42 protein-coding genes and 1 riboswitch are annotated in these 47,463 nt (G+C 64.3%); of the genes, 12 read left to right on the forward strand and 30 right to left on the reverse strand.

Annotation, left to right across the window (positions count from 1 at the left end):
• The first annotated feature begins 178 nt into the window (after positions 1-178).
• The gene (locus VNH11_14560) at positions 179-559 is read left to right on the forward strand and encodes a hypothetical protein (GenBank protein ID HVA47588.1); all 381 of its coding nucleotides are present in this window, start codon (positions 179-181) and stop codon (positions 557-559) included.
• On the opposite strand, the gene VNH11_14565 is transcribed toward VNH11_14560, so the two are convergent.
• The 7 genes from VNH11_14565 to VNH11_14595 form a co-directional block, all read right to left on the reverse strand.
• Entirely contained in the window at positions 498-1,307 is an 810-nt protein-coding gene (locus VNH11_14565; protein HVA47589.1) for a hypothetical protein, read from the reverse strand. The two genes, VNH11_14560 and VNH11_14565, sit on opposite strands and share 62 nt — an antisense overlap.
• A gap of 107 nt (positions 1,308-1,414) precedes the next feature.
• The gene (locus VNH11_14570) at positions 1,415-2,518 is read right to left on the reverse strand and encodes a Xaa-Pro peptidase family protein (protein HVA47590.1); all 1,104 of its coding nucleotides are present in this window, start codon (positions 2,516-2,518) and stop codon (positions 1,415-1,417) included.
• Between the two features lie 204 nt (positions 2,519-2,722).
• Entirely contained in the window at positions 2,723-2,854 is a 132-nt protein-coding gene (locus tag VNH11_14575) for a hypothetical protein (GenBank protein ID HVA47591.1), read from the reverse strand.
• A 524-nt stretch (positions 2,855-3,378) separates the two neighbouring features.
• Positions 3,379-4,302, reverse strand: a complete 924-nt coding sequence (locus tag VNH11_14580; GenBank protein HVA47592.1) for a flagellar hook-basal body complex protein — start codon at positions 4,300-4,302, stop codon at positions 3,379-3,381.
• 225 nt (positions 4,303-4,527) lie between these two features.
• On the reverse strand, positions 4,528-5,706 hold the full coding sequence (trmB, locus tag VNH11_14585) for a tRNA (guanosine(46)-N7)-methyltransferase TrmB (protein HVA47593.1): 1,179 nt from the start codon (positions 5,704-5,706) through the stop codon (positions 4,528-4,530).
• A gap of 520 nt (positions 5,707-6,226) precedes the next feature.
• Positions 6,227-6,496, reverse strand: a complete 270-nt coding sequence (locus tag VNH11_14590; protein ID HVA47594.1) for a hypothetical protein — start codon at positions 6,494-6,496, stop codon at positions 6,227-6,229.
• Between the two features lie 15 nt (positions 6,497-6,511).
• Positions 6,512-7,714, reverse strand: a complete 1,203-nt coding sequence (locus tag VNH11_14595; protein ID HVA47595.1) for an inositol-3-phosphate synthase — start codon at positions 7,712-7,714, stop codon at positions 6,512-6,514.
• 118 nt (positions 7,715-7,832) lie between these two features.
• On the opposite strand from VNH11_14595, the gene VNH11_14600 reads away from it, so the two are divergent.
• Entirely contained in the window at positions 7,833-9,032 is a 1,200-nt protein-coding gene (locus VNH11_14600) for a pyridoxal phosphate-dependent aminotransferase (protein HVA47596.1), read from the forward strand.
• A gap of 38 nt (positions 9,033-9,070) precedes the next feature.
• Here the strand turns inward: VNH11_14600 and VNH11_14605 are convergent, their stop codons facing one another.
• Entirely contained in the window at positions 9,071-9,220 is a 150-nt protein-coding gene (locus VNH11_14605) for a hypothetical protein (GenBank protein ID HVA47597.1), read from the reverse strand.
• Positions 9,221-9,273: 53 nt separating this feature from the next.
• Between VNH11_14605 and VNH11_14610 the strand changes: the two genes are divergently transcribed.
• Positions 9,274-10,119 carry a class I SAM-dependent methyltransferase gene (locus VNH11_14610; GenBank protein HVA47598.1) on the forward strand — a complete coding sequence of 282 codons (846 nt, stop codon included), beginning with the start codon at positions 9,274-9,276 and terminating at the stop codon, positions 10,117-10,119.
• Between the two features lie 102 nt (positions 10,120-10,221).
• On the opposite strand, the gene VNH11_14615 is transcribed toward VNH11_14610, so the two are convergent.
• The 7 genes from VNH11_14615 to VNH11_14645 all read right to left on the reverse strand — a co-directional run bounded on the left by VNH11_14615 (position 10,222) and on the right by VNH11_14645 (position 17,462).
• Positions 10,222-11,259, reverse strand: a complete 1,038-nt coding sequence (locus VNH11_14615) for a hypothetical protein (protein ID HVA47599.1) — start codon at positions 11,257-11,259, stop codon at positions 10,222-10,224.
• Positions 11,260-11,443: 184 nt separating this feature from the next.
• Positions 11,444-12,664, reverse strand: coding sequence for a response regulator (locus tag VNH11_14620; GenBank protein ID HVA47600.1), 1,221 nt, complete (start codon positions 12,662-12,664; stop codon positions 11,444-11,446).
• Between the two features lie 3 nt (positions 12,665-12,667).
• Positions 12,668-14,452, reverse strand: coding sequence for a pilus assembly protein N-terminal domain-containing protein (locus VNH11_14625; GenBank protein ID HVA47601.1), 1,785 nt, complete (start codon positions 14,450-14,452; stop codon positions 12,668-12,670).
• A 257-nt stretch (positions 14,453-14,709) separates the two neighbouring features.
• Positions 14,710-15,753 (reverse strand): Flp pilus assembly protein CpaB, encoded by a 1,044-nt coding sequence (gene cpaB, locus VNH11_14630; GenBank protein ID HVA47602.1) that lies wholly within the window; start codon positions 15,751-15,753, stop codon positions 14,710-14,712.
• A gap of 212 nt (positions 15,754-15,965) precedes the next feature.
• On the reverse strand, positions 15,966-16,538 hold the full coding sequence (locus VNH11_14635; protein HVA47603.1) for a prepilin peptidase: 573 nt from the start codon (positions 16,536-16,538) through the stop codon (positions 15,966-15,968).
• Between the two features lie 423 nt (positions 16,539-16,961).
• Positions 16,962-17,144: a Flp family type IVb pilin gene (locus VNH11_14640; GenBank protein ID HVA47604.1), complete on the reverse strand. Its 183-nt coding sequence runs from the start codon at positions 17,142-17,144 to the stop codon at positions 16,962-16,964.
• Between the two features lie 135 nt (positions 17,145-17,279).
• Positions 17,280-17,462, reverse strand: coding sequence for a Flp family type IVb pilin (locus VNH11_14645; protein ID HVA47605.1), 183 nt, complete (start codon positions 17,460-17,462; stop codon positions 17,280-17,282).
• A 238-nt stretch (positions 17,463-17,700) separates the two neighbouring features.
• Positions 17,701-17,789, reverse strand: a riboswitch (cyclic di-GMP riboswitch).
• Between the two features lie 364 nt (positions 17,790-18,153).
• Between VNH11_14645 and VNH11_14650 the strand changes: the two genes are divergently transcribed.
• Positions 18,154-18,870 (forward strand): class I SAM-dependent methyltransferase, encoded by a 717-nt coding sequence (locus VNH11_14650; GenBank protein HVA47606.1) that lies wholly within the window; start codon positions 18,154-18,156, stop codon positions 18,868-18,870.
• Between the two features lie 11 nt (positions 18,871-18,881).
• The gene (locus tag VNH11_14655; GenBank protein HVA47607.1) at positions 18,882-20,543 is read left to right on the forward strand and encodes a hypothetical protein; all 1,662 of its coding nucleotides are present in this window, start codon (positions 18,882-18,884) and stop codon (positions 20,541-20,543) included.
• Between the two features lie 178 nt (positions 20,544-20,721).
• On the opposite strand, the gene VNH11_14660 is transcribed toward VNH11_14655, so the two are convergent.
• The 3 genes from VNH11_14660 to VNH11_14670 all read right to left on the reverse strand — a co-directional run bounded on the left by VNH11_14660 (position 20,722) and on the right by VNH11_14670 (position 23,307).
• The gene (locus VNH11_14660; protein ID HVA47608.1) at positions 20,722-22,191 is read right to left on the reverse strand and encodes a nicotinate phosphoribosyltransferase; all 1,470 of its coding nucleotides are present in this window, start codon (positions 22,189-22,191) and stop codon (positions 20,722-20,724) included.
• A 92-nt stretch (positions 22,192-22,283) separates the two neighbouring features.
• The gene (locus VNH11_14665; GenBank protein ID HVA47609.1) at positions 22,284-22,526 is read right to left on the reverse strand and encodes a hypothetical protein; all 243 of its coding nucleotides are present in this window, start codon (positions 22,524-22,526) and stop codon (positions 22,284-22,286) included.
• 28 nt (positions 22,527-22,554) lie between these two features.
• Entirely contained in the window at positions 22,555-23,307 is a 753-nt protein-coding gene (locus tag VNH11_14670; GenBank protein ID HVA47610.1) for a hypothetical protein, read from the reverse strand.
• Between the two features lie 271 nt (positions 23,308-23,578).
• On the opposite strand from VNH11_14670, the gene VNH11_14675 reads away from it, so the two are divergent.
• A complete protein-coding gene (locus tag VNH11_14675) occupies positions 23,579-23,824 on the forward strand; it encodes a hypothetical protein (GenBank protein ID HVA47611.1) in 246 nt (81 codons plus the stop codon).
• A gap of 166 nt (positions 23,825-23,990) precedes the next feature.
• Here VNH11_14675 and VNH11_14680 read toward each other — a convergent pair whose 3' ends face one another.
• Positions 23,991-24,419 carry a hypothetical protein gene (locus tag VNH11_14680; protein HVA47612.1) on the reverse strand — a complete coding sequence of 143 codons (429 nt, stop codon included), beginning with the start codon at positions 24,417-24,419 and terminating at the stop codon, positions 23,991-23,993.
• A gap of 401 nt (positions 24,420-24,820) precedes the next feature.
• Complete coding sequence (locus tag VNH11_14685; protein ID HVA47613.1) at positions 24,821-25,243, reverse strand: hypothetical protein; 423 nt, start codon at positions 25,241-25,243, stop codon at positions 24,821-24,823.
• Here VNH11_14685 and VNH11_14690 point away from each other — a divergent pair.
• A complete protein-coding gene (locus VNH11_14690) occupies positions 25,227-25,904 on the forward strand; it encodes a peptidylprolyl isomerase (protein ID HVA47614.1) in 678 nt (225 codons plus the stop codon). The two genes, VNH11_14685 and VNH11_14690, sit on opposite strands and share 17 nt — an antisense overlap.
• A gap of 167 nt (positions 25,905-26,071) precedes the next feature.
• Here the strand turns inward: VNH11_14690 and VNH11_14695 are convergent, their stop codons facing one another.
• The 3 genes from VNH11_14695 to VNH11_14705 form a co-directional block, all read right to left on the reverse strand.
• A complete protein-coding gene (locus tag VNH11_14695) occupies positions 26,072-26,626 on the reverse strand; it encodes a hypothetical protein (protein HVA47615.1) in 555 nt (184 codons plus the stop codon).
• Positions 26,627-26,874: 248 nt separating this feature from the next.
• On the reverse strand, positions 26,875-27,933 hold the full coding sequence (locus VNH11_14700) for a serine protease (protein HVA47616.1): 1,059 nt from the start codon (positions 27,931-27,933) through the stop codon (positions 26,875-26,877).
• A 299-nt stretch (positions 27,934-28,232) separates the two neighbouring features.
• Positions 28,233-28,577 carry an LssY C-terminal domain-containing protein gene (locus tag VNH11_14705; GenBank protein ID HVA47617.1) on the reverse strand — a complete coding sequence of 115 codons (345 nt, stop codon included), beginning with the start codon at positions 28,575-28,577 and terminating at the stop codon, positions 28,233-28,235.
• On the opposite strand from VNH11_14705, the gene VNH11_14710 reads away from it, so the two are divergent.
• Positions 28,488-28,742 (forward strand): hypothetical protein, encoded by a 255-nt coding sequence (locus VNH11_14710; protein HVA47618.1) that lies wholly within the window; start codon positions 28,488-28,490, stop codon positions 28,740-28,742. The genes VNH11_14705 and VNH11_14710 overlap by 90 nt on opposite strands.
• 93 nt (positions 28,743-28,835) lie before the next feature.
• Here VNH11_14710 and VNH11_14715 read toward each other — a convergent pair whose 3' ends face one another.
• The 3 genes from VNH11_14715 to VNH11_14725 form a co-directional block, all read right to left on the reverse strand.
• Positions 28,836-32,387: an efflux RND transporter permease subunit gene (locus VNH11_14715; GenBank protein ID HVA47619.1), complete on the reverse strand. Its 3,552-nt coding sequence runs from the start codon at positions 32,385-32,387 to the stop codon at positions 28,836-28,838.
• On the reverse strand, positions 32,384-33,502 hold the full coding sequence (locus VNH11_14720; GenBank protein ID HVA47620.1) for an efflux RND transporter periplasmic adaptor subunit: 1,119 nt from the start codon (positions 33,500-33,502) through the stop codon (positions 32,384-32,386). The genes VNH11_14715 and VNH11_14720 overlap by 4 nt, the downstream gene beginning before the upstream one ends.
• A 411-nt stretch (positions 33,503-33,913) precedes the next feature.
• Complete coding sequence (locus tag VNH11_14725) at positions 33,914-35,353, reverse strand: DUF1501 domain-containing protein (protein ID HVA47621.1); 1,440 nt, start codon at positions 35,351-35,353, stop codon at positions 33,914-33,916.
• 231 nt (positions 35,354-35,584) lie between these two features.
• Between VNH11_14725 and VNH11_14730 the strand changes: the two genes are divergently transcribed.
• The gene (locus VNH11_14730) at positions 35,585-36,712 is read left to right on the forward strand and encodes a DUF1559 domain-containing protein (GenBank protein HVA47622.1); all 1,128 of its coding nucleotides are present in this window, start codon (positions 35,585-35,587) and stop codon (positions 36,710-36,712) included.
• Between the two features lie 13 nt (positions 36,713-36,725).
• Here VNH11_14730 and VNH11_14735 read toward each other — a convergent pair whose 3' ends face one another.
• Positions 36,726-37,031, reverse strand: a complete 306-nt coding sequence (locus tag VNH11_14735) for a hypothetical protein (GenBank protein HVA47623.1) — start codon at positions 37,029-37,031, stop codon at positions 36,726-36,728.
• Between the two features lie 303 nt (positions 37,032-37,334).
• On the opposite strand from VNH11_14735, the gene VNH11_14740 reads away from it, so the two are divergent.
• Together VNH11_14740 and VNH11_14745 are read left to right on the forward strand one after the other, a co-directional pair.
• A complete protein-coding gene (locus tag VNH11_14740; protein HVA47624.1) occupies positions 37,335-38,249 on the forward strand; it encodes an HDOD domain-containing protein in 915 nt (304 codons plus the stop codon).
• Positions 38,250-38,495: 246 nt separating this feature from the next.
• A complete protein-coding gene (locus VNH11_14745) occupies positions 38,496-39,011 on the forward strand; it encodes a tetratricopeptide repeat protein (GenBank protein ID HVA47625.1) in 516 nt (171 codons plus the stop codon).
• 14 nt (positions 39,012-39,025) lie between these two features.
• On the opposite strand, the gene VNH11_14750 is transcribed toward VNH11_14745, so the two are convergent.
• On the reverse strand, positions 39,026-40,726 hold the full coding sequence (locus VNH11_14750) for a glycerol-3-phosphate dehydrogenase/oxidase (protein HVA47626.1): 1,701 nt from the start codon (positions 40,724-40,726) through the stop codon (positions 39,026-39,028).
• A gap of 144 nt (positions 40,727-40,870) precedes the next feature.
• Here VNH11_14750 and VNH11_14755 point away from each other — a divergent pair, with 144 nt between their 5' ends.
• On the forward strand, positions 40,871-41,755 hold the full coding sequence (locus VNH11_14755; protein ID HVA47627.1) for a sugar phosphate isomerase/epimerase: 885 nt from the start codon (positions 40,871-40,873) through the stop codon (positions 41,753-41,755).
• Positions 41,756-41,870: 115 nt separating this feature from the next.
• Here the strand turns inward: VNH11_14755 and VNH11_14760 are convergent, their stop codons facing one another.
• Positions 41,871-46,478 (reverse strand): TIM barrel protein, encoded by a 4,608-nt coding sequence (locus tag VNH11_14760; GenBank protein HVA47628.1) that lies wholly within the window; start codon positions 46,476-46,478, stop codon positions 41,871-41,873.
• A 69-nt stretch (positions 46,479-46,547) separates the two neighbouring features.
• A partial coding sequence (locus VNH11_14765; protein HVA47629.1) for a hypothetical protein occupies positions 46,548-47,463 on the reverse strand: 916 nt, incomplete at its 5' end.

Consider the following 47,463-nt stretch of genomic DNA (forward strand, 5'->3'; position numbering starts at 1 on the left):
TTCCGTTTGCCCGTGGAAACGGAGCCGTGACTTCGAATGACTCGGAACCAAAACAACGCTGACGATCCGATCCGGCCGCGTAAAGAGCCTTCTACGCGTTCTGATGCCATGACGCGACCGTCACGGCCGCCACGCGGGTTGCTGTGGAACTGGGTCGCCTCCCGAGAGAAATCTGCACGTGAACGCTTGGAATCGCGGGCACAAACCCGACTGGTGGAACTGGGCGGCGACGGAGGTAGCGACGGTGCCCGAAGGTTGGTATTTCTTGGCGGTTTCTCTCCAGGCCGGCGGAATCGACACGGGCACGCTGACCGTGACCATCGACGACCAGCAGTACACGCTGGCCTCGCAAGTGGTCGATGCCGACTCGCCGCAGGTGGCCGATTGGCTTGGCGGAGCGCCCGGAGCGGTGCTCGATGAACTGGCCGTCTTCCAGCGAGCGCTGTCGGAGCAGGAAATCATGGCCGTTCGCGCCGTTGGGCTGGACGGCATCCCGTTCACTTCCGTTCGGGCAGCGGTCGTCCCGGAGCAAGACGATGCCGGGCGGCACGATAACTAGCGGTAACGGGCGCCAGTAGGCTGTTGACTTGTTCCGCGGTAAAAAACGGCTTGCCGTCGAGAGCGGCGACGATCTCGGCCGAGCTGAGGCGAAACGCGCCGTAGGACCCAACCTTCTCGGTGCATTCGAGCAGCAAGCCGACTTCCGGGTTGGTGCCGTTGGCGAACGCAAACACCGCCCCATCGAGCGCGCCCGTGTCCGCGTCGCTGTAGCGGTCGATCGGCTGGGGCAGCAAGCGGCATTCGACCGCGTTGCCTTCCAGTTTTTCATGCGCGGAAAACCGTTGCGCGATTTTCCGGAACTGGGCGAGCCGCGCACGGCCCGTCGTGGCAGGCAACGGCGCATTGGACAGAGGAACCAATTTCAACTCCGTGGTCTTGGGCGACCACCTTGGACCACGAGGCGATTTCATCTCGAAGCCGTCTTCCGCCAGCGACACAAACTCATAGCTCAGCGTTTCCCCATTGGGGCCCGATTCGTAAAGCTCCAGCGTGACAAGGGCGAGTGGGCGCCCCTTCTCGGCTAATCGCCAAATTGCCGCGTCGAGCAAGCCGCGCGTCGGATCGTTGTAACGCAGCAAGGGGCGAGTGCCGAATCGCAGGCGGCCGGGCGACTTGATTTCGGCCGACGCGAGCCGCAGCTCGCCGAGCGCCATCTGCATGACTTCCAGCCGGCCTTTCACAGGTGGCTGGCGTGACTCCTCTTCACTCGCGTCGCATAAGGCGGCGGCCTGCATGAGGAGCGTCATGCAGGCCACCGGCGACAGCCAGCGGATTTGGCACGAACACCGACGAAGGCAGGATTCAAGCGGCGACCGGATTTGTCGCCACCGCACATGTCGTTGTGCCTCGCTTGCTACAGTTCCAGCGGAAACGGGCTCAAACATTCCACGCCGGTGGCCGTGACGAGATAGTCGTTCTCCAGTCGGATGCCCGCCCGCAACTCCGGCGAATAGAGGCCCGGCTCGGCGGTGAACACGTCGCCTTCCGCAAAATGATCGTCCCACTTGGGGTTCAGGTGCGGGCCTTCGTGCGGAAACAGCCCGATGCCGTGGCCGAGGTGATGGTCGAAGCTGCCGGGCATGAACGCGTCGAGATACTCCTTGATTTGCTGGTAGAACGCGCGACAGCTCACGCCCGGCTTCACCGTTTGTTCCAACAGCGGAAACACTCCCGCCAGCCGCTCCCAGGCCGCGTGTTGCTCGTCGGTGGGTCTGCGATTCACGGCCACCGCGCGGCAATTGTCGGCGAAATAACCGCGGAAGGCCGGACCGAGATCGAGAATATAGAGTTCGCCGTCTTGAGCGCGGCGGTTGCGCGGCGGGCCGCCTTTTTCGCCGCAGGCGTAGTCGTTGCCGGTGCCGGTGAGCATCTCGCCGAATTCTTCCACCGCGACGGCCTGAAGCTGATCGAACACGTCGAGTTCGTTGACGCCCGGCCCGATGATCTGCCGTGCCCGCTCGTACATTTTTCCGGTGGCCGCGATCGCCTTCTTCAGCCGGGCCAGCTCGTCGGGTTCCTTGCGGCGGCGGAGGCGATAGAGGTCGGGTTCGATGTCGACCAGCTCCGCGGTGAATTCGTTGGCCAGCGAGGGCGCAAAGCAGGAGAACTCGACGCCGAGCCGCATCGGTCGCCGTCTGCTGACGAACTGTTTGGCGAGGGCGGCCGAACAGGCCGCTCGCTGGTCGTTGCGCAGGGTTCCAAGCCAGCGGGCGTCGTAGGTCACGAGTTCGTCGGCGGCCACGACGGGTTCGTCTTGCGGGGCGATCAGCGTACAGCGGCCGTCAGCCGCGAGCATGGCCGCCGCCTGTACCAGCCACGCAAAGCGAGGCCCCGTGAGCCACTGCACATGCTCGGCGGTTTGCACGATGACCAGATCGAGCTTCTTCTGCTGCATCTCGGCCAGCAGGCGCTTCTGCCGGCGGCGACAACATTCAATGTTGATTTCGAGATCGTTCATGATGGGATTGTCAGCGAGGATGAAACCATTGGATTTCGCAAACGGCGTAGGGTAGGGCAAGCGAGCTTGCGAGCGCTGGCCCACCGTCAGCGATTCTGGCCCTCATGGTAGCAGCAACCACGCGGGTAAGTGAGGGCCCACTATGGCGAGATCAACCTCCGAAAAAAACTGCGGTGGCTGGGGCAGAGACTGGCCCGTTATACTTCACGCGGCCGAGAATGAGACATTTTTCCGCGAGCAAAAGCGGTGGCTGGGGCAGAGCTTGGCCAGATAGCGGTTGGCGCCCATCAATGGCGTGGCGGCCAAGCGATGCCCCGGCTGGACGTACCGGGGCATCGTCTGGCCGCCGAGATGAACGAAGTGCCACCCTCCACCTGGCCAGACTCTGCCCCAGCCACCGCGTATCTCATTCTTGGCCGCGTGAAGTATAAAAAGTTGGCCGTGCGATGGTTTCGTTGTTATACCGATGTTGTTCCGCCACGATGGAGCTTGCCCGTCGTTGTTCTACACAAGCAGCCGCGTAGCGGCGACAGAGCGCGTGGTGCGATACCTCTGTCACCGCTACGCGGCTTGCCTAATCTACCGCATCGGTACCGTGGGCTCGCGCCCACGGCTAAACTATCTCGCCGCTACGCGGCTGACGCGCGAGACGTGTAGAACAACGGTGGCTTGCCCCGGTGGCGTGGGATTTCCCGACGGAACAAAATCTCAAAAGCGCCGCGGCCAGCCGATGCCCCGGTAGCGCCACCACCGGGGCATCGCTTGGCCGGCGGCGAGTCTTGTGGGGCGAACTCGGTCGCGGCCAAGCTCTGCCCCAGCCACCGAAATGTCTCACCGTCGCGCGCGTGCAGTATGAATGGCTACCGGTCCGGCCCGCCGAGAAGTCGCTCCAAGCAACTCAACATTCGCTCGGTCGCTTTCCAGGCCCTCAGCTCGTCATCGAAATCGACATTGGATTGCTCCAGGGCATTCGGTTGCAACGTGCCCAGGCTGTTCGTGCCCGGTTGGCCGAAGATCGCGGCGCCCGACGAAAGCGTCTCCTGGTAAAGGTTTTCGCCCATGGCCAGCAGACTTCCGGGATTCATGAATTTTGCCAGTTGCAATTGGCCCACCTGCGAGAATTGCGTCTGGCCGTATTGCTGGATGGAGACGTTGCCTTCGGAACTGATCACGATGCCCATCGTGCTGATGGGGATGGAGATCTGCGGCTGCACGACGCGGCCCGTGTTCGACGACCCGACGACCAGGATGCCGTTGGAGTTGACGGCGAAATTGCCGGCCCGCGTATACAAGAAGCCGTTGGTCGTGGGGTCGATCACCTGGAAGAAGCCCTCGCCGACGATGGCCACATCGAGCGAGTTGTTCGTGATCTCGATCGTCCCCTGATCGAACGCGATCTGTGTGCCCTGCACGCGCGTTCCCAGGCCGATCGCCAGGCCCGTGGGGGCATAGTTGTTGAATGCGTCCTGCGCGCCGGGCAACTTGACCTGCCGGTATTTGCCGTCCTCAAACGTGACGCGGCTGCGCTTGAAGGCGATCGTGTCGGCATTGGCCATGTTGTGGCCGATCACCGCCAGCTTCGTCTTCAACGCCCTGACAGCTTCTGTCAGAATCTTTGTCGCTTCATCATGGCGGACGTCGCGCGGCGGAGCATCGAGAGCGGCATCGTTGAGCAACGACGGGGCTTTCGTGGCTGCCGCCGGTTCCTGTTCCAGATAATTGGCCTGAACGATCATGGACGTCGCTGCCGGCGACTTGCCTTGTTCGTGGCTTCGACGCGGCATTGGTGCGCTGGTTTGCACTTGCCGCGCGTCTGACCCTTGCGGCAGGCTTGTGGGCGAATCGCTACAGCCGCAGACGAGACTGGAGAAAAGCATCAACGCCGAGGAAAAGCGCAAGGCACGCATGGGGCATCCTTTCCGCCGCGCCGTGGCGGCGATATGGCAACTCGCGGGGGCCGCGAAGAGCGGCCGAGATTAGCGAATCGACGTTATCGCGGCAAGACGGGTTCAGCGCGGACCGTTCTGCTCTTGCGCCACCAGTGCGGCGATGTCGAGCGTGCTCACGATCCCCAGCGGGTGGTCGCCCTCGACCACCACGATGCGATGCACGTGGTGCCGCACCATTTCGGCCGCGACCTCGGCGACGGGGGTATCGGGCGAACAGGTCATCACCTGTTCCCGCATGGCGTCTTTGACCTTCAACTCGCTGAGCCGCCGGTGAAACCCGCCGAACTCTTGCGGAGCGGGATGCTTGAAACCGTCGGCCTGGTTCTCCAGCCAGACCTCTTCCGAGACCTCGGCGTCGAGCGCCTCGACCAACTCTTCCACGCGCACCAGATCGCTACGGCTGACGATGCCGACCAGCTTGCCGCGATCAACGACGGGCGCACCCGACACGTGCGATCCGATGAGCAAATGCCGCAGATCCGCCAGCGATTGGCCTGGTGTGGCCGTGACCAGGTTGCTGCGCATGATGTCGCGCGCCACAAGACTGGAAATGGGCGGCATCGAAGTCTCCTTTGTTACGAAAGCGTAGCCCATCGGCCGCGTCCGGGCAAACTCCGCGCGGTAGACCGGCTCGCCCGACAGCCGCGTGCGGCGCTCGAAGTGCGTGCGGTAGTCGAGATCGTGCTGGGCCGGATGTTCGGCCACTTCCAGCGGGCCTTCCAGCCGCGTTACCCGCTTAATCAGATCGAGCGTGCTTCGAAAATACTCCTGCACGTCGGTCCAAAAGTGCAAACGGCCGTCGGGCGACAGCGTCCGTTCGACGTCGGCCAGGAAGCCGGCGTTCAGCACGCGACGTTTCTTGTGACGGGCCTTCCACCAAGGATCGGGAAAATAGACGTGGATGGCCGCCAGGCAGGCGTCGGGCAATCGTTCGCGGAACACGCGCAGTGCGTCGCCGTGCATGACGCAGGCATTGGTCAATCCCCGTTTCGCCAAGCGCGCCGCGGCATAGCGGGCGTACTTGTTCGAGACCTCCATGCCCAAGAAGTCGCGATCGGGGGCGTTCGCCGCCGCCGCGACCAGGAACAGGCCCTTGCCGGTGCCGACTTCCACTTCCAGCCGCGCTTGCCGGCCGAAAATCGCCTCCGGCTGCCACGGCGCCGGCAGATCGTCGAACGTGCGCAGCCAGCGGCCAAGTTCGAGCGAGGGGTCGATTTTGCGCAGCGCACGGCGGGCCATGAGGGTTATTATCGTCGGTCGGGCGAGCGGCGCGTAGGGTGGGCCGGCGCTCGCAAGCTCGCTGGTCCCACCCTACGGCTTACGTTCAGTCGCCTTGGCCGAAGTCCGCTCAGCCGGATCGCCTTCAACTCGGGCCCGCCGTTCGCAACCGGATCTTAAGCCGAGACGGTGTGTTCAGTTGCAGCACGCGAATCGTCGTCCGCCCAACCGCCGTTAATCCCACGATCCGAGGACCGTCCCAAGCAAAGTGATCCGCCCACCTTTGCACACGAGGATTAAACAGTGGCGTGATCGCATTTGATTGCGGATCAATTCCCGTCAGATCACTGCCCTTATGTAGGTTGCACTCGGCGCATGCTAAAGCGAGATTGTCGAAGCCATCGTCTCCCCCGTGCTTCTTCGGCAGGACATGCTCTATTTGCAGGGCAACTAACGGAGACTCAGTTTGGCTGCGTTGACAGTACTCACAGCGCTGCTCGGCTCGTTCTCGGACCGCGCTTCGCAACGCGCCGTCCATCCTTCATGCCCCACTCTGCGCCAGGTGAAAGCGGGCTTCGGCTTGCAGCACGGTCAGTAAATTGTTTGCCTCGATATAGCCCTCGTATTCGGCCCGCTCGGCCTCGGACAGTTCTCCTTCGTTGGCTTTGTCAGCCAGGAGGGCGACGCGGTCCGCCAATTGGGCCTCGGCCTGTAATTCAGCCAACCGCCGCGTTTGCTCGTGCGTCAGAAGCGAGAAGATGGGTGCAGTCCCGCGGTGAAACGCATCGTGGATGTCGTTGACGCTGCTCATAAACTTGATTTTAATCTACGCCACCGCCGCCGCCCAGACTTCCAGCATCTGAAACTGCGCGCCAAAATCCTGCTCGTCGATGCCCAGCGGGCTTTTGAAAAAGCTGCACAGAAACCGCAGTTGGCCCACGTCGCCGTTGCGGTAAGCCCGCTCGGTGAAACGGATCAGATCGAGCACCAGCGGGGCCGCCAACAGCGAATCGCAGCCTTGCCAGATGAATTGCAACGTCATCGGCGTGCCCAAAAAGCCCGTGAAGTGAATGTGGTCCCAGGCCGTCTTCCAGTCGCCCATGCTGTCGATCCGCTCGATCGTCACCAGCGTCTGCGGAGCGTAGCCAAGAATCTGCCCTAGCAGCCGGTCTTTGCTGGTCACCTTGGCCTGCTTGTTGGCCGGGTCGTCGAGCACGCGGGCATCCATGTTTCCAAAAATGTTGTGCCCGACCCAACTCATCACGTTCAGGTTCCGCTTGCGAAACATCGGGGCCAGCACGCTTTTGAGCAGCGTTTCGCCGGTCTTGCCGTCGTAGCCCATGTGGCGGGTGCCCCGCTCACGTGCCAACTCGTCGATGGCCGGCAACGACGAGCCGAGCGAGGGCGTGAAATTGATGTACGAACAGCCCAGGTCGAGGGCCGCGATCGCGTACAGCGAACTGGCCGGCGGCACCACAGGATCCGGATCGTCGATCCGCTTTTCAAGCTCGCTCCACCGCTGGGGAAAACCGGCCGTGTCGACGGGAGGCTCGGTCGACGACACGTTGACCACCACCACATGCTCCAGCTTGTGCTGCTCGGCAAACGACCGCAGGTCATGCTGGATGCGCTCGATCGCCTCGCGCGGCTTTTCCTGGATTTGCTTCGCCTCAGTGCCGGCCAGCGAAGCGATGGTCGGGCCGACGTTCAAGAGCGTGCCCGGCCGGATCAGCTTGTCGATGCGGTCCAGCTCCGACTTGCACTTGTTAAGCACGCCAAGGTCGATGGCCCGGCTCTCGTTGTGCATCCGCAGGGCCTCGTCGTAGGACCGCGCGTCGCGAATCTCATGGCCGCCGACGACAAACTCGTCCCACGCGGCCAGGCCGAGAGCGGCGAAATCGGGTAGCTCGCTCACCAGTCCGGCCTTGCCGATCAGGCCCTTTTTCAGGGCGATCAGGCCGACGGTGGCCGTCGACGCCACGCCGCCTTTGGCGCCAATCAGCCAGACACCGATACGACCACGCGGCATAGAGGAGGGCAAATGAACGAAGGCAGAGGAGCTGCCTTTCAAGGAGTGAACCGGAAAGGTACTATGATTGTCCGGTCGAGCGCCGCCGTCAAGAACCCTGACCCCTGAACCCAATTCCATGCCCGTTATCTCTCGTCTCGTTCAGGCCCTCGAGCCTTCGGCCACTTTGGCCATGGCCGCCAAAGCCAAGGAGCTGAAGGCGTCCGGCAAAACGGTCTACGATTTCAGCGTCGGCGAGCCCGACTTCATCACGCCCGAACACATTCGCAAGGCGGCCACCGAGGCCATGAACGCCGGCCACACGCATTACACGGCCGTCGGCGGCATTCCAGAACTGCGGGCGGCGATTGTGCGACGCTACCGCGAGCGACACGGCCTGGATTACTCGCCGCAGCAAGTGGTGGTCTCCAACGGGGCCAAGCATTCGCTGCACAACGTTTTTACCGTGCTGTGCGATCCAGGCGACGAGGTCATTGTTCCGGCGCCTTACTGGGTGAGCTACGCCGAGTTGGTGAAGCTCACCGGTGCCCGGCCGGTGATCGTCGACACCTGCGAAGAAGACGACTTCAAGCTTACGCCGGCCCTCCTGCGGGCCGCCATCACGCCGCGGACGAAGCTGCTGCTGATCTGCTCTCCCTCGAACCCGACGGGCAGCCTCTATTCGCCCGCCGAGCTGGCGGCGCTGGCCGACGTGGTGCTGGAAAAGAACCTGCTGGTCGTGGCCGACGAGATCTACGAGCGGCTGATTTACGGCGGCCATCGCTTCGCCAGCTTCGCCACCGTGCGGCCCGACCTGGCGGAGCGCACGGTCACGGTCAACGGCGTGAGCAAGGCCTACGCCATGACCGGCTGGCGGATCGGTTGGACGCTCTCGCCGTTGAATGTGGCCAAGGCGATGGAGAGCCTGCAAAGCCAGGAGACCTCGAATCCGTCGAGCGTCAGCCAATACGCCGCATTGGCGGCGCTGGAAGGTCCGCAGGAGTGTGTCGACGAGATGCTGAACGAATTCAGCCGGCGGCGCGAGTTCGTCGAGCGCCGCATCCGGGGCGAGTTGCCCAAGCTGAGCTGCTGCGAGATGGGCGGCGCCTTTTACGCCTTTATCAATATCAAGGCGCACCTGGGCCGCAGTTATCGCGGCGTGCCGGTCGAGAATTCGTCGCAGTGGTGCTTGGAGCTGCTGTCGCAACAAAGTGTGGCGATGGTGATGGGATCGGCCTTCGGAGCTGAAGGTTACGCGCGGCTTTCATTCGCCACCAGCCTGGAGAACCTGGAGAAAGGGCTGGAGCGGATCGAGGCCTTCTTGAACGGCCCGGCGTGATTTTGGATTTGGATTTTGGATTGTTCGGAATCCAAAATCTAAAAACTGCGGTGGCTGGGGCAGAGGCTGGCCAGGCAGCGGTCGAGAATGCTCAAAAGCGCCGCGGCCAGCGGATGCCCCGGTAGCGCCACCACCGGGGCATCGCTTGGCCGCGGCGCGTCTTGTGGGGCGAACTCGGTCTCGACCAAGCTCTGCCCCAGCCACCGAAATGTCTCACCGTCGCCCGCGTGAAGTATTACCGATGTTTGCCCCGAATGAGTATCAACTGCTCGATTTTGGCGAGGGGCGAAAGCTCGAGCGATTCGGGGCGGTCGTGCTCGACCGCCCCGCGCCCGCCGCGACAGGACCGATCCAAGACAGCGAACGATGGGCGGCGGCCACGGCCCGGTACGAGCGGACCACGGGCAATCGCGGCGCGTGGCGGGCCGTCGTTGCCGCGTCGCAACTGCCGGTAGGTTGGTCCGTTCGCCACGGCGGCACCGTGCTGGAGTTGAAGCTGACGCCGTTCGGTCACCTGGGCGTCTTTCCGGAACAGGCCGCCAACTGGGACTGGATTGCCGAACGGGTCGCCGCCGCCGGACGTGGAATACGGGTATTGAACCTGTTCGCCTATACCGGGGCCAGCACACTGGCGGCGGCCGGCGCGGGAGCCGAAGTGGTGCATGTCGATGCCGCCCGTAACATTCTGGCCTGGGCACGGCGGAATGCTGAACTTTCCGGCCTCGGCGGGGCGCCGGTCCGTTGGATTTGCGAAGACGCGGTCACCTTTGTGCGGCGCGAACTGAAACGCGGCAATCCGTATCATGCCGTGATTCTCGATCCGCCCAGTTACGGGCACGGAGCGAAGGGCGACGTCTGGAAGCTGGCGGAGCACTTGCCGTCGCTCTTGGCCGACTGTGCCCGGTTGACGGCATCGAACCGGTCGTTTGTATTGCTCTCTTGCCACACGCCGGGCTTTGGGCCGGAAGCCTTGGCAGCGATGCTTGCTGATGCGTTCGACGGCGACGACATGGAATCGGCTGAGATGCGGGTGACCGCGCTGAGTGGCCGCGTGCTGGTCAGCGGAGCCATGGCACGCTCACGGTAGCCCGTTTGCTCCGCAAGCGGAAGCCGATTCCGCTGCCGCTCGATCTTTCGATAAGGACAATCGAACTTGCTAGAAAGCCGTTCCGCTCACGGAGTCAACGGGCTACCTCACCTCATGTCGGCGGCCGGCGGCGAGGCCCGGCACCGTCGATGGGGCGGCCGGTCGCGAGTCGGATGAGGCCAACCAGCCGCGCAGCGCGTCTTGGCCCAACTTGACCGAAAGCCGCTCCGCGGCGTCGGCCAACAGATGCTGCCCGTCCGCAAAATCGGCGTCGTTGCACCAATGGCTGGCGTCGAAAACCTGGGCATCGTACTCGCGGCCCAGCTCCCACAGATAGCGGCTGATTCTCTGCTGGGCAAGCGTAACCTCGGCGTCGCGCAGCTCCTCCGCTTCGGGCATCAGCAACAACGCCGCGACAATTCCCTCTTGCCGACAGAGTGCCAGGATCTGCCGCAACGCGCGATTGGGACGGTCGCTCACCTCAAAGTCCCGATAACCGGGCGCGTAGATCTGTCGCACCAGTTTGGCCCTGGCTTGTCGCATTGCCGCGTCGGGCCTGGGCCACGCACCAGGCACCCAGCCCGACGGCGTCGTTTGATCGAGGGCGGAAGTGTCGGAAACTGCCGGGGCGGGCAACCAATGGGGCATAACACGCCTCAGCAACTCGCCACGAAGCCGGTAGCATGCCGCGGCGCGGTAGCCCAGCCAATCACGCCCGGATGCCAGTGGGGCGTCCAGGTAGTCGCGGAGGAGCCACAAGTCACGCGCGTCGCAGCGCTCGATCGGCGGGATGTGTGCGCCCATCAACTCCGGCGCCGTCTTCAGCAAAGCAGGGTGAACTTCGATGACCACCCATCGCGGCCGAATGCCGGCGGCGAGCAATCGTTGGAAGTACAGCAGTTCGTAGAGCGGGCCGCCGCCCAGGATGCCGAAGTTGTAAACCAAGGGCGTCTCGGCGGTGGCGGCGTCGAACAACCGGTCGGGCCGAACTCCGTAGGCCGTCCGCGAGCTGCCCAACAGGAGCAACAGGGGGCGTTGCGGAAGCTGGCGAAGCTGGGTCTTCAAGAGCGCCAGTTTACGGCCATATTCCGGCTCGCGCAGGCCGGGTTCGATAAAGTCGGCGGCGAAGTTCGCGGCCAATTGAAAGGCGACGAACGCGACGAGCGCGCACGCCAGCTCAGTCCTTCCGCGGCGCCCTGATTTTGGATTTTGGATTTTGGGTTTTGGATTCCGACAATCCAAAATCCAAAATCGAAAATCCAAAATCATGCTGGCAACCATCGTCACAGGTTGCCGCGCGGCTACAGCCGCGGCGCCACGGTCGCTACTTTCCGCCGCTCTTGGCGCCTTTCGACAAAAAACCCAGAAGTCGCCCTTTTCCAGGCTTAACAAGCTCGTCTTCGGGCGGGGGCTTGTGGCCCGACAACGCGTCGGAGAGTCCGACGATCGCCTGCGTAATCGAGGCCTTGGCGGCCTGTTCCACCAGCGGCACGCCGTTGTTGCGCATTTCGACCATCGTGCGATAGTCGTTGGGCAACTGCCAGAAGATTTCGCGGCCGATCGTGTCTTGGGCCTTTTTCAGGCTGATGTTGCCGGCGTCGAGTCCCATGCGGTTGACGATGATCTTGACCTTCTCGGCCACGCCCTTCATGTTGCCGAACGACATCATCAGCCGCACGACGTTGCGCAAGCAGGGCAGATCGAGCTGGGTCACCAGCAAGATGTGATCGGCCGCCTGCAAGGCCACCAGGTCGAGCGCGTTGTAGCTCTTGGAGAGGTCGAGCACCAGGTGCGTGAAGGTCGCCTTGAGCAGGCCGAGCACGCGCTGCAAGTCGTCGGGCGAAATCAGCGACATGTCTTCCATTTGCACCGGCCGCGGCAGCAGGAACAGCCCCGACGAGTGCTTGGTCAACGACCGCTTCAACAGGGCGAAGTCGAGTCGCGTGACGTTCTGGGCCACGTCGACCAGCGTGTAGTCGGGAATCGTGTCGAGGAACACGTCGGCGTCGCCCAAGCACAGGTCGAGATCGACCAGGGCCACGGTGTTCTGCGGATCGCGGGCCAAGGCGCAGCCCAGGTTGACGGCGATGCTGGTCGTGCCCACGCCGCCCGTGGCGCCGGAGACGGCAATCACCGTGCTGCCGCGGGCCTTGGTCTCGCCGCGGCCGAAGCGGCGGTCGGAGACGCGGTCCAAGGCGTCGAGCAGGTCTTGCAGCCGCAGGGGATGATTGAGGAACTCCTTGGCCCCGGCACGCATGGCCCGCAGGATCAGCTTGCCGTCGGTCGAGCCGCTGACGATCAGAATGCTGCAATCGGGAGAGGTTTCGTTGAGCCGCGTCACCAGATCCAAGGCTTTCTCGACGTCCTGGTCGAGCGAGACGATGCCGATGTCGGGGTGCGTCTGGGCCACCACGTCGGCGAAGAACTCGTAGCGCGAGCATTCGGCTTCCAGCCACACGCGGTCCATGCCCAAAAGCATGGTTTTCAAAGTCTCGCGGGTCTGGTCGTTCGGATCGGCGATCGCCAATCGAAGTACGTTGCTCATATACTAGCGTAGGTCATAACCGGTGGGTCCGATGAATCCGGGGACCTTTTTTTGCCGTGGCGCGCTCGGCCTGACCGTCGGTTGAAGCCGCCCCGAACGCGGCTGTCGAGCGGAGCTGACGAAGCCGGTGGTATTGGTGTTGCTGGATTTACCGGGGTGCAACGTCGGCGGCCGCGGGCGACCGGTGGTCTCGCCTGGTTGGACCGCGCCAGGCGGTTGCGATGGGCGGTCGGTGGGCTGCCCCGCCGCGGGTTTCGCACCGCTCGGCGTGCCGTCTTTGTCGTCATCGGACCAGGTGTCATCCGTCGCGGGTGGCGGAAACATGCCGTGGCTGTCGGGATAGGGCCCGTGCATGTTCGGACCTTGGCAGTTGGGCACCTCGACGTAGCCTTTGCAATAGAGCTCGTGGTTGTCGGGATCGGCGGTGGCGTAGCCTGGACCACCGGGGGGGACGTCGCAGGCGTCAATGGCATCCACCAGATGCGGCGTGACCATGATCAAAGTCTCGATCTCGTTGTATGAATCTTGCATGCGACGGAACGGAATGCCTAACAGTGGCAAATCGCCGATCCAAGCCAGTCCGTTCGCCTGCGTTTCCGTACGGACTTGTACGAGACCGGCCAGGGCCAGCGTTTGGCCGGATCGCAGTTCGACGCCGGTGTCGCACTGCCGCTCCGCGAAACCGGGGATGGTGTAACCGTTGTAGGTTTGAGCGTTGGAAGGGTCGAGCTCGCTCACGCGCGGGCGGACCTCCAAGCGGATCGCTCCGTTGCCTAAGACGATCGGCACGAAATCGACTTGCGTGCCGATTTGCATGAAGCCGAAGCTGGGGCCCGCGAGGCTGACCATTCGAGCGTACGGCACGCTGCCTCCCACGTGAAAGCTCGCCGGGCGGCCGCTGACCGTGACCAATTGCGGCTCGGCAACCACCTTGGCCACGTTTTTTTGCGTCAGAAGATTGAGCACGCCGAAGAATTGGTTGGAGCCGCTCATGACCCCAAACGTCATGCTCTGAGCGGTGCCGGACACGGGGGCCAGCAGTCCGAATGGGGTGGCGGCCGTGCCCAATGCCTGCGTCGTGCCTCCCGAGGAAGACGCCTGCTGCGAGAGAGTGTTCAACAAACCGCCCACGCTATTCGTGGCAAAGCCTTGCCCCGGCCTTCCCAGCGTACCCCAGTCGAAGCCGAAGTTGCGCAGCTTGGTCCGCGAGACCTCCATCACTTTCACCTGCAACAACACCTGCTGCACGCCGCCCACCTTGATGTTGTTGAGCACCTTGGGAGCGTAATCGCTGGCGATGTCGATAATCCGCCGTACCTCGCTGGGGTCGTCCACGTAGCCGCTGACAATCACGCTGGTGGCCGTGGGCACCACCTTCAGCGCCGCGGTGGGGAACTGCGTGCGCAACAACATCGAGAGTTCGCGGGCATCGGGATACACGATCAGGTCGACCGAATAAATGTTATCGTCTTCATCGAACAGGTTGACTTGCGTCACGCCGGGCTTCTTGGCCAGCACCTGAATCTGCGTTTCGGAGAGGGCCGTCACCTCGGCCACTTCCGGGTTGTTCACCTGCACCCGCGGCAGCGGTTTGCCAATGCTCAAAATGCGGCTGGTGTTGACCGTCAGCTCCAGCGTTTCGTTGGCGCTTTGGAGGCGATGGACGACCTGATTGCTGTTGGGAGGCCCGGCGCCGGCCGCCGAAACGAGCGCCGCCAGCAGTGCCAGTGGCGCCAGCGGAAGGCGCCGGCGTCGGAAATCACCGCACGGCGCGGTGCGTCGCGTCATTGAGTTGGACATCCGTGACCTCTCTTACAGACTTTCTCGAACTGAAATCCGCGCCGTAGGGTGGGAGCGAGCGCGCTTGCGAGCGCCGGCCCACCAAGGTTAGGCGTCAGGCGTCAGGCATCAGGCGTCGGGTTGTTTGCCCTGACGCCTGACGCCTGAAACCTGACGCCTCAAATGGTGGGCCGGCGCTCGCAAGCTCGCTCGCTCCCACCCTACGTCGAATCCCGTAGGTTTCACAAAATCCGTTCATCGCCATCTTATCCAACGTCTCCGTCTTCTTGCTTTTCGGTTTCGGCAGGTGGCTGCCCGCCGGCTTCCGATGGCGGGCTGTCGCTCGCGGCCGGCGGCTCCACAGCGGCCGAAGGCGGCGGGGCCGCGGTCGACGGCGTAATCAGCTTTCCACGCCGAAATTCGACTTCGCGCGGCACGCTGCCGTCGATGATGGTCATAACGAACACATCGTCCGGCGGCTCCGGCGCCACGCTCGGCGGCGGCGCGGGCGGCTCCGGCGCCTTAAGTTTGAGCGAAGTGATGAAGGAGTGCGGGTCGCCCGGCGGGCCGTCGCCCGCATCCGACCGGCCGGTAAGCAGCTTCTGCAGGTCGGCGCCGCCGGTGCTCTCCGCCACGTCGTCCACCGCGTTTCGCATGACCAATTGCACCGTGCCCACCTGGGTCGCCAAGGCGACCAGCTCGGACTGTTCCGGCGTGACCAACACCGAGATGGTTTTGGCCGCCATGGTGTTGTTGTCGTTGCCCGAACGGTCGTAGAGATCGTCGACCGCGAAGATCTTGATGTTCTGCAAGAAGGTGCGGGTGACCGCCCGCGGCACGCCTCGGGCCTGGTTCTCGGGAACATGCACGAGCAAGTCGACCCGGTCGCCGGGCAAAATCATGCCGCTGGCGCCGCTGACCGCATCGACGCGGATGGGCACCACGCGCATGCCTTTGGGAATCATATCGATGGCGCTGCCGCCGTTTTCGCCTTTGGGCAAGAGCTTGGCCTCCAGAATCGGCTCGCCCGGATAGAACTTCGCTCGCGACCGGCGTCCCTCGACGTCTTCGAGTTTGCCGATGGTCCCGGCGGGCAACCGTTCTTTCGGCCACGGTTCGAGCTTGATCAACTGCGGAGTCAACGGATCGCCGACGCCGATTTCACCGGCGGCCACGAAAATGGGTGTGGTCTCGGCGCCGTCCGTCGTTGGGGCGGCGCGGCGGTTGGCCATCACTTGGTTGATGCCGATGGACGCCACCAGCCCGCAACCGAGCGCCAGCGTAAGCAGGATAATTGATTTGGGTCGCATGTCGTTACTTTCGGCAGCACGTGAAGAATTCGTGCAAGACGTCTTTCTGCGCAGGACAAATCCGCATTATTGTTTCCACCGGTCGTTGAACTGTTTCGCTTAGGGTGACTTGGGCGAGAATTCGGTAGGCGTCAGGCGTCAGGCATCAGGGGTCAGGGGCGTCAGGTTGTTTGTCCTGACGCCTGACGCCTGAAACCTGACGCCTCCCTGCTTCAGGCCAACATTCCCGCCCAGGCAAAGTACAGGATGGTGCCGATGGCAATCGGAATGCCGTAAGGCAAGAGCAACATCGAACTTTTGCGGCCGGCCGCGATGGCCGCCAGCCGTTCCGGCTGACGGACCGTCATGATTTCGCCGAGGATCATCCAGAACTGGCTTTGATGTTTTTTCCATGCTCGCCGCCAGGCGACCATGGCCACCGCGATCACCCCGCCGACCACGGCCGAAAGACAGAACGCGTAAAGTGTGACGGTTGCGCCGACCCAAGCGCCGACGCCCGCCAACAGCTTGACGTCGCCGGCCCCCATGCCGCCAATGGCGTAGAGGGGCAGAAGCACGCCCAGCCCGGCCGCGGTGCCCAACAGGCTATGGGCCAGTCCCTCCCAGCCGCCCGCCGCGCCGCAGTAGACCCAGCCGCTCACGATGAACGGAAAGGTCAGCCAGTTGGGCACTTTCAGTTTCCAGCCGTCGATGGCCGCCGCGACGACCAGGGCAGCGGTAACGAACCAAACGGGCCAATGGCGGGCGGCGATCGCCGCAATGTCGGTATCAGTGCTGAAAAACACGCTTTTCACCTATGAGGCCCGCAGGCAAATCAGAGAGTGTACACAGGCGGCGACGATCCCCAGCAGCGTCATCACTGCCTGGGCCGCGGCCATGCTGTCGAGTGGCAAAACCGGATACATAACGTCGGTCCCGAGTATTTGCGGCGGCGATGCGCTGCCGCTATGACAAGCGTAGGTCAAAAAAAGGGCTCAGGGTTCAGGGTTCAGGGTTCAGAGCTCTTTGGTCTTCGGTCTTTGTAGCCGCTCGCAATCGTCCCTTAATCCTGAACCCTGAACCCTGAACCCTGAACCCGAGCCCCGAACCGCCAAGCGCCAAAAAAAGCCGCCCTCGGGCTCCCGTCAAATCGGGCGCCCGAGGGCGAGCAAAGGAGGCGGTCGAGCCCCATTCCGGCGGTCAGGCCGGGACACTCCGCCCGGTGTCGATTAACTGGCGCCACTCAGCGAGGTGGCGATCGAATTGAACGTGGCGTTCGCGTTCGTACCGATCGAGCCGATCGCGGTCAAACAGACGATCACGATCAGGGCCAGCATCACGGCGTACTCGACGGCGGTTGGGCCGTCTTCCGCCGCCAGAAAGCGACGTAGGGATCGAATTGCATTGAGCATGGTGTTGGTTCTCACTTAGGTTATGGGAGATGAAGCCGCCCTCGGGTTCCCGACAAATCGGGCACCCGAGGGCGAGCAAGGAGGCGGTCGAGCCCCATTCCGGCGGCCAGGCCGGGAAACTCCGCCCAGTGTCGGTTAACTGGCGCCACTCAGCGAGGTGGCGATCGACGTGAACGTGGCGTTCGCGTTCTTACCGATCGAGCCGATCGCGGTCAAGCAGACGATCACGATCAGGGCCAGCATCACGGCGTACTCGACGGCGGTTGGGCCGTCTTCCGACACCAGGAAACGTTGCACCTTCAAAGCGAGATTCTTCATTGCATCCTCCGATTCTTGGTTGTCGGCGACCGGACCGGCCCAGGCCGCTACCAGCCGAGACAACCGTTTCAAGTAAATACCGGGTTTCCCGCGGCGGTCCGCCGGCCCTTTCGGTCCGGCCCGGCCTGCAACCCGCTGCGGCAAACCCCCGTTGTCCTTACTCGCACCATGCCCTCGCCAGAGTCGGAAGTGCTTTCTGCCCGAACGGCCGCGTTGGCGACCGTGCAGGCAACACCCTTTCGGCAGCCAGGCTGCCAGACGCGCCACGAGCGCGGCTGGTCCTTGGCTTTGCGTCCCGGCCTCACGGCCGGTTTGCCTTTGTCGAGGATGCAGGGGCGGCAGGCCCTTGTTTTACGCGGATCGTGTGGTTCGGGCACTTGACCAAGACGTGAAGTTGCGGCACACGGGTGCGTGCCGACTGCTTGTTGGAAAATGGCCCGTTCACTTCGAGCTGCGTGACGGCCACCGTTCCCGGTCGCCGTCGCAAAGAGTCGCGTGAACACGCTCGTCTCTGCACTGAAAACCTAGTTCAACTCCGCGGCATGTCAAATCGCCGGCTTGAATAATTCTGGAGAAGTTCCGTGCGGAACGGCAGGCAAGTCGATAATCCCTCCGCTCGCCGCCCGGAACGAACGATGACGTAAGCTTGTGATGAGCGGGCCTGTTTATTGTTCTGGGATGCAAGAGACTCATGTCAACGCTTTGCCGGCCGCTCTTCGACGCCTATTCTGAAACCTACGACGACGTCCTGAACGCGGCGATTTCGGCCAGCGGCGAAACAAAGGACTACTTTGCCCGCGGACGTATGGAGTGGCTGGCCACGCGTCTTCGCGGCTGCGCTGGACCGGTCCGGTCGGTGCTCGACTACGGCTGCGGCACGGGCACGTCGACGCCCCTCTTCTTCGATATCCTCGGCGTTCAGCGCGTGCTCGGCGTCGACGTCTCGTCTGCCAGCCTCGAAGTCGCGGCCCGTCGCTACGGCTCGCCGGCGACGGAATTCAGGCTCGTCGACGAACATGCCACGACGAGCAGCGTCGATCTGGCTTTCACCAACGGCGTTTTTCACCACATTGCGCCCGGCGACCGCCCAGCGGCGGTCGACCACATGATCCACTCCTTGAGGCCGGGCGGATGGCTGGCCTTCTGGGAAAACAACGCCTGGAACCCGGGTACGCGTTATTGCATGTGGGTCAACCCATTCGACCGCGATGCCGTATCGCTCTCACCCGTCGAGGCCGTGCGGTTGTTGAACCAGTCTGGGTTGCAGATCGTTGAAACCACCTACACGTTCGTATTTCCGCGAGCGCTCCACTGGTTGCGACCGCTCGAACCCCGTTTGTGTCGGCTGCCGCTGGGCGCCCAATTCCTGATCCTTGCTCGAAAGCCTGGGCCGGGTCCCGTAGCATAAAAAGGTCTGAGATGGACAATCGCCGACGAACCTTGCCGGCCAGCGATGCCCCGGCGCTGACGCGGCCCGAACAGGGACCGGCCTGGCCTCTGGGCCTGGCCGGACTGGCGCTGTGCGTCTTTGCCGTGGTGGCACTTACCTCGCCCGGTCGCATCGACGTCGTCGACGGGCATACGCGCTATGAAGTGGGCCGCAGTTACGTCGAGCATGGCGATTCGATCGTCCGCAATCCCGACGCCTGGTTCGCCGTCTTCCCCGGACGTAACGGCGAGCTTTACTCCAATTACCGCTTTCCCCAAAGCATCGTCGCGGCGGCCGCGATTCTTGCGTCCGACCTCACGGGACCGGTGCGCGAAATCCGCCGGCACTTTTTCTTTTCGCTCAGCGGGGCCGTACTCTGTGCCGCGATCGCGGTGTTGTATGCCTGTTGGTTCCGGCGAATGGGCCACGGTCGCATCGCGTCTCTCGCCTGGGCGGCCGGTGGCATTTTCTGCACTCCAACCTGGTTTTATGGCACGACCACGTTCGACGACGTGCTCGGCTCGCTCGTCGTCTTATTGGCGATCTTTGCCGCCGGGATCCTGCGCCAAGGTCGGCCGATCGGCGCCGCGGTCGTGAGCGGCTCGCTGCTGGGGCTGGCCTTCAATTGCAAGCCTCCGTTGGCGCTGTTCTTACCCGTGGCGGTCGCCGCCTTGTGGGACGCGCGGCGTTCGAAGCACGAGCGGTGGCTGCAAGCGCGGATCGTGTTCTTCTGCGCGGCCGTGGGGGTCATCGGCTACGAGGCCTACGATCTCTGGAAGTTCCCACCGAGCACCTGGAAAGCGCTCGCCGATGCCCGTGAAGAATACGTGGCGATGTGGCCCGGTAGCCCGTTGGCCGGGTTCCTCAGTCTGCTGGTGAGCCCGGGCATGGGCGCGCTAGGGTATTGGCCGGCGATCGTGATCGCGCTGTTCGGCCTCGTCGCGTGGCGTCGCCAGCAGCGACTGATTGCCGGGATGACGGGCCTGTCGTGTCTGTTCTTTCTGGCATTTATCGGCAGCATTCGTTTCTTTTCCGGGGAGCCGGCCTGGGGACCGCGCTACTTGACGCCGGTGTTCGCCCTGTTGTGGCTTGTCGTGCCGGCCGGCGCGACCCGCTTGCGTTGGCCGATCGCGGCGTCGCTCTTGGCCCTTTCGTTCATCATTCAATTGGCGGGCTTGAGCATCGACACCCTGCGGTTCTTCTCCGGCGAGAACGAGCTGGCTGTGGAAGGCTTCTTGAACGACCCTTGGACGTATTTCCGGCCCGGCCGCTCGCAACTGTTGGCGCGGTCGCGTCAAATATGGGAGGTGATGAGCTACGACGGGCCTGCGCCCAAGTCGTTCAGCCCGGCCAAGAAGCCTTCGCTGCCGTTGACCTTCGATCTCACAGCGAAAGAGCCGCTGGAAGCGACGCGCCACCATACACTGAGCACGTTTCGGCCCTGGTGGTGCGCGTATCCCTACCTGGCCGCGGACGAACGTCCGGTCGATTTGCGGTTCGCGCTCAAGTTACTGCTCGCGACGGCCGTCTCCGGGCTAATGCTGCTCGCCTGCGTCGCGTATAGCGGAATTCGTGAGAATTCCGGCGCGGGCAGCAGGCTGCCGCATGTGGGTTTTGTTCTACGCGACCGATCCGGAACGCCCAATTTATAGGAACTCGGCCAGCTTCTGCCCCAGCCACCGCTTTTGCTCGCGCGGAAAAATGTCTCATTCTCGGCCGCGTGAAGTAGAGCTGCGAACGATCTCCAGCGCGCTGGAGATCACCCCCCAGATGGTTCCAGTGGCCTTGCGGATGCCGCCCGCTTGCCGGGCGGAGGTTCACGTTCGCAGTCTACTTGAACCCCCGCGCTTCCAGAATCAATTGCTTCCGCAGCTCGTGCAGCCGCGGCTCCAGGCCGGCGGGGTATTCATGCGGGTTGTCGAACCGCTTGATGCTGTGCGAGAACCGACCTAGCTCGGCGAGCGTCCGCTCGCGCACCGCCGGCAAGTCGGGCTGCTGGTACACCAACCGGCCCTGCCGGAAGATCGGCACCAGCAAATCCGCGTGCCGCGCCTCGCCGGGCACGTGCTTGCGGCGCGTGTCGTCGTGCGGATCGACGATCCACGCCTCGTCGCCGCAGCCAAGTTCCAGGTCGTAAATCAGGTCGCCCAGGCACTCGCCGGCGACCTCGTAACGCCGCACTTGCAAGATGCCCGGCGTCGAGCTCTTGGCCGCTTGCTCCGAGAGCTTGAGGCAGCGCCGCCATGCGCCGCCGGGCCCTCGGACGGCTGAGAGCTTGTAGACGCCGCCCAGGGCCGGCTCGTCGAAGGCCGTCACCAGGTGCGTGCCGACGCCCCACACGCCGATCGTCGCCTGCTGCTGCTTGAGACTGGCGATCAGCCGTTCGTCCAGATCGCCGCTGGCCACGATGAATGTGTCGTTGAGGCCGGCCGCGTCCAGAATCTTGCGGGCTTCGATACTGAGATAGGCCAGGTCGCCGGAATCGAGCCGCACGCCTTCGAGCTTCTGGCCCCGCGAGCGGAGCCAGCGGCCGATCTCCACGGCATGCCGCACGCCCGCCAGTGAGTCGTAGGTATCGACCAGGAACACGCAGTTGTTCGGCATGGCCTCCGCGTAGGCCCGAAAGCTTTCCAGCTCGCTGCCGAACGACATCACCCAACTATGCGCGTGCGTGCCGCGCACGGGGATGCCGAACCAGCGGCCGGCCAGCACGTTCGAGGTCGCGTCGCAGCCGCCGACGTAGGCGGCACGCGCGGCGGCCAGGGCGCCGTCGATGCCCTGCGCCCGGCGCAGCCCGAATTCGAGCACCGGGTCGCCCTGCGCCGCCAGGCACACGCGGGCCGCTTTGGTGGCGATCAGCGACTGAAAGTTGACGAAGTTCAGCAAGGCCGACTCGACAAGCTGCGCCTGCCCGATCGGCCCCTGCACGCGCACCAGCGGCTCGTGCGGAAAGACGATCGTCCCTTCGGGCACGGCATCCACGTCGCAACGGAATTCCCAGTGCCGCAGCTCGTCGAGAAAAGCGGCCGCAAACAGCGGTTGGCCGTCGGTTCCCGTCAGCGAGCCAAGATAGGCCAGATCGTCGTCATCGAACCGCAGGTGCCTGAGCCAATCGATCAGGTACGCCAGGCCGCACGCCACGGTGAAGCCGCCATGAAAGGGATGATGGCGAAACTGATGCTGAAACACGGCCTCGCGGTCGGCCGTGCCCGACTGCCGATAGCCGTAGGCCATCGTCAGCTCATAGAGGTCGGTCAGCAGGGCCAGCGAGGGGCGGTAGAGGCTGGCGAGCGGGTACATTCGATCGATGGCGGCCTCCCTGGCGATCGTAGGTTGCAGATCACACTCGCATTCATCTTAGAATGCTCGCTGGCCGGGGAAAAGGCCGGAGCTCACTCGCGGCCGGCGAGCGCAGCCAGTTCCGCCTCGATTTCGGCCTCGCTCGCATCTTGGAAAGCGGGCAGCGTCTTCATGGCCGCCACCGTGGGCAGAAGCTGACAGTTGATCGGCGCCGGCTCGCCCGGCTTCCTATTGCCGGCAAGCTTCAACAGACCCTGCTCGCCGAGGCGCTGGAACGTGGCAGCCAACTGTCCGGGCGTCTTCGCCAGGCATTTCGCCGCCTTGCCGACGGTCAACAGATAGCTGGCATCGCCCCGGTTGTTTCTATCCCGCGAGCAACCAGGGCGCGGCCAGCGGCAACACAGCCAACCAGGTCGCGGTGGCGATGCCCGTCCAGTGCAGCCAGCCACGTTCGTCCCACCTGCGGTCGGCTTTTGTCACGGGCAAAATCGCTTCCCACGCCGCGAGCGTCGCCGCGCCGAGGGCGGCCGCGGCTGCCAGGCGAGGTGGAGTCAGCAGAGCGAACGATCTCGCCAGAATGCCGTTGGCATCGAATACGGCAAGCAACAAGGGCAAGGCGTCGAGCAACGCGACCGCGCCGAAGAACCACTTCCAACGTGCCGCGAGCCGTCTGCTGAACAGCGGCACGACGAAGGCGCAGGCCGCGGCGGCCTCGACAATTCCCCGCGGATCTTTGACCCATTTCCCCGATGCGCTTTCCGCCAGCGTTTCGACGGTCACGACGGCGCCGAGCACCGCCAGCAGCCATTGCCCCGGCTCGATCGGCCACGGCGCGCCGCGGAACGACCGCGCGAGCGTAATGGCCAGGCCGGCCCAGGCCGCCCCCTCGCCCGCCGCGACCAGCGTCAAAAAAAACGCCCCCATGATGCCCGGCGGACGCTCGGCCAGTGTCCGGGCCACGGCCAGAAACAACGAGCAGCAACCGGTCCACAGCAATAGATGGACGATGCTCAACCGCGGACGGTCGCGCGTGGCAAGCGTTGCCGCCATGCGCGGCCGAGGCGAATCTTGGGTGACGATCCGCACCTCCGACGCATCCGCTTCCCGTTCGTCCATCTTCGCCTCGTGGAAATGGGGAACTACGAACCACGCTTTGACGGCCGCTCTGGATAGCGTACTCGCCCACGCGACGATACGTAACCCTGTCGGCCGCTGGCGTTGTTCGATTCGGCGACGGAAGTACAATCAACCTTGGTGCGCGACAAAGTAGCTGTTTTTCGAACGGAGGGAATATCGGTGGCCAGGAACTTGCCCCATCCGTTGGCCGTCGTGGTGGCAGCCGCTCTACCGCTACCACGAGGCCAAACGGCATATCCCTGACGGAACGATGTTCGCCTTTGCGATGGGCACGAATCCCGAGGCACTGCTCTTTCTCGAGGCCCGCGATGATGCCGACGGGCAATCGTCGTGGTATTTCGGACTGGCGCGGCGCGGATCGTCGGCGGAGATTCACGTTTTGCTCGACGAGAAAGAGGTCTGGTGCGTGCGACCCATGACACGGGTCACACCCCAAGATCCCTTTTGTCATTTTCTCCGCCCCATGACCGGCAACCCGGTTCTGGCGCCACCGTGAACCCAGGGCGTTACCCTCGTTGTTCTACACATCTCGCGCGTCAGCCGCGTAGCGGCGAGATAGTTTAGCCGTGGGCGCAAGCGGCGCAAGCCCACGGTACCGATGCGGTAGATTAGCCAAGCCGCGTAGCGGCGACAGAGGTATCGCACCACGCCCTCTGTCGCCGCTACGCGGCTGCGCGGATCGTTGGCGTCCCTCTACCGTGGGCGCAAGCCTGGCTGGTAATCAGCAAGTACCCGTCGCGCACGACGTAGGTCAGGTCGAGTTGGCCCAACATCAGCCGCAGCAGCGACCGCAGGGTGATGTCTCCCAGGCGGACCGTGATGGGCGTGTCGCTGCCGGCACCGGCGTCGCCGAGGGCCTTGTGGTCGAGTTGGATCTCGATCTTGTGCTTTTGCCTGAGCACATCGACCACACCGCCGAGCGGCTTCTCCGCGAAGTCGACGGTGGTGGCCTGGCCGAGCGCCGCGAGGATCTTGGCTTCGCCCTCGGTAGGCAGCGGCCTGGGGTCGGTCGGTTCGGCCGCGCCGAGGGCCGTCACGAACCAAACGTGGATAGACAGACACAACCAAACGGGGATTGCGACGCGCAGCATAACCGCTCTCCTTCTGTTCGACCAACACACGGAACGTGCCAGACATGGGCCCGCCCGGCGTTGCCTCGACGCCGAACGGCCACGGCGCTTGCGACCTTACCACCGCGGGAGGCCAAAAGCAAGCAACTCGCAGCCCGCGTTGACAACCGAGCACCATCTCATCACCAAGGCCGCCGGCCTGCGGATGCCCGGCCGCGTGGTCGGCGGCGGCGGATTTTTTTCCGCTGAAAAAAGAGTCGATCGCGGCGACCGCCAGGGCGCGACGGAGCGTGCGCATCGCCTCGGCCTGCGCGTCAGGCGACACGTTTGTCGCGTCGACGCATGCGCGCGGCCGGGCCTTCGCCAACCGGATGCAAGACAAAAGCGACACGGGCGTGTCGCTTTTGTTTCGCGCGAGGGACTCATTTGGTCCCGGCCTTCGAGACGGCGCGCCCTGCAAAAGCGACGCGCGCGACGCTTTTGTCGCGCACCCGGGGCCGGTTGTGCGCGAGCGTCTCGACGCTCAAACCACGTGGCCCGTGGCTTGTCGGCGCCGCGCGGACGCGACACGCGTGTCGCTTCGCGCGCAGACCAAGACCGGATGGGGCGAGTGAAACAGATTCCGCGCCCCATTCTAGTTCTTGCTGTTTTTCACGGCCGAAATCGACGATTTTGCGCGGGCCAGGCTGTACCTGCGGAAACGGGCCGGCATTGACGAAGCGGCCGGCAACGCTTAGAGAGACATTCGCGACATCAACCGGCGGACTGTTTTGACCCATCATTCGGAGACCTGTCATGTATTGCAACGATTCCTGCCTGGCTGTTTTTATGATCGCCGCCATCATGATGGTGACGAGTTGCGCCGGGGGCGGGGAAAAGAAAGCAGAACGGTCGGCCGCCGGCCAGGAATCTGCCGTCGATCGAAACCCCGCGCTGCGCGATCCCTCGCTCGCCACCGACCGGGCCCCCGACCGGTTCCGGGCGAGATTCTCGACGACCCAGGGAGACTTCGTCATCGAGGTGACCCGCGATTGGGCGCCCCAGGGGGCCGATCGCTTCTACAATCTGGTCAAGATCGGCTACTTCGACGACGCGGCGTTCTTCCGCAACATCGAGAACTTCATGGTGCAGTTTGGGATCAACGGCGATCCGGCGGTCAACAAAAAGTGGAAGAAATCCAACATCAAAGACGACCCCGTCAAAGAGTCGAACCAGCGGGGCTACGTCACCTTCGCGCAGGGCTCGGCTTTGAACTCGCGCTCGACCCAGGTGTTCATCAACTTTCGCGACAACGGCCGGCTCGACGGCATGCGCTTCGCCCCCTTCGGCCGCGTCGTCGAAGGCATGGACGTCGTCGAGTCGCTGTATAAAGGGTACGGCGAAGGCGCTCCGAACGGCCGCGGCCCCGAACAGGGCCGCATTCAGGAAGAGGGAAACGCCTACCTGAAGCAGGATTTTCCCAGACTCGATTACATCAACAGCGCCAAGATCGTGAACGATCAGTGACGAGCTAGGTCTGTCGCTGGTCGATTGATGGATGGATCGCCGGGCGGTGGCTGGGGCAGAGCTTGGCCGGATCCGGCCCGGTTTAAGGACACGCGCTGCGGCCAAGCGATGCCCCGGCCACCGCCTGCCGTCCATCAATCGACCCATAATCGAGCACTGGCGACGTTTCAAAGCGGCCAGATAATGCTCCCCTCGTAGTCGTATAGCGGCAGCGCCAGCCGCTCAAATTCGGCCAGGAGATGGCTCAGCACTGAATCGGCGTCGGCGGGGTGAATGGCGACGCCCAGAAAGCGATCGTGCGGAACGTGGCCTTGCACATAAACCTCGTCCTGGCATAGTTCCGGCCAGGCATCGCCCATCTGTTCGGGCATCAGCACCGGAAACCGCGGATCGACGAACACGGCGAACCGGCCCGGGTCGCTGATCGTGTAAAGCCACGACTGCGGGCCGAAACGGTGCAGAAAAACAAAGTCCTCGTAAGCCGGCTCGCAATTCAGCACGGTCAAGTTCAAGTCGGAAACGACGGAGCCGTCGTCCGAGCGTGCCGGGGCCAGCAGGCCGGTCCGCAGTATCGCCGCCAGCCGATCGGTCCGCGGCGGGGTCTGTTTGCGCGGATAGCGCGTGGCCACGTGGAACAGATCGCCCTCCTGCCAGAGCTTACGGAGCTTCGCACGTGCGCATGGCTCGCCCGGCGCGTTGGTCCTTGGAGTGGATTGTGGCATTTCGGATGTCCCGGCAAAAGCCTCATGATCGCGGCGGGGGTCTTGCTTGACGACGGGAGTCTTGCTCGTCGTCCAGACGCCCCGTATTCTAGCAGTGAGTTGGTCACGAGGTGTAGGGTGGGACCAGCGAGCTTGCGAGCGCCGGCCCACCACGATTGCCGAAAATGGCGGGCCGGCGCTCGCAAGCTCGCTGGTCCCACCCTACGGCTATTGCTACGACCAACTCACTATTAAGACACTACCCCAGCCTACGCCGCCGCCGACGGCGCAACGCTGCGACGCATACGAATCAAAAGCGCGAATGCGCCCACCACCGCCAGCAGCGTCTTGGCCTGATCGGCGCGGGTACGCCCCAGCCAGGTCTGCCAGTCGGAAGCCGGAGCACGGGTGTCCGAACCGGCGCCGTGTTGTGCCGAGGCATCCCCGGTAGTCGGGCCGGTTCGAGGACGGTTCGCCAGCATGGTTCCAGCAGCTTGCCGGTCGTTCGCACTCAACGTGGCCGAAGCGGTCGATTGAATCGAAATCAGCGCACCGGCCACCGGCGGAGACGCCGCGATCTGCGGAGACGCGGTGACCGTCGGTTCGGCGTCAGACGGTCGGCTGCCGGGAACGACGGAACTCAAGAACCGCCGCACGCGGCCGCAGTAGCTTCCGGTGGTATAGCCGTTTCCCTCGCCCCACAGGACGCCGGCCAGCTCGCCCCGCCCGTTGAAAATGGGTCCGCCCGAATCGCCTTGCCGCGCAATCACTTTTAACTCGACCATTTCGCGCGGCAACCGCGTGTTTGGGGCCAGATAGTTGGTGCAAGGGCCGCTGGCCAGCCGGTAAGGACCTTTGCCGTAGCCGGCGATCGACAGCCGCTCGCCGGGCCGCGGCGCCTCCGTCGCCAGCCGCACCGGCCCGGCATTGGGCCGCCAGATCACCAACGCGGCCAGGTCCCAATCGTGATCGGCCCGCACCACCTGCGCCAACGATCGAAAGCCGTCGGCGAACAACACCGTCGGCGGACTCGCCGACTCGCTGACTACGTGCCAGTTCGTGACCACCAACCCGTGCTCGCCGTTGACATCGACCAGCGTGCCGGAACCATAGGACGTGCTCCCTTTTTCGGGCACGATAATGCGCACGACCGCCGGATGCGGGTGAGTGTTTTCGGTCGGAAGATCGAGGTCGGGGTCGGCCGACATGGCGAAAGAGCGCGTGGCGCGCGGCGGCAAAGCGCCCACGTCGCGAAAGGTATCTGCCTTCAGCGACAGGGCCCACAGGCCCACGAACAAGCCAAGACAAATCAGACCGGGCCGTTTCACCGCGCCCTCCTTTACTTGGCGGGCTTCGGGCGGCGGCTTTCGTTCTTGATGATCTGCCGCAGAAGCTCTTGTCGCAAGCGTTCGAGCTCCGCCTGGCGGTCGCTGGTAGAATTTGTCGCTGACATGGCTTTACGCGGCGATCGGTCGGCCGCCTTCAGGAACTGCTTGTCAATGCGGAAAGTCCGTTCCGCCGAAATACCGATCCTTGAGAACGACGGGCGTCAAACATCCCTTTCGGCCGCTCGGCCACGATATCTGCAACGCGTGACGCTCCACACGCAAAGTTTGCCCAGCTTGAACTATTTCACCAGCGGCCGGAGCATCGACATGAAGTCGTTTTTGGCTTGAATGGCGGGCGGGTTCAGCCGCACCTTGGGCGGCCCCGACTGCGCCTTGTTGCCGGGCGACACCATCGCGATCGTCAGCTCGCCATCGGTAGAATAGCGGTCGCCGCCGCCGTTGCGGCCATCGAGCGTGGCGCCGACGCCGGTCACCTGAAACACTTCGGTCAACTGTCCGGCCTTGCCGAGCGTGTCGATCACATCAAGGCGGAGATCGTCGCCGATTATTTCTTCGTCTGGGCGAAGGTGATCGTCGCATCGCAGAAGCGTTACCGGAAGGAAGATCGCATCGCCTACATCGATCTCTTCGCCGGACCTGGGCGGTACAAGTCTGGCGCGTTATCGACGCCGCTGTTAATTCTCGAGCGAGCATTAGGCGATGCCGACCTTTGCAAGCGGCTGGTTGCTGTCTTCAACGACAAGGATGAACAGTACCCGTTCACGGATTTTAACTGGTGTCCTAGCTAGCCAAGAATCTGTCGTTCGGGTCATTGGGATGGTAAACCCCGTCTTCATCTGCCAAGGAAGGCGTACGGGCTCTGCTTGTCAGAACCCATTGGCTCAGGCCTCGGCATCCATCAGCGACCGCGGCAGGCCGTGGCCGGGCACGTTGGCGTACAGCAGCCAATAGGCCACCGGAATCACGAACAACGTGAACAGCGTCGAGGCGAACAGGCCGAAGATCAACGACCAGGCCAGGCCCGAAAAGATCGGGTCGATGATGATCGGCACGGCGCCCAGCATCGCCGCGCTGGCGGTCAACAGAATCGGCCGCAAACGCACGACGCGGCTTTCCATGATCGCGTCGAACAGCGAGCGGCCGCGGGCCAGCGAAAGGTGAATGAAATCGACCAGGATGATCGAGTCGCGCGTGACGATGCCCGACAGAGCGATCATGCCGATCATGCCCGTGGCCGTGAAATAGACCGGGTCGAGGTAACCGCCCACGTGCTGCGCCTGCAAGGCATTCAACAGCCAGAAACCGGGCATCACGCCCAAGATCGTCAGCGGGATCGCTAGCATGACCACCATGGGGATGGTGAACGAGCCGGTCTGGGCCACGAGCAGAATGTAGATGCCGATCATCGCGGCGCCGAAGGCCAGGCCCAGGTCGCGGAACACGTCGAGCGTGATTTTCCATTCGCCCTCCCCGGCGAAGTCGACCCGGATGCCGGCCGGCAGCGACCATAACAGCCCGCTGCCGTTGGAGAAGAACGTCCGCTCTTCGACCGGCCGGGGCGCTTGGCTCGTGAAAGGCGTGTTGCTAGAACCAGTGCCGGAGACGGAGAGAGGGAGAGAGGGAGGGAGCGAGCGATGCCGAATCTCTCCGTCTCCCCGTCTCCCACTCTCTCCGTCTCGCTGCGCCCCAGCCACCGATGCTTTCGGCAGCGTACCGCGGCGGTCGGCCAGCACGTCCACCACTACGTCGGCGGGCGGGCGGCCCGCCGTTTCGGCGAACACATAGGCCACACGCTGCAGGTTCTTATGGTAAATCATCTGGTCGACGCGGGCCGTCGCCCACCGCCCCAACTCGGCCAGCGGAACGAGCTGGCCGCCGTCGCCCTTGACTTGCAGCCGCGTCAGGTCGGCCGCACTGGTCCGCCGGACAATGGGCAGCAGCAGCTCGATGCGCAACGGGTTGCGTTCCGTGTCGTTGCGAATCACACCCACGGTGCTTCCCGCCAATACCGCGCGCAGCGTTTGGGCGATTTGCTCGGTGCTGACGCCGTTCAGCGCGGCCTTTTCTTTGTCGGTGACGAAGGTCAGCCTGCGCTGGGCCGCCTCGCGGATGTCGTCCACGTCCACCACGTTCGGCTCCTGGCTGAGGCGTGCCCGGACCGTGTCGGCGGCCAAGAGAAGGTCGTCATAGCGATGATCGGGCTGACCGTAAACCTCGGCCACCACGCTGGCCATCACCGGCGGACCGGGCGGCGTTTCCACCAGTTTCAGGCGCGCCTCGTGCCGGTCGGCGACGGTCTGCAGCTCGTTTCGCATCCGCAGGCCGATTGCATGGCTTTGCAGGCCGCGGTTTTTCTTGCCGGCCAGATTGATGCGCAGCTCGGCCACGTTGTCGCCGCGCCGCAAATAGTAGTGCCGCACCAGCCCGTTGAAATCCATGGGCGAGGCCACGCCGACGTAGCTCGTGAAGTCGGCCACTTCGGGCACGCTCCGCAGATACTCTTCGAAATCGCGGACGGCCGCGTCGGACCGTTCCAGCGTCGTGCCTTCGTCGAAGTCGAGCACCAGCAGTAGCTCGTTCTTGTTGTCGAACGGCAGCATCTTGAGCGGCACGCTGCGCGTGGCGGCCAGCCCCATCGCGCCCACCGTCAGCCCGGCGATGACCAACAGAAACGTCCAGGCCACCCGCCGCGAGTGCAACAGCGGCGCCATCAAGGGATAGAAGATTTTGTAGAGCCGCGATTGCTTGACGGCCTGCAGGTCGTGCGCGTCGTGCTCGCCGTGCCCCGGCGTGCCGCCGCCTTCATACTTGTGCCGCAGCGCATGGTAGGCCAGCCAGGGCGTGATCGTGAACGCGACGAGCATCGACATGAGCATCGTCACGGGCACGTTGAGCGCCATCGGACGCATATAAGGCCCCATCATGCCGGTGATGAAAAACATCGGCAGAAAGCTGACGATCACCGCCAGCGTGGCCGTGATCAGCGGCGGCCGGATTTCGGCCACGGCTTCCAGCACGATGCGGCGAGTGGCCTTCTTGCGCAGGGCGAAGTGCCGGGCGATGTTCTCCACGTCGACGATCGGATCGTCCACCAACAGCCCCAGCGACAGGATGAGTGCGAACAGCGTCACGCGGTTGATCGTGAAACCGAACAGCAGATTCACCGCCAGCGTCAGCCCGAACACGACCGGTACGGCCACGGCCACGATCAGCGCCTCGCGCCACCCCAGGCCCAAGCTCAACAGCGCCACCACGATCACGACGGCGACGGCCAGCCCCTCGACCAGCTCGTTCACCTTGTCGTCGGCGGTGAGGCCGTAATTCCTGGTGATGACGAGCTGCATATCGTCGGGCACGATCGTGCGGCGCAGGGTTTCGGCCTCGTCGAGCACGGCTTCAGCGACCCACACGGCGTTGGAGCCTTTTTTCTTGGCGATGGCAATGGTGACGGCCGGCATCGCCTGGCCGCCGGATCCTGCAGTTGGTTCGACCGTTGTGTGGCCAGGCTCTGCCCCAGCCACCAGCGTCGAGGGAAAGTCTTCCTCCCGCGTGAATCCGCGGGCCGGCCCCCAACCGTGCCGCACGTAGCTGGCGACTTCTTCCGGTCCGTCGTCGACTTGGGCGATGTCCTTCAAGAAGACCGGCTCCTGGTTGAACACGCCCACGACGAGATCGCCCAATTGCGCGGCGTCGCTGAAACGCTGGCCGGCGGCGACGTCGATCACGCGATCGCCGGCGCGGAAATCGCCCGCCGTGAGGTGGACGTTGGCGGCGGAAATCGACCGCTGAACGTCGAGCGGCGAGATGCCGTGCCCGGCCAGATCGTCGGGATCGAGCAGCACGCGAACGACCCGCGGTCGGCCGCCGACGACATAGGCCCGCGAAACGTCCTTGGCCCCGGCCAGCCGTTGGGCGATTTCTTCGCCTACGCGGCGCAGCGTCATGTCGTCCGACGTCGGGCTGGCCAGCGTCAGCGTCAAGATCGGCACGTCGTCGATCTCGACCGGCTTGACCACCCAGCCGCTGACGCCGGGCGGCACGATGTCGCGGTTCTCGTCGATCTTCTTGAACAGTTTCACCAGGCTCCGCTCGCGGTCTTCGCCCACGTAAAAGCGGACCGTGACGATCGCCTGGTCTTCGCGGCTCATCGAGTAGACGTATTCCACGCCGTCGATCTGGTAGAGAATCTTTTCCAGCGGCGTGGCGACCAATTGTTCGACTTCGGCCGCGGCGTGTCCGGGAAAGCTCACATAGACGTCGGCCAGGGGCACGATGATTTGCGGATCTTCCTCGCGCGGCGTGACCCCCAGCGCCACCAGGCCCACCACCGTGGCCAGCAGCACCAGGACCAGCGAGAGATTCGAGTCGAGGAAAACCTTCACCACCTTATTGGTGAATTGATGTTCCTGGCCCGCGGCGTGGCCTTCGATCATGAGGCTACCCCACGACCATTTTGGTCCGCCGGCAACACGACTTGCTCGCCTTCACGCAGACCGGAGAGCACCTCGACGTCGTTGTCAAATCGCCGTCCGGTGCGGACCGCGCGCCGCACGGTGCGGCCGCGATCGACGACGCGTACCAACTCGAGCTGCCCGACGTTGCTGACGGCCTGCCGCGGAACGACGAGCACCTCTTCTTGCTCCAGTGGAATCAGCATCCGCGCGAACATTCCGGGGTAGACGCCCTTGGGGCCGGTGCCCGCCACCTTCACCAGAAACGCCCGGCTGGCGGTCCGCGCTTCAGGAACGATCTCGCTGATCTTTCCGCTGTAGCGCCCGCTCAGCCCTTCGATTTCCACGCCGATGTCCTGCCCCACTTCGAGCCGCTGCGCCAACGACTCGCGCACGCTGGCGACGAGCTGCATGCGTTGAGGATCGAACATGGTGAGGAGCACTTGTCCGGGCATGACCAGGTCGCCCACGTCGACCTTTTTGTCGATCACGGTGCCGTCCATCGGCGAGAGGATGGTGGCCCAATCGAGCGTGGCCTGGACTTCGTTGACCGTCTCCTTGGCGCGGCGCAGCTCGGCTTGCAGCGAGGTGAGCGTGGTGGTGATTCTGTCGTACTCCTGGCGACTGACGGCGCCCGTTTTCACCAGGGACCCGTACCGCTGTTCATCGGTGACGGCCTGGTTATAGCCGGCCTCCGCCGAGACGGCCGCCGCTTGCGCCTGTTCGAGCTTGGCGCGCAGGTCGGCGTCGTCGAGCCGGACGAGCACCTCGCCGGCCCGCACGTGCTGTCCGGCCTTGAGGTTGACTTCGACGACGCGCGCCAGCAGCTTCGAGCCGATCGTGGTTTCGTGTACTGCCCGAATCGTTCCCACCGCCGACTCGACGAGCGGCACACGCAGGACGCGGACCGCAACGACCCGGCCTGAAACCTCAGCCGGTTCCGCGGGACCGGGCCGTGGGGCGGCCGCCACTTTGGGTTCGAACTTCCCGGCCAGCCACAGCAAGAGCACCGTCACTCCAGCGGCGAACGCCAGCGCTATCAGGGCGCGGCCTGCTAGATCCATCACACGTCGCCAGCGTTCGGTCAGTCGGGACATTCGCATGAGGGATGAGGGATGAGGGATCAACGGCTGAATTGCGAAAGGCAGTTTCGATGCCAAAGCGAGTTGGGCGGCATTCCGGCCGGGATTACGAAGAAAGCTGACGCTGCGGGCGCGCCAGAATTGTGCGAAAACGCGCGCTTAGCGCGCGGCACGGCCGCGTAGCGTAAGCGTCCTCGCTTGCGCCAGTCGTGGAACGGAGACGATAGGCGATGCCCGGTTCGACGCACCGGGGCATCGCTTGGCCGCCACGCTCTTGAAGGGCGCCAGCCGCTATCAGGCCAAGCTCTGCCCCGGCCACCGGCGCGCTGGCTGAAGAATGCGGCAAATGGCTGGCGAAGGCCGGGCCTCGCGAACCGCTTTTCCTCGCCGGCAAAACGTCTCATTCTCGGCCGCGTGAAGTATCGATCAAGAACAAACTTCGTGAATCACGCGTCCTTGCACGTCGGTCAAGCGAAAGTCGCGGCCGCCGGAACGGAATGTGAGCCGCTCGTGGTCGAGGCCCAAAAGGTGCAAGATCGTGGCGTGCAGGTCGTGAAGGGTGCAGATGTTTTCGACCGCGAACATGCCCAGCTCGTCGGTTGCTCCGTAGACGGTTCCGCCCTTCGTGCCGCCGCCCGCAAGCCAAACGCTGAAGCCTTCGGGATGATGGTCGCGACCGTCGCGGCCGGCCGAGTGCGGCGTGCGGCCGAACTCGCCCGCCCAGACCACCAACGTGTCGTCGAACAGCCCGCGGGCCTTCAGGTCGCGAATCAAGGCGGCGATCGCGCGATCGGTGTCCAAGGCGTTCTTCTCGTGGCCCGCCTTGAGGTTGCCGTGCTGGTCCCAGGTGCCATTCGAGTTGCCGGGCGGACACGTGATCTCGACGAACCGCACGCCCGACTCGATCAGCCGCCGCGCACGCAGGCATTGAATGCCGTACAGCCGCTGGGAAGGAATGTCGGAATCAATACCGTAAAGCCGCTGGGTGGACCGCGTCTCGCGGCCCAGGTCCAGCACGTCGGGCACCAGCGATTGCATGCGATACGCCATCTCGTAGTTTTTGATCGCTGATTCCACCGCGTCGCTGCCGGCCAGCGATTGTGCGAACGCCTGGTCTTCCTCGACCAGCAACGCCAGCTTGGCCCGTTGCAGACGCGCGTCGCGATCGGCCGGTTCGATGTTTTCGATGGGAGTGCCGTCGGCGTTGAGCAGCGTCGCCTGATGGTTGGCGGGCAAAAAACCGCTGGAGAAACTTTCCAGGCCGCCGCAGGGCACCACGCCGAAGCTGAGCACCACGAAACCCGGCAGGTTCTCGTTCTCGCTCCCCAGGCCATAGGTCGTCCAGGAACCCAAGCTCGGCCGCCCGGCGTTGTTCACTCCGGTGTGCAAACGCAGCACGCCGCTGGAGTGGACGGGCAGGTCGGCCTTCATGGAGCGAATCACGGCCAGGTCGTCGGCGCAGGCGGCGATGTGCGGAAAGAGGTCGCTGACGGGCATGCCCGACTCGCCATGGCGGCGAAATACCCAAGGACTTTTCAGCCATTGGCGGTTGCCCGAGGCCGTGGGGTTTTTCGATTCGGTAAACGGCTTGCCGTCGGCCGCGTCGAGCGCCGGTTTGGGATCGAAGGAATCGACGTGCGAGACTCCGCCGTCCATGAAGCAAAAGATGACCCGCTTGGCCCGCGGCGCGAAGTGCGGCCCCGTCGGGCTCGCTGCCGGCGCGGCTGCGGCATTGCCGTGCGATAAACCGGCCAGCGCCAACAGACCGAAGCCGTTTGCGGCGGCGGCGAGCGCTTCGCGCCGATTGAGCGCGGCGGGGCGGCGGCCGGGGCAGCGAGAGGGCGAACAACGAGTGCGGTCGATCATCCTTACATGCCTACACTCTATGCCACCGCAAAGCAAGGATTGCCGCGCGGCCATCCTTGACAAGTTTGGGCCGTCGGCCTACAAAAAGGCAAGGCTTCGGCGTGGCGAACCGTCGAAGGCCCAACGTCGCCGGCGGTTCCATCAGCGACGCGACTAAGCTCCTCAGCACCAGACCAAACGGCGCAGAGATCGGTTTTCGATTTCCATTTCATTGCTTGAGGGTCGGATCCTATGAAGCTTCGCAGAACAGCGTTTACGCTTGTCGAGTTATTGGTCGTCATCGCGATCATTGGCATTTTGATCGCGCTGTTGTTGCCGGCCGTGCAGGCCGCCCGTGAGGCGGCCCGCCGCAGTCAGTGCAACAACAATCAGAAGCAAATCGCGCTGGGGTTGTTGAACTACCACGATGTTCATAGCCAGTTTCCGCCCAGATCCATGGGAACGACGGGCTTTATGGGCAATGTCCCGAAGGGTGGCAAGGTTTGCGGCAACGGCAACGCCGCCCATTGCAACGAAAATCGTCTTAGTACCCGCGTCTTTCTGCTTCCTTATATCGAGCAGCAAGCGCTTTGGGACAACATTCGCGGTGCCGGCATACCAGGCTTCCTGCCCCAGGGGCCGGTTCCTTGGCACACCGGCTATGCGCCCTGGCTGGAAACGATTCCCGCCTATGTTTGCCCGTCGGAAACGTTTAACATGTCGCAGAACCTTTACCCAGTGGCCCGCTCGAACTATCACTTCAGCGTTGGCGACACCCTGAGCACCAATTTGAACACGAACGGGGGAACGATTCGCGGCATGTTCGGGCGCGCGATAAAGTGCTCGTTGGCCAACGTCCTGGACGGCACCAGCAACACGGCGATGGTGGCCGAACGTTGCTTCACTTATTTCACCAAGTCTAAGAGCTTTCTGGACAAATATCCCGTCAAGAGCGGCCTCTATGCGGTGACGAACGCTGCCATACCTGCCAACTGTCTCGCTCAGGCGGCGGGCATGTATTACCACCCGGGCACCGCCTTTGCCGCCTGCTGCAATATCACCTGGGGAAGCAATCGTTGGCCCGACGGCGACCCGCCCTACTCTTCGTTCTCGACAATTTTACCGCCCAACAGCCCCAATTGCGTGATCAACGGGGCCAACGACGGCGACCACCCGATGATCAGCAGCGTGTCGAGCAATCATCCGGGCGGCGCCTTGGTGGCCATGGCGGACGGTTCGGTGAGGTTCGTCAACGAAGGCATCGACTGCGGCATGTTGACCGTCACGGAGGTGACTTCAGGCCCCAGTCCCTACGGAGTCTGGGGCTCCTTGGGATCGAAAGACGGCGGCGAGGGAAGAACGGACACGCAGCAGTTCTGATCGGTCTAACCGATCAAAATCGGCATCGCGATGCCGGCCAGGTCACCAGCGCCGCTCCGGCGGCGCAGATGGCCGGCGCGACCAGATCGGCCCGATGGAAGGCCATCGCCCAGGTCACAAGCACCGCCGCGCACGCAAGCGCAGCGGTCGTCAACTTTGCCGCGGCCCCGCGCACACGCTCAACGGCCCGTTGATCGTGATGCGCCAGGGTTGCCTGGCAGCCTCCGCCCGTGGGCAATCTGAGAATGCGGCCCGCATGCCGGAGCTTCTCTTCCAGCTCCCAGCCGTCGAACGTTTCCAAAAGAGTCAAGGGCGACATACCAGGCGGCGTGGATTTCGAGGTAGGGTGGGACCAGCGAGCTTGCGAGCGCCGGCCCACCATCGTAGGGCGTCATGACGACACAGCATGTTGCATTCGGCAGAACGGTGCCCTCGACTGTAGCGAATCTCGTGGCACGATCGGCAGCCGCCTTATCATCGCTACGAACTGCCGTAACGTGCCGGCTTGCAACGACCGCGCAAGTCAGCCTGTTTGCAAGTTGCCGCCCCGCGCTCTACGTTTGCAAGCCTGACCTAGGTATCGCAGAGATTCTGTACCCTCCGCTTCACCCGGACCACGACTATGTCCCAGACCGCCGTCGCCGCCGAGCTTGACCTGACGAAGTTGCTTGCCGGAGCGCAGCTTCCCGCCCTGCCCCAAAGCGCCATCCAACTGCTGGAGCTGTCGAACGACGAGCGTAACGGCCCGACGCAGTTCGCGGTGCCCATCGAGGCCGATCCAGGGCTGGCCGGTCAGGTGTTGAAATTCGTCAACTCGGCCTATTTCGGCTTCGCTCGCGAGATTTCGAGCGTCAAGCTGGCGATCACGCTGGTGGGCATGCGCACGATCAAGAACTTTACGCTGTGGAGCGCGGTCTTCAGCCTGATGCCGAACCCCAAGTGCGGCATGTTCGACCTGCGCAGCTTGTGGCAAGACTCGCTGCGCCGGGCGTTGTTCGCTCGAAGCTTCGCCCGGATGCTCGGCATGCGTGAGGCGGAAGAGCCGTTCGCGGCGGCCTTGCTGCAAGACATGGCGGTGCCGCTCTTGGCCAGGGAGCTTTCCGCGGAATATGCCGAGCTGTTGGCCGACCGGCAGCAAGGCAAGCTGCGATTGTCGCAACTCGAACGCGAACGGTTCGGCTGGACCCACGCCCATGCCGCCGCTCAAATGGCCCGGCAGTGGAACCTGCCCGAAGAGTTTGCCACGCTCATCGAGCGTCATACCGAGTTGGACACGCTGTTGTCGGGCGAAAATGTGCCGCCGGGCGACCTGGCCGTGGCGCTCTCGTCGTTGCTGCCGGCGGCGAGCGACGACACTTGGTGCGAAGTGGGGCAATTCGACGTTTGTTACCAACGGTTCTGCCCCGTCGGCGGGCCACGGGCGGTCGAATTTTTGCGGACGATCGACGCGGAGTTCGTGGCCTTCGCCCCGGTGCTCAAAATCACGGCTCCCGCCCAATCGCTCGAAATGCGGTACGCCGACACGGTCACGTCGTAAGGTGGCACTGGCAAACTTGCGAGCGCCTGGACATCGATTTGAGGCGTCAGGTTTCAGGCATCAGGCATCAGGACAAGCAACCTGACGCCTAACGATGGTGGGCCGGCGCTCGCAAGCTGGCTCACTCCCACCCGACGCCCGGCGCTTTGGCGGCGGGGGGCATTTGAGCAAACGCTGACGGCGCATAGAATAGCGGTAAAGAGCATGCCCGTCCGAGGCCGTGATTGATGAGGGAGGGAGCGAACCGTGTCGGGAAGCAACCGCACCCGCGTGCAGCGGGTTCTACGAGAGGTCGAAGGGTATTTGGAGCTTGGCATGCCCCAGACCGCCCTCGATCTGCTCTCGCGGCTGGACGACCCCGGCACGTTCCGCGGCCAGAAGCTCTACCTGACCGGCGAGGCCTTGCGGGCCTTGCAGCGGCACGCCGAAGCGATCGCCGCGCTCGAACAGGCCGCCGACCTGCTGCCGAGCAAGCTCGACATCTGGCTGGCGCTGGGCTGGTGCCGCAAACGCACCGGGCGGCTCGATCTGGCCATCGGCGCGTTGGAGCGGGCGGAGGAAGTCAGCCCGGAAGAAGCCGTCGTGCATTACAACCTGGCCTGCTATTGGAGCCTGGCCGGCAAAAAGCAGCGGGCATTGGCCTACCTTTCACGGGCCATCGCGCTCGATTCGAACTACCGAGACATGATCGTCGATGAGCGCGATTTCGACCCCATCCGCTCCGATCCCGAGTTTCGGGCGTTGACGCAGATCATCGTCTAGCCGATCACGGGCCCTCACTCAACGCGCTTGCCGAAATGAAAGCGCAGGCGGTCGATCGCCCGCCGCACCTCAGCCTCGACTTCGCTCTCGGTCAACCTCTCCGCTTCGACCAGAACCGCGGCCAGTTCGCGCAACGTGGCGCGGCTCAATCGCGGGTCGTAGAGCAGCATCAGCCGACGTTCGACCAGGTCGTCGAGCCGACGCACCCATTCGTGATCGATCACCCAGCGGACAAATCGCCGCGGCAAATCGGTGCCCGAAACGCAATCCCGGCCGTTTGCGGCGCACTCGGCCAGAATCGTGGCGGCCTCGGCGCCGCAAAGCTCCCAGACCGTGCGGACCTGCTCGACGGTGAAGCCCGTCTCCTCCGCCACGCGGCGCCATCGACGTTCCCTCAGTGTGCGATCTGCCGAATAACCTTCCGCGCCGGGCAAGGGCCTTTCGCGGCTGGTTTGCGGCGGCGGCCCAAGACCAAGCCGGTCCCGGACCGCCACCACCGACGATTCAGCCAGCGAGCGACAGGTGGTCAGCTTGCCGCCGATCACCGAAAAGACGGGCACGGCCCCGCCGGTGTGTTCTTCCAGCCAATGCCGGCGCGTGATGACCGCCGTGGTCGTCTCGTCGACCCGCGGCAGTGGGCGGACGCCGCTATAGTACATGTCGATGTCCGATCGTGTCAGGCCGGCCGAGGGCAGCACCTCATTCGCGGCGGCGAGCAGATACGCCAATTCGTCTTCGCTCGCTGTGGCCTCGGCCGGGTCTGCGGAGAACGGCACATCCGTCGTGCCAACCAGCACCGAGCGGCCGAACGGCAGGATGAACACCGGCCGGCCATCGGCGGCTTCGGCATAGATGCCGACGTCGCCGAGCGCCTCGCGCAGCGCGGTATTCGCAGTGACAAAGTGGCTCCCCTTCGTTCCGCCCATCAGGGTCTTGGAAGGCACGTGAAGTTGCCGCAGCGTGCGATCGACCCAGGCGCCGGTGGCATTGACGATGGCCGCCGGCTCGACCGAAATGACGGCCGCCTCGGCTCCCTGCGGACGAATGCTCGCCGTCGTGCCGTTCAGGCCCGCCTGGTGATAGGTCAGCAATTGAAACGAAACGCCCCGCTCGGCGGCGATGCGCCGAGCGTCGTCGAAGAGCGCCACGACGAACCTCTCCGGATACCGAATCTGCGCGTCGTAATAGCTGCACAGCCAGGGATACTTCCGCCGATCGACCGGCGGAGCGTCGGGAGCCTGCGGCGAGACCACTTCATGCCGGGGAAGCGTGGAATCGCGGGCGTACCAATCGTAGAGCCGCAGTCCGGCCCGCACGAGCCACAGTCCGCGGCGCGGCGCCGACGTTGCTGCCGCTCGCCGCAGCTTGAGAAACCTTAGCGCCGACTCGATCACGCCGCCGAAACGATTGCTGACGGGAATGAACAGCCGCAACGGCTTGACGAACTGCGGGGCCAGCCGCAACAGTCGGGCACGTTCGGCCAGCGACTCGCGCACCAGGTCGAATTCGCCGTATTCCAGATAGCGGAGTCCGCCGTGGATCAGCCGTGAGGAGTAAGCCGTGGCGCCGCACGCCAGGTCGCCGGTATCGACCACGATGGTCGACGTGCCCGACAGTGCGAACTCGCGGGCCAGCGCCGCGCCGTTGATGCCGGCTCCCAGGATGAGCACGAGCGAATCGTGCGGCGGATCGAGCGACGTGTCATGGTCTGGCATCGTCCCTATTGTAGCGATGCCGCTTGGGGCGCGACGTCTTTTTGCCGTGCCCGCTTTTTCGGCTGAACGAGGCGACCTCGACGGGCGACGACGGCTCGGCTTATACTTTCGGTTACGAAGTACACTGCCAATTCCGACAAACCCATGCCTCATGAAGACATCCGCATCGGCACGCTGGTCAAGGCCGACCGCAATCCGATCGGTTACATCCGCCAAATCCTGCCCCACGGCTTCGAGAGCTTTCAACTTACCTTCCCCAGCGTGCTGGAAGGGCCCGATCTCGGGCAACTTGCCGAACAAGTGCGCCGCCTGCTCGACGAACAAGGCACGGCCGTCGTCAGCTCGCTGGGCATCTACGGAAACCCGTTGGTCGACGGGCGCGTGGCCGAGGGGTTCGCCGCCTTGATCGACGCCGCCGGGTCGTTTGGCTGCCGGTTGGTGTGCGGCTTTACCGGGCGAATCGTCGGTCGGCCGGTGCCCGAATCGCTGCCGAAATTCCGCGAAGTCTTCACGCCCTTGGCCAAGCGGGCTGAAGATCGCGGCGTGCGGATCGCCTTCGAGAACTGCGACATGCACGGCACCTGGGAAACGGGCGACTGGAACATCGCCCACGCCCCCAGCGCCTGGGAGATGATGTTTCACGAGGTGCCCAGCGACGCGATTGGACTCGAATGGGAACCGTGCCACCAGATGGTGAGCCTCATCGACCCGCTGCCGCAACTCCGCAATTGGGTGCATAAAGTGTTTCACCTGCATGGAAAAGATGCCAACGTACTCTGGGACGTGGTCCGCACCGACGGGATTCGCGGCGGCAAGCCGTATGTCTATCATCGCACGCCGGGCTTCGGCGACACCAACTGGTCCGACGTGATCACCATCTTGCGGCAAGCGGGCTTTCGCGGTTCGATCGATATCGAAGGCTGGCACGATCCGGTCTATCGGGACGAGTTGGAAATGACCGGGCAGGTCCGTGCCTTGCGGTATCTGAAAGAATGTCGCGGCGGCCAGTTCGTGCCGAATCCCTCGTAGCCCGCTTGTTCCGCAAGCGGAGGGGCGATGCTGACCGTTGACGTCTTCCCGAAGGAAGACGCCCGAATTTGTCGAGAGCCGTTCCGCTCACGGAGTGCCCGGGCTACGTAGCCCGCTATGGCGGCAGCGGCTGCGCGCTGAAGAGATAGGCCAACAGATCGCGCAGCTCCTGCTCGGTCTTGACGAGTCCCGAGGGCATCGGCGAGATGGTGCTGTGGGCGCGCTGTTCGATGTCGGCTTTCGCGACGGTGGCGCGTTTGGCGTCGGGCAACAACAGCTCCAATTGCTCGTCGGTGTCGTTGACCACCAGGCCGCTCAGCGTGCGGCCGTCGGCCAGGGCCAAGGTTGTGCCGCGAAAAGGATCGGCCACCTGCTTGCTGGGCAGCAGGACCGACTCGACCACGTAGGCCGTGTTAAAGCGGCGGCGGAGGCCGGCCAGGTTTGGCGCTCCGCCGCCCGGCTGCTCGAGTGTGACGCCGTGACACTTTGTGCAGCCGAGCGAACCGAACAAGGCCCGGCCTCGCTGCGCGTCACCCTCGCTGACCGCATTGCTCCAGTCGGCCGAAAGCAGTTCCGCCGGCACCTGGTCGCCGCCCGTGGCGGCTTGCTTCAGCCGCTCGGCCAACAGCCCAAAATCGACCTTCTCAGGCACGCCCGCCACGACGCCCTTGGCCGCGCGGAATCGCACCGTGATGTCGTTCATCGACGGCCGATCGACGCGTATCAAGACGTCGTTGCTTCCCGGTTGCAACTCGAACGCAGCGCCGTGTGAGGCGATGGCGACCGCTTGGCCGTTATGCCATACCGCGGCCGGGCCGCCGTCGGCAAGCTCGACGACGGCGGGTTGCCGCGCCGTGCTTTGGAGCTGGAAACAGAGATACAGCCGGCTTGACGGCTGGTCGCTGGAAAAGCTGCTGGTGAACCGTCCCTCGACCGGTTCCACCTGCTTCCATCCAAGACGCTCTGCTCCGGCCGGATACGTTGCCGACAAATCGATCGGCCCGCGATCGGGCGGCGCGGCCTTTTCCAAAAAGAACGACTCGTCGCCCGTCGGCCCCAGCAGCCAGGCCCGCTCGACCTTACGCGCGGCATACGTCGCCGCCTGACTTGCCAGCAGGCGACGGCGCGCTTCTGCGATTTGAGGCCCGGTAGCGGGATCGTTCAGCAAACTCAGGAAAAAAGCCGACTGTTCCACGACGTCGCTGTTTGAGTCGCCGAGAGCAGCCGTGAGCAGATCGAACAGCCGCCGCTCGTCGTCCGTATGCGGCGCCGACTTCCACCACTCGGCCGTCGTAAAGCTGCCGACGCGCCCCAGGGCCCGCAAATCGACCGGCTTCTCGGCGTCGGCGAAAGTGAGTCTGAAGGAGGCGTTGCCCGAGTTATAAGACAGCGGCAAACCTTCCGGCGGAGCATAATCCGATGGTGGAACGGTCAAACGGAAGCCGGCGGCAAGGATTGCGGTGCGCCGATCGGCAGCATCGTCCGACCGCGCCAAGCCGGCCAGTTCTTCATACGTGGCGCGCCGGGCAAGGAGCTTGGCCGCCGTCTGCCGCAAGTACGTGTCATCGCCGGCCGCCAACCGGGCAATGACGCCGACGGGCAAATCGCCGTCGCGATCGAACAACGCGACCAGTGCGGCAAGCTGCACGGACGGCTCGGCATCGTCCAGGGCGGCGGTAAACAACTCATCCGGCGCCTCGAGCCGACGGTATTCAGCCAGTGCGCGAAGCGCCTGCCGCCGCAATTCGGCATCGCTGTTTTTCGCCAAACCGATCAGCAAGCGGCGGGCGTCGGCCGGGCCGCTGGCGGCGGCCAGCCAGGGAAGATGATATTTGGCCGTGCCCGATGGGTCGATGTGTGCCAGCCGCGCCGCGGCTTCGTCGAGCAGGTCGCCGCCGCGGCGAAGCAATTCCTGGTGAGCGGCCGCGCGCCGTTGCCACAGCCCGTGCGAGAGCTCTTGCCACAGCCTTTCGGCCGAGACGCGGCCGACGTCGATGGGCTGCCACTGGCGGTCGGTTTCTCTGGAATTGGTGACCATCACGAGGTCGCTGTAGCAATGGGGCGACCCGACGTTGCCGCCCAGGTAAAGCTCGGTGACGAAGAACCGGCCATCCGGGCCGATCGCCGTCGCCACGGGCCGGGCAAAGCCGCGACCCAGCGTATAGTTGTCTTCTCGCGTCGAAAAGCTCGCGCCGCGGGGAACCAAGGGGCAATTCTGCACCGTCATCTGGTCCCAGCGCGCCATCAAGAGGGATCCACCGTAGCCCGCTTGCTCCGCAAGCGGAACCGAGGTTGCCGAGCGGGACGGTGGTTCGTGAGGGAAAGCGTCATCGACGGGAGCGCCCTTCCGCTCACGGAGTGAGCGGGCTACGTGGCCGTCACGCCACACCAATCCGCAGGGCACGCCGCGTCCCATCGTCGCCGTGAGCGGCTCGACGAGGTCGTATCGCCATGGGCTTTTGGAAGCCATCCAGCCGCGCGGCCAGGCGAAGTCGATGTGCGGCGTCACGTGCAACAGCCGGGCAGGCGCATAGAGATCGGCCCGGCTCTCGTGGTCGTTGTCGTTGGTAAACAGATCCCAGCGCGGGCTGAACGCCAGGCCGACCGGTCCGCGCAGGCCGCCGGCCACCACCTGAACGCGGCTGCCATCGGGCCGCATCCGCAGCACGGCACCCACGCCGGTGTAGGGTACGCGCTCGCCGTTCGGTCCGCAGTAAAGCGTCCAATGCCCCCAATGATCGGGCCGGTTCCAGTCGCCATAGTTCAACAGCGGGTCGCCGTGCGTCAGGTAAAGATCGCCTTCCGGCCCCCAGGCCAGGCAATGAAAGCTGACGTGCAGATCGAGCGGCAGCCCCCATAGGATGCGCCGAGGGTTGACGCCCAGCTCGACGCGCCCGCGCGGCAAAAGATAAAGGGCGTTGTCGGCCAGCACATACAGGTCGTCGCCGCGGAATTCGACGTCCATGACAATCGAATCCGGCGGCAGACGGCAAACTTGCTGCCGCAGCAAAAAGCCGCCCGGCGCGGGTTCGAAAAGATACACGGCCTCGCGCGCGCCGACGAACACACGCCCGGCACTGTCGACTTTGACGCCCAGGTAGGCGTCGTCGCGAGAGCGGTCGACGACCTGGCTGCGTGAGAAGGCGTCGGCCGGCAGCAGGTTCGGGCCCGGCGGTGGAACCAGACCCTGCTCGCGTGTCTCGCCGGCGACTTGCCGGGCGATGTTTTTCAGCTTGGAACGGTCGAGCGTGTCGCCCGATGGTTCCGTAAAGACCCACAGCCCAACCGTCTGCTCGTCCGCTTGCGGCGGCCCATCGCCACGATGCGGTCGCTCGCGAACGCCGCGACTCAATCGCACGTGGGCGATTTCGCCGTTGCAGCCGAGGCCGCCTTCCACAAGCCGGCCGAGGGCCAAACTACCGGGCACGGCCGCTTTGCCCGTCGCTTCCATCGCCTGGTCGGCCACGACCTCGCCATCGACGAGCAACCGCACGCGCGCCGGCTCGTAGAGCATGGCCACGCCGTGCCACTCGCCGTCGCAGACATCTCTGGACGAGCGGACGTGGTCGGGCTTCATGCCGGGCAGATAGGCGGTGAGCGTGCCGCTACCCGCCATCGAAAACAGCTCCCAGTGTGCGCCCGACTGCTTGGTGTCGTTGGCCACGAGAATGTTGTAGTTGTCGCGCGCGGTCAGCCTGGCCCGACATTCGACGCTCAACGGCGGCTGCCGGTAATCGGCCCTGCCTTCAGCGATTCGGCCGAGAAACTGCCCGGCTGGCATGGCGGGAAGCTCGCCCACGGTCGTGCGGGGCGTTGGTTTTTCGCGGCGGGGAGATTGGTACTGCAGTTGAGCGACGAGCCAATCGAGGCCGTCGAGGTTGTCACGCAGCCGTTCTTCGGCGTCATCCTGGGTGTGGCCGAGGATTCCGATGGGGCCGCGGTAGCCACTGGCGCAAATCGTGCGCAGCAGCGGCAGGTCGATCGCGCCTTGCCCGAGCGGCAGGATCTTTCTGCCGACGTGGTCGCCCTCGCGGTCCATGCCGTTGAGATTGAGTGCCAGCAAATGCGGCAGCATCTTCTCGAGCAGGGTCACGAAGCGGTCGAGATGATCGTGGCCGTGGTGCAGGTTATAGACGATGCCGACGTTCGGCATTCCGAGCCGCTGGACGACGGCCAGCTCATTCTCCGGTTCGCCGAACCAGCCGCCGTGGTTATAAAGGGCGACTTTGCAGCCGAGCTTGGCGGCTTCGTCGGCGATCGGCTTGATCGTCGCGGCGGCCGCGGCGAGCTTCGCGGCCTGATCGCCCTGGGGCGCCGGGTCGCCCATCGTCACCCAGAGCTGGGTGTGAATGTTGTGGCGGCGCAGGGCTTCGAGAATCGTCCTGGCCTCGTCGTTGAGCGCGGCGGGAAACCAAACGGCGTCGAGCGAAATGTGGTGTTCCTTGAGCGCCGCGATCTCGCGCTCGAAGGTCGGAAGTTGTTCGGCCCGCCAGTCATAGGCGAACCGTTCGAAACCGAGTCGCTCGAGCATGGCCGCGCGTTCTTCCGGCGTGCGCTTCGCCCGATCGAACGGCACGATGCACCAGGCGACCAGGTTGTTTCGCGAGAAAAGTTCCGAGCAATTGTCCGCGGCGGCGGCCTGAGTTTGCATTCCGGCGAGCAGGGCCAGAACGGACAGGAACGGCAGGGACAGTCCAGGTGCGATGCGAAGAAGTGTCGCCATGAAAGAAACTGTGGGGGAAGGAATCAGGGGCAATGTTGTTCATTATTGTACACGAATACGCGGACCGCCCTATCGCTCGACAATCTTATTCCCGAACAGGAGTTTGTCGACTTCGACCAGCCGAAACTCGCGCCGCCTGGCGATGCTGTCGTCGACCAGCCGCATCAGGGCCGCGGCCTCGATGAAGGCCACGCTGCGGACCGGCGTGCCGGTCATGAAGCCGGCCAGCTTGTCGAGATCGTCCGGGCGAAAGCCGTGACCGATCACGGCGAAATAGACGCGTTCGATGCCCGACAGGGCCAGCTCGCGAGCGTGCCGCGTGGCGTATTCGCAGAACTGGCGGTCGTCGGTGCCCAACGTGTATCCGCGCCGCCGGACCTTGGCGTCGATGATCACGGCGAACCGCTCGACGGCGGCGACGGCCAGACAATCGGCCGTTCGCCCGCAGCCCTGGCCCAGTTCTCGCACCTCGAAGCCCAGGCAGCGAAAGGCCTCGGCACAGCGCTGCTCGAACCGCGTCGAAACCGGCATGGTCGTTTTGCCGCCGTCGCCGGCAACGCCCTCCGCCGCAACGCCCTCCGCGGCTCCGTCGGCGGCGTCTGCGGTCGGCACGGCGGGACCATGCAGTCCGCGGGCAAGCTGCTCCAAATCCCACAGCGTGGCGGGCAAATGGGGAAATCGCTGCGCCGCGGGAGGTCTGCAGGCGGCCTCGCTTGGGCCGTGCGATGCCGGCCCGCTGGCCGCGGGCGTATCGTCGCCGCCGCGGTCCTCGCCGTCTGCCGCGTTGCGGCCGCGCACCCACAGCCGGTCTTGCCGCTCGGCGATGCGCGTGGCGATGGTCAAGAACCGCGGGTCGCCGTTTTGCTCGCGGACGGTCTGTTCGGCGATCGTCGTGACCGGCGCCTGGTCGCCGGCCAGCCCGCTTCTTCGCCGCGCCGAGCGCTCTTTCGACGTCCGCCGATCTTGCCGGCTGCGATCGAAGCTT

Source organism: Pirellulales bacterium, from assembly GCA_035533075.1.
Taxonomy (GTDB): Bacteria; Planctomycetota; Planctomycetia; order Pirellulales; family JAICIG01; genus DASSFG01.

What these genes read in the sequence shown, in the direction of transcription:
- VNH11_14565 (HVA47589.1), bottom strand. Translation starts at nt 1,307, where the DNA reads ATGACGCTCCTCATGCAGGCCGCCGCCTTATGCGACGCGAGTGAAGAG.
- VNH11_14570 (HVA47590.1), bottom strand. Translation starts at nt 2,518, where the DNA reads ATGAACGATCTCGAAATCAACATTGAATGTTGTCGCCGCCGGCAGAAG.
- VNH11_14575 (HVA47591.1), bottom strand. Translation starts at nt 2,854, where the DNA reads ATGCCCCGGTACGTCCAGCCGGGGCATCGCTTGGCCGCCACGCCATTG.
- VNH11_14580 (HVA47592.1), bottom strand. Translation starts at nt 4,302, where the DNA reads ATGCCGCGTCGAAGCCACGAACAAGGCAAGTCGCCGGCAGCGACGTCC.
- trmB (HVA47593.1), bottom strand. Translation starts at nt 5,706, where the DNA reads ATGGCCCGCCGTGCGCTGCGCAAAATCGACCCCTCGCTCGAACTTGGC.
- VNH11_14590 (HVA47594.1), bottom strand. Translation starts at nt 6,496, where the DNA reads ATGAGCAGCGTCAACGACATCCACGATGCGTTTCACCGCGGGACTGCA.
- VNH11_14595 (HVA47595.1), bottom strand. Translation starts at nt 7,714, where the DNA reads ATGCCGCGTGGTCGTATCGGTGTCTGGCTGATTGGCGCCAAAGGCGGC.
- VNH11_14600 (HVA47596.1), top strand. Translation starts at nt 7,833, where the DNA reads ATGCCCGTTATCTCTCGTCTCGTTCAGGCCCTCGAGCCTTCGGCCACT.
- VNH11_14610 (HVA47598.1), top strand. Translation starts at nt 9,274, where the DNA reads ATGTTTGCCCCGAATGAGTATCAACTGCTCGATTTTGGCGAGGGGCGA.
- VNH11_14620 (HVA47600.1), bottom strand. Translation starts at nt 12,664, where the DNA reads ATGAGCAACGTACTTCGATTGGCGATCGCCGATCCGAACGACCAGACC.
- VNH11_14625 (HVA47601.1), bottom strand. Translation starts at nt 14,452, where the DNA reads ATGACGCGACGCACCGCGCCGTGCGGTGATTTCCGACGCCGGCGCCTT.
- cpaB (HVA47602.1), bottom strand. Translation starts at nt 15,753, where the DNA reads ATGCGACCCAAATCAATTATCCTGCTTACGCTGGCGCTCGGTTGCGGG.
- VNH11_14640 (HVA47604.1), bottom strand. Translation starts at nt 17,144, where the DNA reads ATGCTCAATGCAATTCGATCCCTACGTCGCTTTCTGGCGGCGGAAGAC.
- VNH11_14645 (HVA47605.1), bottom strand. Translation starts at nt 17,462, where the DNA reads ATGAAGAATCTCGCTTTGAAGGTGCAACGTTTCCTGGTGTCGGAAGAC.
- VNH11_14650 (HVA47606.1), top strand. Translation starts at nt 18,154, where the DNA reads ATGTCAACGCTTTGCCGGCCGCTCTTCGACGCCTATTCTGAAACCTAC.
- VNH11_14655 (HVA47607.1), top strand. Translation starts at nt 18,882, where the DNA reads ATGGACAATCGCCGACGAACCTTGCCGGCCAGCGATGCCCCGGCGCTG.
- VNH11_14660 (HVA47608.1), bottom strand. Translation starts at nt 22,191, where the DNA reads ATGTACCCGCTCGCCAGCCTCTACCGCCCCTCGCTGGCCCTGCTGACC.
- VNH11_14670 (HVA47610.1), bottom strand. Translation starts at nt 23,307, where the DNA reads ATGGACGAACGGGAAGCGGATGCGTCGGAGGTGCGGATCGTCACCCAA.
- VNH11_14675 (HVA47611.1), top strand. Translation starts at nt 23,579, where the DNA reads ATGTTCGCCTTTGCGATGGGCACGAATCCCGAGGCACTGCTCTTTCTC.
- VNH11_14680 (HVA47612.1), bottom strand. Translation starts at nt 24,419, where the DNA reads ATGCTGCGCGTCGCAATCCCCGTTTGGTTGTGTCTGTCTATCCACGTT.
- VNH11_14690 (HVA47614.1), top strand. Translation starts at nt 25,227, where the DNA reads ATGATCGCCGCCATCATGATGGTGACGAGTTGCGCCGGGGGCGGGGAA.
- VNH11_14685 (HVA47613.1), bottom strand. Translation starts at nt 25,243, where the DNA reads ATGATGGCGGCGATCATAAAAACAGCCAGGCAGGAATCGTTGCAATAC.
- VNH11_14695 (HVA47615.1), bottom strand. Translation starts at nt 26,626, where the DNA reads ATGCCACAATCCACTCCAAGGACCAACGCGCCGGGCGAGCCATGCGCA.
- VNH11_14715 (HVA47619.1), bottom strand. Translation starts at nt 32,387, where the DNA reads ATGATCGAAGGCCACGCCGCGGGCCAGGAACATCAATTCACCAATAAG.
- VNH11_14720 (HVA47620.1), bottom strand. Translation starts at nt 33,502, where the DNA reads ATGTCCCGACTGACCGAACGCTGGCGACGTGTGATGGATCTAGCAGGC.
- VNH11_14725 (HVA47621.1), bottom strand. Translation starts at nt 35,353, where the DNA reads ATGATCGACCGCACTCGTTGTTCGCCCTCTCGCTGCCCCGGCCGCCGC.
- VNH11_14730 (HVA47622.1), top strand. Translation starts at nt 35,585, where the DNA reads ATGAAGCTTCGCAGAACAGCGTTTACGCTTGTCGAGTTATTGGTCGTC.
- VNH11_14735 (HVA47623.1), bottom strand. Translation starts at nt 37,031, where the DNA reads ATGTCGCCCTTGACTCTTTTGGAAACGTTCGACGGCTGGGAGCTGGAA.
- VNH11_14740 (HVA47624.1), top strand. Translation starts at nt 37,335, where the DNA reads ATGTCCCAGACCGCCGTCGCCGCCGAGCTTGACCTGACGAAGTTGCTT.
- VNH11_14750 (HVA47626.1), bottom strand. Translation starts at nt 40,726, where the DNA reads ATGCCAGACCATGACACGTCGCTCGATCCGCCGCACGATTCGCTCGTG.
- VNH11_14755 (HVA47627.1), top strand. Translation starts at nt 40,871, where the DNA reads ATGCCTCATGAAGACATCCGCATCGGCACGCTGGTCAAGGCCGACCGC.
- VNH11_14760 (HVA47628.1), bottom strand. Translation starts at nt 46,478, where the DNA reads ATGGCGACACTTCTTCGCATCGCACCTGGACTGTCCCTGCCGTTCCTG.